Origin of the sequence: Haloferax sp. DFSO60, assembly GCF_046557615.1 — an archaeon.
Taxonomy (GTDB): domain Archaea; phylum Halobacteriota; class Halobacteria; order Halobacteriales; family Haloferacaceae; genus Haloferax.
Genome location: NZ_JBKIII010000001.1, coordinates 1,168,098 through 1,224,812, shown reverse-complemented (window position 1 = coordinate 1,224,812; position 56,715 = coordinate 1,168,098). Strand labels below are relative to the sequence as shown.

The following is a 56,715-nucleotide window of genomic DNA, read 5'->3' as shown; positions in this document are numbered from 1 at the left end:
TTCATCCGCCACAATCCAGAACTCGCTGCTGCTACTGGGAAACTCTTGATTCTGAAGACGGGAGGGAAAATCAAAGGAGTCCCCAAGAGGGTGGTTGGTAGACTCGGTAGCACGAAGACCATCTCCGAGTTCCGAAAGGGTGTCACTGAAGGCAATCTCGTGAAATCTGGCGTGCAGAAAAGGACTGCGAGTACCCTTGCAGATGTCTCTGTCGAGACTGGGGTGAGTACGCAGCGGATAGTAGATGTCACAAAACAGATTGATGGTTTCAACGACCAACCGACTATAATTCAAAAGAGAATCCTCAAAACGGCCCTCGACTCGGAGGATGGGGCTTTCTTGGCTCAGAGACTCGACGCACGAGCCCTGCGTGATATCGCCATTCGACAGAATGCTCTAGACGCCGGTGTTGAGTTAATTGAATTCGGTGTGCGCCCTTCCAGAGTCGAAGAGTTGGCTCACAATGGCATTCGACTCGATAAACACCTTTCAGGCCTCAAGACCATTCGAAATTCAGGCTACGCCGTGAGTGAAAGGGGAGATGTCGGTGAAATATTGGCAGCGAAAACGGTACTTCCAAAGTACCTGAAATCTGGTGATGAGATTCTGCCACCATCACCGCAGAAAGGGATTGATATCTTCTTTAGCGATGGTTCGAAAACCGAAATTGACCACCTCATCAGGAACTCTGACGGGAAGATAACGATGATATTCGAGACCAAAATTGGTCACAAACGACTTGAAGCAGAAGGCCAAGTCATTAATAAAGTCAGGAAGATTATAGAAGTAGAGGTTACTGACAAGGCGATTACAAAAACCTCCCCAGAAGGCATCTCCGCCAACCAGATTGAGATTCAACCTTTTGAACCGGGGAGAGATGTAGATAAGATGATCACGGTAGGGCCGAAAAATGCGGGATTCGACGAATCGCTCGGATACACTCGGAATGAGTTGCACGAATTGTTCAAAACGTTAGACTCGATGGAGAACTAAAATGGGCACGTCACTCTATCTTGAGGTTCCGGAGGAGGAACAGACGCTCGAAACGATTCGGCAGTACTACTCGTATGTTCTCGAACGGAAGAAACGAGTCGAACCAGAGCGTGAGTGGCCGACGCTCGAAACCGACCCAGATTACCAGGGTGGAAAGACTATGCTTGAAGAGTTTGGATTCTTCATCACTTCTCAAGTAACGTCAGATATATTTGAAGACCTCAATCACGTTGGGGAACAAGACCCGAATCAGCTCTATGAGTTTTACAAGCAAAAAGGAACTGACGACTTAGTAATCTACGGCGAGACGATTGCGGAGTTACACAATCTCTTCGAGCAGTTGAAACACGTCGAAAATCCCACCGAAACCTTTCACAGAGACTTACGAATCGAGACGCAGTATCTTGCACTCTGTGAGTTTGCACAAGAACACGGCTACGGGATTGGCCTGTCTCATTGAGACGGTTAGATGCCTGTCTCACTCGAACTCACTAGCTCAGCATCGTATAGACAAATGGGTGGGTTCGGGCGGATTCGAACCACTCCGTCAACCTCGCTACGCTCGGTTGCCGCAAGGTTCTCCCGCCCTCACAGATGTTTCTGGCTCACGTTGTTCGCACAGAAACATGGGTTCGGGCGGATTCGAACCACCGACCTCAGCCTTGTAAAGGCCGCGTCATAACCAACTAGACCACGAACCCTGCACTTCATTCGAACCGGTTCGCGCTGATAACGGTTTTTGTTTCGACCGCGCGCCGGAATCCTTAGACAGCAGGCACTCGTCATGAGAAGTATGGCCCGCCTCCGCTCGTTCGCCTTCGTCATCGGGATTCTCGTCGTCGCGGGTGTCGCCGTCTACGTCACCAACCCCGCGGCCATCCCCGGTACGACCGACGAATACAACCGAACCTCCCTCACTGTCGTCGATGCCGAGACGAACGAATCGCTGGCGACCGTCGATGCTCGTGTCGCCGACACCTACGCCAAACGCTACACCGGCCTGAGCAACACCGAATCGCTCGGCGAAGACGAAGGAATGTGGTTCGTCCACGACGAGACAGGCACCTACGCCTACGTGATGCGCGATATGGCCTTCCCCATCGACATCGTGTTCGTCGCCGAAAACGGGACCATCACGACGATTCACCACGCCGAACTCGACCCCGAAGGCACGAGCGAGTCAGACCTGACGCGCTACCGCGGCGAAGGCCGTTACGTCCTCGAACTCCCGTACAAGTACACGGTGGACAACGGAATCGAAGTCGGCGACCGAATCGTCACCGAGTAAACCGAAACGACCGAAAGCCTCCACCGAGACTAATCTTATATGGGCGAACGCGTGTCGAACTTGGCCGAACTCGAAGGGTGGAACGCGGAGGACTTCGCCGCACGAGTCCACTACCAAGGTGCAGACGACATCTACAGCATCGAGTACTACGAACCGTCGGACTGCATCCTCTACTGGAAGGTAAAAGGCGACGGTGAGACGGCAGTCCCGGTTGGGCGCGAGACAGTTCCGGACCCACTCAGAAAGCGGATTCGACAGGACCTCGAACAGGCCGACATCGACGCCGACATCGAAGCCAGAGTGCTGTAACTCGTGTCAAAAACCGGCGTCCAACGCCCACACCAGAGCATTTTACTGTAACCGTCCCCTGCAACAGTCTCATGCCTCCAGATACGGATGACGACCCGTTCGAAGTCCAGAAAGAACGGGTCGACAATCCGATGCGTCGACTCTTCGATGAGTATGGCCGCGAGAACACTGCGCAGTTCGTGGTCGGTGTCGTCGCCAGCGTCGCCGCGCGCATCCTCGACCTCCTCCCGCCAGTCGTCCTCGGACTCGCCATCGACGCCATCATTCGGCAGGACAAATCTTTCGCCGGTGGCTTCCCGCTCATCCCCGAGGCGTGGCTCGCGCCGCTCGTCCCCACGACCCAAATTGGACAGTTCTACTTCGCCGTCGGTATCATCGTCGTGAGTTTTATCGGCGGTGCGGCATTCCACTGGCTTCGCAACTGGGGCTGGAACTCCTTCGCCCAGCACATCCAACACGCCATCCGGACCGACACCTACGACCAGATGCAGCGACTCAATATGGAGTTCTTCGCCGACAAACAGACTGGCGAGATGATGTCCATCCTCTCGAACGACGTGAACCGACTCGAGCGGTTCCTCAACGACGGGATGAACTCCTTCTTCCGCCTCTCGGTGATGGTCGTCGCCATCGCGGCGATTCTCCTCTCCTACAACTGGCAACTCGCGCTCGTCGCGCTCTTTCCCGTCCCGCTCATCTCGCTGTTCACCTGGAAGTTCATCCAAGTCATCCAGCCGAAGTACGCCGACGTGCGTTCTTCAGTCGGGACGCTCAACTCGCGACTCGAAAACAACCTCGGCGGGATTCAGGTCATCAAGACGTTCAACGCCGAGAACCACGAGTCCGACCGCGTCGATGGCGTCTCGGGTGACTACTTCGATGCGAACTGGGACGCCATCGACACGCGAATCAAATTCTTCCCAGCCTTGCGAATCCTCGCCGGAATCGGCTTCACGCTCACCTTCCTCGTCGGCGGTCTGTGGGTCATCACGGGCGAAGGACCCGGCCCCTTCACCGGCACGCTCGCTGTCGGCGAGTTCGTTACCTTCATCCTCCTCACCCAGCAGTTCGTCTGGCCGCTCGCCCAGTTCGGCCAAATCATCAATATGTACCAGCGCGCTCGCGCCTCCAGTTCCCGTATCTTCGGCCTGATGGACGAACCCGGACGCCTCGAAGAACGACCGAATGCCCCCGAACTCGACATCACCGACGGCCGCGTCGAGTACGACGACGTCTGGTTCGGCTACGATAAGAACGAGAACATCATCGAAGACATCTCGTTCGACGTCGCAGGCGGCGAAACCCTCGCACTCGTCGGGCCAACTGGCGCAGGCAAATCGACCGTCCTCAAACTTCTGATGCGGATGTACGACACCGACGAAGGTGCCATCAGAATCGACGGACAGAACCTCCGCGACGTGACGCTCAGAAGCCTCCGAAAGCAGGTCGGCTACGTGAGCCAAGAGACGTTCCTGTTCTACGGAACCGTGAAAGAGAACATCGCCTACGGGACGTTCGACGCTGCCGACGAAGACATCGTCGCGGCCGCGAAAGCCGCCGAAGCACACGAGTTCATCATGAACCTCCCCGACGGCTACGACACGAAAGTCGGCGAGCGCGGTGTGAAACTCTCCGGCGGCCAGCGCCAGCGTGTCTCTATCGCTCGGGCGATTCTGAAAGACCCGGAAATCCTCATCCTCGACGAGGCGACTTCGGACGTGGACACCGAGACGGAGATGCTCATCCAGCGTTCGCTCGACGAACTCACCGCTGACCGAACGACGTTCGCCATCGCCCACCGTCTCTCGACCATCAAAGACGCCGACCAAATCGTCGTCCTCGAAGACGGCCATATCGTCGAACACGGCACCCACGAGGACCTCTTGGGCGACGGCGGCCTCTACGCCCACCTCTGGGGCGTCCAAGCCGGGGAAATCGACCAACTCCCCGACGAGTTCATCGAGCGTGCCGCCCGTCGCCAAGCAGAGGTTGACGCCAGCGACGACTAAGGAATACACTAAGGGAACTCCCTCCGTCCCTCCGCCATGCGACTCTCCGAGGCCACGTGGACGGACGTTGCCGACCTCGATACCGACCTCGCATTGCTTCCGGTCGGTAGTACCGAACAACACGGGCCGCACGCCCCGCTCGGCACTGATTTCTTGAATGCCGAAACGATAGCTAACGCCGGTGCAGACGCCTACGACGACGATGTACTCGTCGCCCCCACGATTCCGATTGGTGTCGCCGAAGAACACCGTGCCTTCTCGGGGACGCTCTGGGTATCGCCAGATACCTTCCGCGCCTACGTCCGCGAGACGATAGAATCGCTCGCCACCCACGGCTTCGACCGAGTTATCGTCGTCAACGGCCACGGCGGCAACGTCGAAGCCCTCGCAGAACTCTGTCGCCGAATCTCACGCACCGGAGACGCGTACTCGGTCACATTCACGTGGTTCAACGCCGTCGGCGACCACAGTTCGAAGATGGGGCATGGCGGCCCATTGGAGACTGCACTCTTGCGACACACCCACCCGGACCTCGTGCGAGAAGACCGAATCGACGAGGCACGAGAAGGCGCGGCCGAACGTTGGGGTGAATGGGTCGCAGGCGTCAATCTCGCTCACGACTCGGAGGAGTTTTCAGAAAATGGTGTCGTCGGTGACCCCGGCGCGGGTGATGCAGCATTGGGTTCGGAATTGGAGACGCGGGCGGCAGAGGCTCTCGCGTCGCTCATCAGTGCGGTCGAAGACCGACCGCGTGCGTGAAGATTACTCTTCTTCTTCCTCTTCTTCTTCTTCTTCCTCGGCTTCGTCGTCCTCGTCAGCATCTGCCTCGGTTTCTTCTTCAGCCGTTGCCGCGGCGTCTGCAAGCGCTCCCTTGAGCTTCGGCATCGTGTTCGTGAGTTCCCCGACGAGTTCGTGGGCCTCTTCGACCAGTTCGAGGAGTTCTTCGAGGTTCTCGATGGCTTCTTCGAGGTCTTCTGGGTCGTCGAAGGCGTCGGCACGAGAGCCGATGAGGTACCACTTTTTCGCCTGATGGATGTGTTCAGCAGCGTCATCGACGTCGAGCGAGGAGCGAAGTCCGTTGAGAACGCCGAGGACGTTTGCAGCGTCGGTCTCCCACACGTCGTCGGCGTCGGGAAGGACTGCTCGTGCCTCGTCGAGATGTTCCTCGACGTCGGCGCGCATCTCTGCTGCTGCTTCTCCGAACAGGGCGTCGTCACCGAGTGTCGCTTGACTCATGAAACAGTATTCAGCACGGAAGGGTTTAAAAACGAGCCCGAAAGTGAAAGTGAAATCGGGTGCCTCAGGTGTGGTCGCGGTCGGATTCTCACCGAATGTCGCCAACGTATCTGGCGTCACGAGTGTCACGTTCGGCGGATGTTTGAAGTGGGTCGATGAGCCCCGACGGGAAGAAGTGAACCGTAGAAAGCTTCTCAAGGGGAAGCCACTCGACTCCGACCTGTTTTGCGTCGAACTCGGTTGGTACTGCTGGTTCGTCGTCTACGAGTTCGCACCAGAAGAAGTGGTCAACACGATGGTTCTCGTCGTCTCCGTCTTCGTGATGATTCGACGGAACGAGGTCCCTGACGAACGCGAGCGACTCGACCCTCGCCTCGTAACCCGTCTCTTCGCTGACTTCGCGGCGAACGGTCTCGACGAGCGTCTCACCGGGGTGTTGTACACCGCCGGGTGTCAGATACCACTGTTCGTCTCCAGATTGGTAGCGACTCGTCAGGAGTCGGTTATCTTCGACAACGAGCCCACGAGCCGAAATTCGAGGGGTCATTCCTCTACGGACACGAGTTTCATCAACGGATAGCCGTCTTCCATCTCCATTCTCGTCTTGACTGTCACGTCTTCGTACTCGATTCGCATCTCGACTTCGATGAACCTGCCCGTCAGTTCGGTGTAGTCGGCCGCCGAGTCGGCGAGTTCGGCTTCGAGTACGTCGTCGAGGATTTCGACCGTGACCGCCTCGCAGTGGGGTTGGTTCTCGATGGACTCTTCCATCGCGCGTTCGAGACTCCGGGCGCTCTCCAGTGAGAGCGGTGTCCCGGCGAACTGGTGATAGAGCGAACCGAACTTGATGCCCGCTTCGAAGCAGGCGGTTTGCGGGTCCGTGACCATAGGGTGGAGTCTGTCGGCCAACAGTAAAGTTCGCCGGTCGCGGGCGCCCTCGGGCACGAACCGGTCCTTACTTATCTTCCCTAGTCGGACGTAGATTCGAATGGACCAGCCGGTTTTGTTGACGGGGGCTGGCGGGCGCGTCGGCCAGGCGATATTGAAACACATCGGCGACGCGTACGACTGGCGATTGTTGGACCGCGAGCCACTGTCTGAAGAGAAGATTCCCGACTCGGTAGACCCAACTGACGTGTTCGTTGCGGACATCACCGACGACGTTGCGGTGAAAAACGCCATGGAGGGCGTCTATGCGGTGATTCACCTCGCAGGCGACCCACGTCCTGAGGCACCGTGGGATAGCGTCTTGCGGAACAACATCGACGGCACGCAGAATATGTACGAGGCGGCCGTCGAAGCGGGCGTCAAGAAGTTCGCATTCGCGTCGTCGAACCACGCTGTCGGCGCGTACGAGACCGAAGACCGAACGCCCGATATGTACCGCCCGGAACACGAGTTCCGTCTCGATGGCTCGGAACTTCCGCGCCCGAGCAACCTCTACGGCGTGAGCAAGGCGACCGGTGAGACGCTCGGACGCTACTACCACGACCACTACGACATCTCGGTCGTGAACGTCCGCATCGGTAACCTCACTCAACACCACCCACCCAGAGAGTACGAACGCGGCCAAGCGATGTGGCTCTCGTACCGCGATTGCGCAGAGTTATTCAAGTGCTGTGTCGAGGCCGACTACGAGTTCGAAATCGTCTACGGTATCTCGGATAACGACCGCAAATACTACTCTATCGAGCGCGCACAGGAGATTCTCGACTACCAACCAATCGACAACTCCGCCGAGTACACCTTCGAAGGCGAACCCATCGACGAGGCCTAATCGAAGAGTCCAGTCACGTCGCTCTCGCGTTGGCGCTTGCGACGAACGTGTTCTTTCAATCGCTGATAGACGAGGTCACGGTGCGTCTCGTCGCGGACGAAATCGAAGACCATCGCCGTGAACTGTGTCTTGACTCCCGTAGAAATCTCGTCGCGGGCGTAGGTGACTGCATCTTCGACGATTGCGTCGTCGTATCCTGATAGTTCCTCGGCGAGCGTCTCGGCCGCGACGACGATTGCATCGAAATCGAGGTCGTCGTACGAAATTGCGACGCCACCGACGCGGAGCATTGCAATTCCATCTTCGACTGCGAGTTCGGGGTCGGATTCGAGGTGTTCCAGCGATTCTCGAACCTCGTCGAGGTTGATGCCGCGGTAGTCGTCGCCGAGCCCATCGAGATACTCCTGTGCGCTCGTTGCGAGCCCTGTCGCTCCAGAGGTATTCCCTGCGCGAGCGTGATGGACTGCGGCCGTGAACTGAATCAGCCCGTGCAGTAGGCGCTCGTCTTCGGAGTCTTTTGGGAGGGTTAGCCACTCACTTTCCCACGCACCGTGGGCCGCTCGGTGTGCCCCCGCGTTGTAGATTGCCGCGCCAGCACAGAGCGCATCGTCCATACAAAACAGTTCACCGCGGGCGAGTAAAGAGTCCGCGGAATGTCTGGCTAACCGGGCATATGGCGGGCATACTTATCCCTCTCGGAGTCATATGGTGTGTGATAGCACATGACTGCCCCCGCAACCCTCAATCGAGGTGTCGCCCCATGACCCAGTCACCAATCTGCATCGGGTGTGGTGACAACTACCTGTTCACCCGGACCTACAAGGGTAATTACTGCCCTGAGTGTCACGCCGATTGGGCTGGGGAACCCCGTTCAGCGGAGCGCCCACGCCCGCAGCGGACGCGGACGACGCCTTCGATTGTTCGGCGCGACGACGAGCGCCAATCTATGCCCGAACCACCGTTCGACGGCGAATAACCCGGACTTTTGCTTTTCTGTCGCTCAGTGTGAGCGGGTGCGCTGCTGGTAGTGTTTCGTTACTGTGGTTTCACGAGTCGTGAAACGAGAGACGAGAGCGTGTTCCTACGCAGAGCGGTAGTGTGTGCGTTGGCTGGTCCTGACGGAGATTTGAATTCAGTCGCTCCCTGCGGTCGCTCCCTATTCAAATCTCCTCTGAGAACGCATAACCGGAAAACAGATCGAGACACACAGAGGTGTCTCGGAGGTTAGTTTTCCGGAAATGTAGCGTCCTGACGGAGATTTGAACTCCGGTCCCTGGCTCCGCAAGCCAGGAGGATAGTCCACTACCCTATCAGGACTTGATTGCTGCATTACTCCGTACCCCGCGGTTACTTAAGACGGTTACGATGTGGACTGCCAGTGAACCGCGGGACCACGTCACGGGGAAGCGACCAAACCCACGTAGCAACCGTTCGACGCAAGGACTTTTTTCGGTCGCTTCGTAGCCTTCTCCAGTGAAACGACGCGCCCTGCTCGTCGCGGTCGGTGCCAGCGTCTCGCTTGCGGGGTGTGCGAGTGAGCCTTCCCCTGAAACTGAGACGCCGACAGCAACGACGACGACATCGACGCCGACGGAGACACCCAGCGAGCCGATGCTCACCGAGGCGAGTCTGACGCCCGAAGAAGTGGACCAGTGCAACGCACGGGAGACCACGGTCGTCTTCAGCGAGTCGAAAATCGACGTTATCGGGTGTGTCGTCGGTCGAAGTGGATGCTCTGGTCTCCGACTGGCGAGTGCCCGCTACGATGCCGAGGAAGATTCGACGCGCCTCGTCGTCGAAGCCATCGAGAATCGCGACGAGGGCGAAGTGTGTACGCAAGCACTCACATCGCTCGGCTACCGGGTGGCGCTCACCTACCAGCACGGTGTCCCCGGTGAGATTGTCGTCGTCCACGACGATGCCAACGGGCGGCAGACCGTCGTTCGGGCGACGCCGACAGATCAATCCAACTGACCGCTCCGTTTTCGGGCGAAGGTTCATCTTCCATGCCGCGCCCAATCGCGCTATGTCGTCTGATTCGAGTGGTCGCCGAACCACGAGGAAAACAATGCTTAAGCGCCGCCCTTCCCTGTTCGTGGATAGTATGAATGCGACGTGTGGTCTGCGATGGGGTACGGTTGTAAAACGGGGAGGTGACGCTCGATGAGCGTCATTCGCGAGGTGTACGACGACCTCGACACCGATGTTCCGTTCGAGGAGTTCGAAGCTGCAGTAAAAGACAAAGTCGAACAGATGGGGGGCCTTGCCGACGAAGAGACAGCGGCGATGCTCATCGCCCACGAACTCCGCGACGAGGAAGTCAACGGGATCGCCGACATCGAACCCGGCATGGAGGACGTGAAGTTCCTCGCAAAAGTCGTCAGCATCGGCGACATCCGAACCTTCGAGCGTGACGGCGAGGACGAAGACGGCATGGTCGTCAACATCGAGGTCGCCGACGAGACGGGCCGCATCCGCGTCTCCTTGTGGGACGAGATGGCCGCCGGTGCCGAAGAGAACCTCGAAGTCGGAACCGTTCTTCGGATTGCAGGCCGACCAAAAGAGGGCTTCAACGGCGTCGAAGTCAGCGCCAGCAAGGTCGAAGAAGACATCGAAGCAGAGGTCGACGTGCAGGTACTCGACACCTACCGTGTCGAGGACCTCGCACTCGGTCTCTCCGACGTGAACCTCAAAGGGAAGATTCTCGACACGGGCACGATTCGAACGTTCGACCGTGACGACGGTTCCGAAGGCCGCGTCTCGAACCTCTCGCTCGGTGATGCGACAGGTCGCGTACGCGTGACACTGTGGGACGAGCGCGCCGACCTCTCCGAAGAACTCGACGTGGGCCAGTCGGTCGAAGTCGTCGATGGATACGTCCGCGAACGCGATGGCTCGCTCGAACTCCACGTCGGCTCTCGCGGTGCGGTCGAAGTCATCGACGAGTCCATCGAGTACGTTCCCGAGACGACCGATATCGGCGCGCTCGAAATCGGGCAGACGGCCGATATCGCTGGCGGCGTCATCGAATCCGACAGCAAGCGTACCTTCGACCGCGACGATGGTTCGCAGGGACAGGTTCGCAATATCCGAGTGAAAGACGAAACGGGCGACATCCGCGTCGCGATGTGGGGCGACCAGGCCGACAGCGACGTCGACCTCGCCGACTACGTCGTCATCACCGACGTCCAAATCAAGGATGGCTGGCAGGACGACTTGGAAGCCTCTGCTGGCTGGCGCTCGACTATCACCGTGATGGACGACGCACCCGACACCGCAGTCACCGAAGAAGCCGAGGCAAAGGCGAAGGCTACCTCGGTGAATAATGAAGGGCTTGGCGCGTTCTCCGACGGCGACAAACCAAGTAGCTCTGACTCCGGTTCCTCCGACGATTCGTCCACCGAGACGGGCGAAGCAGTCGAGTTCACCGGCACTGTCGTACAGGCAGGAAACCCGGTCATCCTCGACGACGGCACGCAGACGAAGACCGTCGAAACCGACGCCGAACTCGGACTCGGCGACGAGGTGACCGTTGAGGGTACGGAAACCGACGGTCGTATCTCCGCGGATTCGGTCGAAGTCCACACGGGCGCGCGTCGGTAATAATCCCTCCAAAGCGGCGTTTCTGATAAAATCCCTGACGAATCAGTACGGAAAGGATTATACCCCGCACACTCCCGATATGTGGGTATGAGTGTCGAGCTACCGTTCGCCCCGGTAGACGAAATTATTCGGCAAAACGCTGGTTCCCTCAGAGTGAGTGCAGGGGCCGCAGAAGCGCTCGCTCACCGGATTCAGGTCCACGGTTCGGACCTAGCAATCGACGCCGCGGAGCGAGCGACGGCGGACGGGAGAAAGACGCTGATGGCCGAGGACTTCGGCGTCCAACAAATCGTCGAGCGCGACGAACTCGAACTTCCTATCGCACCAATTGACCGTATCGCTCGGCTCAATATCGATGACCAATACCGTGTCTCAATGGACGCTCGCATCGCGCTCGCAGATATCCTCGAAGATTACGCCCACAACGTGGCGGGCGCGGCGGTAAAACTCGCCCACCACGCCGACCGCCGGACCGTACAGGCAGAAGATATCGAGACGTACTTTTCACTCTTCGAATAATGCAATTTGGGTACAGCGAAACGTGTCTTGAACACGATACTGGGCCGCGTCACCCCGAAACCGCCGACCGGCTTCGGGCGATTCGACGCGGATTGGCAAAACGCCACGGCGTCGAGTACGTCTCGGCCGTCTCCGCAGACAAAGCGACGGTGACCGCCGTCCACGACGACGCCTACGTGGACGAGTTCGAAATGTTCTGCGAAGACGGTGGTGGCAACTGGGACCCCGACACGGTCGCCGTCGAGGCGTCGTGGGATGCCGCGCTCGCCTCTGCCGGACTCTCGGTGTGGGCCGCACAGTCTGCCCTCGACGGAGCGAGTGGCCGCGAAACGCCGTTCGCACTCGGCCGTCCACCGGGACACCACGCCGTCCACGACGACGCGATGGGATTTTGCTTCTTCAACAACGCGGCCGTCGCGGCACAGGCCGTCATCGACGCCGGTGACGCCGAGCGCGTCGCCATCTTCGACTGGGACGTTCACCACGGTAACGGCACACAGGACATCTTCTACGACCGCGACGACGTGTTCTACGCCTCGACTCACGAAGACGGTCTCTACCCCGGCACGGGCCACGTGGACGAAACCGGGGCTGACGGCGCTGAAGGAACGACGTTGAACGTGCCGCTCCCTGCGGGTGCGGGCGACGCCGATTACGTCTATTCGTTCGAGGAGACCATCGCCCCCGCTGTCGAGCGCTTCGACCCCGACTTGTTCATCGTGAGCGCAGGCTTCGACGCCCACCGATACGACCCAATCTCTCGAATGCGCGTCTCGACCGAGGGCTACGCGATGCTCACCGAGTGTGTCCAAACGGTGGGCGAGAACACCGAAGCCGACCTCGCGTTCGTCCTCGAAGGTGGCTACGGTCTCGATACGCTCTCAGAAGGAATTGCAATCGTTCACGAGACGTTCGACGGGCGTGTCGTGATGGACCCCGACGAAGAGCCGACCGACAAAACCAAAGAACTCGTTGCAGAGATTCGCGAGACTCACGGCCTCGGGTCGAAGTAACACCCGAATTCTCCGCTAAACTCGTCTGCGAGGGAGGCAACCGACTCACCCAAGAGTACCTCGTAGGCTCCTTCTCGCAGTATCGTCTCGATGTGTGCGCCGAGTGCGACGTCGAAGAGCGCCTCGCTCGAAAGGAAGTCCTCGGCAGACGCGAACTCTCGTTCTCGCTCGACGACGAACCGGTCACCATCGAGGAACGGCCCGTACGCATCGTCGTCGTCCGCGTAGGCGTCAAAAAAGCCTTCTGCGTGCTGTTTGACGTGGACTGGTGGACCGGTGTGGCGCTCGACGGCGGGGCGTTCTGCGACCGCCAACTCGAAGAACAGGACTGCCCGGTGGTCTGCGAACGTCGCCTTTCGGAACACGTCGAAGTCGCGTCGGTCGAGTTCGGCGGCGACGCCTTCGAGCGACTTGCGGAGTTGCGGATACAGTTGGTCTTCGACGAGGTCGGGAGCATCGAAGACGATTGCCGCAGGTGTCGTCTTTCGTCGAGTGAGGTGGCTCCTGACGCCCGCAGCATCGAGTGGGTCGGGGTCGGCACGGAAGAAGAGCGACTCCCGAGGATTCTCGAGGATGTCTCGCGCGTAGTGTTGGAGTCGGGCGACGTTCTCGGCCGAACAGACCGCCGCGACGTTTCGTTCGGGGTCGGTCGGGTCGATGACGATGAGAGGGTCAGAGAAGCTTCGAGTCCCGTGGTCTTCCGGGTCGAATGAGACCGGAGGTGTCCAGTCGGTGGCGGCGCGGAGCAGCGATTCGAACCCACCGTATTCGAGAATCAGTAACTCCGAGAGGTAACCCGAAAAGCCCTCAGTGCGGAGGTTGCTCCCGTACGCGCCAATGCCTTTCAAGAAACGCTTGAACACGCGCACGTCGGCCGCCAGGTCGTCGTCGAGATGCGAGACGAGGTAGGCGTTGTGGAAGGGCGTCCGGTCCACCGCAGAGCGAATGTCGGGCGCTGTGGGCACGTCGTAACAAGGGACCAAATCCACGTCGAATCCTTCGTAGTTGCCCTTGACGTACGGGTGTTCGGCGTACTCCTCGTGGCCGTCGGGGAGGACGGCGTGGCCGACTTCGAGGCCGTAGGTTTCCAGTTCCTCGCGCGAGAGGTCGCCGGGGAAGCGAACGAAGAGGTCGATGTCGCGGTCGCCCGACAGCCACGTGCCTCGAGCGGTACTCCCGACTTGGAGTACGTCGGCATCGACGGGAAGCTCTGCGAGGGCGTCGTGGACGCGAGATTCGAGTTCGCTCGCCGCGTCCGAGAGCGCCCGACGCTCCGCCTCGTCGGGGTCGATTCGCTCGCGGACCGCCGCGATAACCCTATCGAGGTCCGAGTCAGTCATTACTCACGCTTCCGCACCAGACGGCGAAAGCGTGACGGTGCGCCCATGAGTTCGAGAGACGGTGGCATCTCTCAGCCGTCGGGCGAAAACGAAAGCCCTATGAACAAACGTCGAATACGATGGAGTGCAGAAAGCCGCCGTAGCTCAGTTGGTAGAGCACCTCGCTGTTATGGAATTCAGTTCCGGCTGGTTCCGCAGATACGAGGTGGTCCCAGGTTCGAGTCCTGGCGGCGGCGCTTCTCACTCCTTTCACTCCTTTCGAGCCACTGTTTTGTCGCTCGATAGTTGTTCGAGAATGGCATCGAGCGCGTAGTCTTCGTGCCAGTTGATTCCGACCCGTTGATTGTTTGCGGGTGGTTCGTGTCTGAGTTGCATCTTCCCCGACGCGGCATCGTCAATATGGACCAGATAGGTCTGCTCGAGTGCTGGACTGTACACCGCGAAATAATCGATTGTGTCCTCGTAATCTGACCGTTCGTAGCTGTTTGCACGAGAGCGTGTACTCACCGTTTCGAAGGTCACCGTCCCCTCGTTCGAGTCGTTCCCCGTCTTGACCTGTAATCGAAAGAAATTGCCGTCCAATTGGATGACGAGATGTAGGGTTCGTTGTCGTACTCGGGAACGAGTACAGGAATTCCGCGACGGAGAAACGCGGCTTTGACGATTGCTTCTGCGGCCTGCCCACGGAGGTGTGTCTCCCCCAACTGCTCGAAGTAGAACGCATCGTCGTGCATGAAATACTGTCTCGCTGCACCAACCTAGGTGTTTCCGCGGAGAAGCGAAATCCACTTCAGTATGTCTCCAAAGTATTCGATGTAAGCCGCCGTAGCTCAGTTGGTAGAGCACCTCGCTGTTAAGGAATCTCAGTTTCGGCTGGTTCTGCAGTCACGAGGTGGTCCCAGGTTCGAGTCCTGGCGGCGGCGCTTCTCTCTGAACTTGATTGGAGAGCATCAGGTGTACTCGCTCGACTCTGTTTGCTAAGACATAAGAATACGCCGAGAAAACCAACAGAGTGCGGGCCCCTAGCTCAGTCTGGTCAGAGCGCTCGGCTCATAACCGGGTGGTCATGGGTTCGAACCCCATGGGGCCCATACAAAATTAAGGCGTTCTTATGCCGAACTAAATCCCCCCGTAGGAACTCCTACGCGTCCGAATTCGGCAGATTACGAAAATCGAGAGAAGCCGAAATTTTGTGAGTTCATACGAGCATCTTACGCGCCTCGGCTACGGCCGTCGATTGAAATAGCCGAGCTGGGAGGTGCGCGGTAGATGGCTGCGGTTCGTCGAGAATCCAGCCTGTGGCGACATATCCGGTATCACTGCCGGAGCTGCAACGCTTCGTGCCTCGTCGACCACGCCGAGCGCGCGGCCAAGATGCGCGAGTGCCGAGACTGCGCGCGCATCCCCGCGATCGAGGACGAGATTCGAGACCTTCGTCTCACCTCGCTCCTGTGGGCACACCAATTCGTTTCAGAAACCACCGCAAGGACCGGAACAGCGGAGAGCGGGTCCCAGTCCGCTCGGAGCGGCCGGAAGCAGGGGCTTGCCCCTGACCCGGAAGCCGGTCCGCAAGAGGCCGACGGCCGTCGGCCGAAAACGAGCGGCGGTGCGGTGCAGTCCTCGCTTGGTGACTTCTTGCTTGCTGACGGAGGCGTGAGTGAGCAGTGATGGCGTCACCTCACCCGGCGCGCTCGACGCTCCGGGGGGGAGTGGTGACTCTCGGCCTTCCAAGGAGACTAACTCTGTAGAGGCCTCTACCGGGCAATCTGACTTCACGGACCCGCTGGAGGAGAAAGTCCACGAGCGCGTGCTCGAGTTCATCGAGGAATACCCCGAATTGGCCAACACTCCACTGTGCGAAACCCACGGTCGGAAACTTCGGCGCATCGTCACCGAAGCAGAGTACCGGGACGAATGGGTCGAACCGCAGGAGCCAACAGAGAACGCGTTCATGGTCACGGAGTTAGCGAAGCGAGAAGCCGCGACGTGGGCCGATGCACTGAGCGCGTTTCTCACCGCCCACACTCGGTATGACGGCTTAATGGCCCGTTTCGGTAACGACGAAGGGGACGAATTCGAGATTCCACTGACTGACGCTTGGGGCGAGGAATACTCGAAGAAACAGTACGCGCGGGCGCTAGCCCTCCAGCGACAGATGGCCGGAGGCGAACGTCCGAGTGGCGGCGAAGCAGTAGCGGCTTGGGGTTCACCCGCGACCGCGATGCTTACTCTAACGGCTTCCTCGATTCCGAACGGTTCGCGCCTTCCACCAGTTGAACATCTCGACGCCGTGCACGATTCATTTTCATACGACGGAGTGCGCGATACACTCCGGAATACGATGGAGTATCACCTGAGCCTCGACTCCGACGAGTGGGGATACTGGCTCCAAGCAGAACCGCATGGAATGCCGAAAGGCGAAGATGGCTCTCGCGGCGGGATGAACGCTTGTTACACTCACCTCCACGTCGGCGTGTACTTCGACCTCGACCCGCTGGGAGAACTGGCGAACGACTTGCACCAGGTGGGCACCGAGTTCGAGCGCGTCATCGACAAGCACCTCGAAGTCTGCGAATACGCAGGCCGGTCCGCGCACAACTATGAGAAAATAGACGACTACGAGGAAGACTCGAACGGGTGCATTTCGCTGAATGCCAGCGTCGAAAACATGGGTTCGTACCTCGCGGCGTACATGGGTGGCTACACTGAATCCCTGCTGGACAAGCCGGTCGAATACCTCGCGTGGGGTTCGATTTACTGGTCTGCTGCTCGACGCCGAACGTCTCGCTCGAAGGTACTCACCGAAGCTATTGCTGCGGATGCGTGCGAACAACGGGCTGAATCGCCCGAAGCGAACCAGACTGACGCGCACGGCGAATCAGTCATCTGGGACGATGGCCGCGGCCCGGACGTTGTCTGCGAATGCTGCAATTCGGGTTGGGCAATCGACCAATCACGTCTCGAAGAACCAGTATCGGACGACGATCTGCTCGACGCGCTCGACGGAGAGGATACCGAAGACAGCGGTGAGCTAACGCTTGCTGAACGCTGGCCAAGCGTGGATGCTGGCGTCAGAATAGGCGAATCGACTACTCGAACTCGTATCCGCAAACGTGTCGAAACCGAGCTGAAGTACAGCGACGAAGAGCTATCTGTCGAACAAGTGCTCGGCAGAAACATCACCGAGATACCGATTGAACTGACTGATTTCGTCAAATCAGTCATGAACGGCGAGGACAAGCCCTACGAATCGTTCCGTCGTGCATCGCTCGAATCAGAATGGCGTCTGGAGGCGATTATCGACAGAGATGGAGAGGAACACCTGCCCAGCGGCGGCGGTGTCGATATGGTCTCACTGAAGATGCCGTTCAAGCGTATCCTCGACGAGACGAGATTGCAGCACGACCTCGAAAAAGGTGAGATGTGGAGGTGTTCGAAGTGCAACTTCGCCACCCACAACGAGAAAATCATGGCTCGTCACTTCGTCAATATCGGTTTAGAAGAACCGGAAGCAGCTGACCACGTGCTGCACGTTGAGGATTACTATGACCAGGACCGTGAGTGTATGCGCCACCCGCTTAATTAATAGCAAAAACCAATTACAAACTTCTCCGCCCAAACCTGCTGCTTGCTGGGATGCCCTCTTCGATCGCCGCTCCCAACAATAAGAAAATCATTGAAATTCGTACATCTACTAACATTGCTGCACCGCCCAATATAGACGATAAGAATCCGAAAAATCCGACCCACCCGGCTCGTTCTGCAATCGTCACAATACTAAATCCTAAATTCAGTAAAGAAGCTAGCAGCACAACTTCACTTGCGAAGCTAGCTGTCTCTGGTCCGAAAATAGGTGTGTATTTGACTAACTCTGAGATCACTTCTACTTCCGGACTTACTCCTATCACAAATGCAAGTCCCCATGCTGCACCGCTGGCAAAAAATACTCTATCCGAATTTTTCCCTTTGAATTCATTCGATAGCTGGTATATTAAAAGCCATAGAACGTATGCGATGATACTAGCGGTGATATATCCAATTGCTTTACCACTGTTAATTTCCATAGAAAAAACAAATTCACCTGATACAAATATCTTCCTGCCATACTGCTTGCTGGTGTAATTCTACTCCGTAGTATAATATTTACCGCCCGAAATGGTCACTCAGTACCCACTCGGATAGAACTGCACGTGTCTTTCTCTCGGGCGGCAACTGGGGGATGCTGCAAGAATGAGGGTCCCTCAGACCAGTGGCCGAGGTCCTTTGGAAGGCCTCGAAGAGGCATCTTCCTCATATCTCCGTACACTATCACAAGAAGCCCCCGGGCCAACTTTCTTGTCACATCAAACTGCTCTAACTACATTTGTTAATTGGCTGCGGAAGACTTCTGGCCCGAAGTCTGTCTCAAGCATGAACCAGATAGCTGAATTTGTCAATTTTCTCCTCTCTGAGAAAGATCAAACGATGAACACAGTTTGTGGGCATCTCTACTCTCTGACTAATTTCCTTGCTTACTTCACAAAGAGTAGTCCAGACGCGCTCCGGTTTCAAATTTCCATTTCCCTGAGAGAAAACTCTTCATTGGCCGTTCATTCCGTCGGCACAAAATTTGCTCCACAGTTCTCTGATTTATCCAGCTCAAGTCCTGATCTTCATTGTTCAGCTGAAGCTATCGTCACCTACCTCCAAGATAGAGAGTTTGGGACCAGAACACACGCGTTTGTTGAGTTATTGTGCAACACTAGGAGTCGTCCAGGGCAGCTCATTCAGCTTGATCGCTCAGACGTCAATTTGGAGAATAAAAAGCTCTCAGTTGGCATTTCCAATAACTACCTTGTCAGTTCAGTTGGCTTGCTCAACCAACGAACTGCAGAACTCTCTCATAGTACCTCCACTGCCCTTAGGACGTATATCGAACACGAGCGTAAGGCGGTGACTGGTTCGGAATCTAATCCACTATTCACGACCTCTCACGGTCGAATTAGCGCATCAACCCTTCGTCGTTCATTCAAACTAGCCAGTGAAGCAGCTAGCGATTACTCGAAATTCCAAAACAAGCTGAAAAGTGGACATCACCCTGCACAGGTTTCTGAGATAACGTTCCAGACACTCACCCCCACTGATGTTTGGCACTATGCAATTTCATCAACTCTCGATTCTGAATGAACAGGCAACTGGAACGGATATTGGCTCGGATTGACGACCCTGTGGCTATTAGAGAGATTCTCGAGCTCACGCAAGACAATGATCAATCTAATGGCTCACGACCTGCACGAACGAACCAAGAATCTCTAGCAACACTCTACGAACGGTTCCTGTCTCGCCGGCAAGACCGCAGCCCATCGACACGCGCTCAATATAAGCGAACGATTTTGGATTTCATTGAGTTCGCAGAATCGAATGAAGTCGCCGAACCGTCGGAACTCTCCATTCATCTCTTGGACAGTTACGTTGACTCACTCCAAGAGCGGTACAATTCCGACGCGACGATTCTCACGTACACGAAGAACGTACGCGGTTGGCTTCGGTGGCTCACCAAGCGAGGATACTGCGATGAGTCACTCTACCGAATTCTGGATAAGGATGACCTTGGACTCTCTCCCAAAGCTCGTGATGAAGCCCTGTCTACCCATGAGGCAGAATTAATTCTTGAGCAGCTCCGAAACCAACGGCGAGGAACGCTAAAGCAGGCACTGGTTGAACTCCTCTGGAATGCAGGTCTGCGAATCGGTGGAGCGCGTTCACTCGACATTCAGGATTTCGTCCCGGAAGAGAACGAAATTAGATTACGCCACCGCCCGACGACAGGCACTCGTCTCAAGAACGGAAGTGAAACGAAGGACCACGTTGGGAATGGTGAGCGGAATGTCGCAATCAAGGAGCGTGTGGTCAACGCGATTGAGCTCTACATTGAACTTGAACGACCGGACGTGACTGATGAGTTCGGTCGCTCGCCACTGTTCGCTACGTCGCAAGGTCGAGCCGCTCGATCCACACTCCGTCGGAGAGTGTACGAAGCCACGAGTTGCCGCTGGAATCAGAGTCTCGACGGTTCTGTGAGTTGTGATGGTGAGTGTAATACCCGTTCGGAAGTCTGCCCAGTTTCGTTCTACCCGCACGCAATTCGCCGCGGTGCGATTGTACACCACCTGAGTAGAGGACTGAGACCAGACATCGCGAGTGAGCGGTTCGATGTGTCTGTTTCAACGATCCGAAGGCACTACGACCCGCGTACCGAGCAGAAACGGAAACAAGACCGGTCTGAGTATGTACGGTCCTGTTGGTAGAAATTTAGGAGGCGAACTTCGGTGGCTATATTGAAGATTCCCATAACGTTTGTGTAGTCATACACGGTAGTCCTAGTCAATGATATTTTCACCATCCAAGGATGTGGATATCGCTAATCTCGTAACATTCTATGAGGGACTCCACAACGACTATGAGTTCTATAAATACCGGACTCGGCTCGGCAGAACCGATAAAGAGAGATTCGATGAGATTGTCTCGACCATACTCCAGATGGGAGAATTAACTTTCACGGACGAGTTCTCACACTTTGTAATTCATCAAAAGAATGCTTCCTGGGTAGGGCAGGGGCTTAGAGAGTTTCAGAAGCAACTGTTCAACCAATCTGAACGATATGAGAATACGCCCGACGGTTTTGTCGTTGATTGTTACAAGAATGAAACTGCATTTTTCATAGGTATGCTCTCAACTGAAGATTATTTGGTTCTGCTTGCGGACCCTTGGGCTCGAAAAAATGGCCTTAGAGAATTCGAAATAAGATTAGTTTTAGATGGGTTACCACTCAATGACAATAGAATATTAAGTTTGCTTGATGCAATTGAACTACAATTTGGAACTGGAGAACGGTGGTCTCCTGAGCGACGGAGGTTGTCTAAACACGCAGTATCCAACATAAGTGTTGACGTGAGCAAGTATATCGCCGATGACCATGGTTGGGTTGAAAAAGTCATTTGTAAAAATCCACTCCATGATGAAGACGAGTTTGTTGCGAGACTCATGTCCACAGGAAGTAACATAGTGACAGGACAGAAATATATTATTGCATCGCCACATCAGATGGGAGATTCCCAGCCAAACCGAGTATCAATCAATAATATTGTCTTGACAGACTTCTCCGGAATTGCACGATTCGGTGCTCGAAATCTAACAGTTTCAGTCCAAGAAATAAACTAGACTCTTGGGGGCTCAGTTGGTATCTCGGCCTTATCCAGTCCTAAATCTTGATATATTTTCAAGTCACCTGAGGATTCCAACTCCACTAATGCTGAATCCAATTTTTTTGCCAGGTCTCGCCGCGAAACTTGCTCGTATACGACATGATATTCATCCCCAACCAAATCCTGTATACTAATTGCAGTACTATAGAAGTCAACAATTGCAGCTACTTCCTCCTCTGACAGCAAACCAAGTTCATCTGATGAAGATCGGTAAATGTAGTCAACTACGAAGCTTCGTGGATCAATTGGATCCATTGTTATTACATCATGCTCTTTGTCTATTGCTCTAACAACCGGTTTCATACTACTCATTTCTGCATAGAGGGCCTGTCGTAAGTTCACCCTCCGCCTATCTTGTTTCCTCAGATACAACCAGTAGTTTCCTGCAACACCAACAAACGCAGCAACTAGGAGAATTATATTTCCAAGTGCAGTACTTTGTAGAGATTCTACCAACACCTCAAACATCCACATTGCTATCATATTTACTGATAGTAAGTTCAATTTTCCGACCGGCCGTGCGATGTTTAAACACCTTCAGACAACGGCTGATTCATCTCAAATGTTGTCTCTGAAGCAGTACCCCAGCGTCTCAAAGAAGTTGTAAGCCAATTAGTCGAGACAGAGGTTTGGAGTTGGTTCTCAGATGAAGATGTCTTCACAGTCAATAATCAGCCAGAGCGATTCGTCTCGGCGAAACCGGCCTAATAGCAGTTACACTATCCCTGCGTCGATTGTTTTCACTGCGTCAATTTTCTCGTACTTCTAGGACAAACTGTTAACATATGATGGATGATAGTGAATGACAGATGCCTTATCTCGATCCCCTTGTCGACAATTCTGAGCGGACTCTTGAGGACACGTTCAAGGAGGTCATCACCGACAGCGAAGAGGTTCGCGTCGCGACGGGGTACTTCTACCTCTCTGGATTCGATCTTGTAAAAGACGATTTGAACAAGTTACTCGATCCGGACGACCTTGAGAAAGCTCCGATGCGGATTCTCATGGGTCGGCAGACCGACGCTCGTACTGCAAATGAAATCGAGGAAGGCCAGAGCTTGCATGAGCAGTTCAGGAGCCAGCTCAAATCTGACCTGGCTGACCTCAACAATGCACAGATTGAGCGACTCGATAGACTTCGAGATTTCATTGAGCAAGGATTAGTTGACGTTCGAATTCGTAATCCAGAGAACGGATACTTTCATGCAAAAGGAGCGTCCTTTCGAACGGCCACCGACGACGCTTCAAAGAGAAACGGGGAAACTGACAGACGCGATGCCGCAGTCATTGTCGGGTCGTCAAATTTCACACAGACAGGACACCGGCACAACATCGAACTAAATCTCACGAGTTCTGACCCACAGAAAGTCGAGGCCTTCGAAGAGTGGTACGACAACCAGTGGGCTATCTCTGAGGAATTCTCTCGGGAAATCGTCGACGTCATCGAAAACAGCAGCAAGTACCAAGACTGGAAAGAAGACCAAGAAGAAGGCAAAGAAGGTGACAAGGTAGACTTCGGCACGTACATCGAACCCTTCGAACTCTACAAGGTTCTCTCGTATGACGCGATTGGAGGGAACGTGAGCGCTCGCGACTCGCCCTTGTACTACTTCCAGACCATCGGATACGAAAGTGCGTGGGAGAAGCTCGCGCAGTACAACGGCTGTATCATCTCCGACTCAGTCGGCCTTGGGAAGTCGTTCATCGGGAGCGAACTGCTCTTCGACTACCGACAACAGGGAAAACGCTGTCTACTCATCGTTCCTGCAAACCTGACCGACCAGTGGGAAGACCTCCTTCAAGATGCGACCGACGAAGATGGTGACCCATACTTCGGACTCGAAGTTGACGGGACTCACCTCGATGTCACGAGTATCAGCAAGTTCCAGAACATGAGCCACGACGAGGTTCTCGACCTCCGTGAGCAGTACGACGTCCTCCTCATCGACGAAGCCCACCGCTTCCGTAACTACGGGAAGTGGCGTCCCAAGCCCTCTGACGATGACGATTACAAGGGAACGAGGCGGCACGCTAACCTTCGACTCCTTCGAGACAAGACGATGATTCTCCTGACGGCAACGCCACTGAACAACAGTGCGACCGATTTGAAGAATCTCATCGGACTGTTCACGGATAAAAACGAGATTCGAAACAAGGCAAACCTCGACTTCACAGCGTTCGACCGGTACATCGACATCGCAGAACAGCGGAAGCGAGTTGCCGCCGGGAAGGAAGAGATGTCTCAAGAAGAAGTAGAGGGGCTGACTGAACAGCTTCAGAATGAGTCCGGAGAGATCTCGAAGATTCTGAACGAGGTGATGGTCCTTCGGACTCGGAAGCACGTCAAAGAAACGCTCCTGAAGAAGGACGATGACTTGGAGATGAGTTTCAAGCCTCCGAAGATTCAGAAGGAGGAGTACACGCTTCCCCCGGCCTATCGCCCAGTCTACGATTCACTCCCCGAAGTGATGGATGCGCTTCACCTGCCGCACATCACCATCAAAAACCCGCAGGCTGGCAGTACGCTGAAGGCACTCTACAAACTGAACCTGCTCAAGCGCCTCGAATCGTCGACGTTCGCGTTCGTCCAAAGTATCGAGACGCTCTACGAGAGTGAACAGAGTCTGCTTGCAGTTCTCAACTCCCTCCCTGATGAGGAGAACATCGACACTCTACGGACGATTCAGGACGGCGGCGCGGCGGTCACGCTTGACGACTACGTCCAAGATGGTGAGGCCGCAGAGGACCTCGTACAGACGCTCGAAGAATTTGGGTTTGACGCAGATTCACTCCGGTCTGGAGACGGTGACTCCAGTGACGAACTCGCAGACTTGACCGTTGCCGAAGTGAAGGCGCGTGTCTACGAGGACCTTGCACTCCTTTCGTACTTCCTTCAGCTGTTCATCGCTGACGTTGCGAAGGACGCAGACCACCTCAACGACCACTCTGTCCACGTTCGCCAGTGGCTCGGGAAGAACCACGTCGGATTCATCCCCGACGTCCCCGAGGACGAAGCCGACCCGCTGCTCTTCCCGAGTCAGGACCTCTCGGAGGTAACCAAAGAGACCAGAGACTTCTACGATGCAATCTTCCGACTCCGAGACTTCCGTGACCCGAAGATAGACCGACTGAACGGTGTCCTCGCGGGGTACGACAACAAAGTCCTTGTGTTCACGCAGTACCGCGCGACTGCCGACTACGTCTACCGGACGCTTCTCGAAGATCCCCGATCACCACTCACTGAGCAGAACAGCACTGTCATCAAAGGCGGAGACGACGACAAGCAAGAGAAGATTCGTCGCTTCGCCCCCGACGCCTACGGCTATCGTGAAACACTCGACCGGACTGGCGATGGAGAGTTGCAGTACGTCGTCGCCACCGACACCCTCAGTGAGGGTGTGAACCTGCAGGACGTCCACACTGTTATCAACTACGACCTTCCGTGGAACCCGATGCGCATCGTCCAGCGCGTCGGTCGCATCGACCGGATCGGGAGTACCGCCGACAAGTTCGTCCACAACTTCTACCCCGACGGCGACATCGAGGCGGCCATCAAGCTCCTCAAACGCCTCCAAGCGAAGATTAACGACATCGCGCTCATCGTCGGCAAAGAGAACAACATCCTCGACCCGAACGAAGACGAGATTCTGGAGAAGGCTGGTGTCAAGACACAGAAGACGATTGGTGAACTCGAACTCGATGAAATCGAAGACACGCTCCGACGCTCTCGCGAGGTTGACGACTACAACGATCTCGATGACACGTCGAAAAACCCCCTCCTACGGAGTGCGGGCAGCGACGAGGACGAAGCGTTCGAGCGCCTGATGCTCAAACAGGAGTTGAACGACGACTATGGTCTCGGTGAAGAGGACTTCGAGTACGCAGAGGAATACTTCGAGACACCACCCGAAGAGCGCGACCTGCTGTACACAAACATCGTCGATTCCAAGAGTGGGCACGCACCGGGAGTCTTCGGACTCGCACACCTCTGGTTCGATGACGAGTCTGATGCACCACTTGGCCGGACCCGGAGGGCACTCTATTCAAAACAAACCGGGAAAGACGTAGACGAAATCAGTGCGATACAGTCACTAAATATCTCACCCGACACCGAGGGCCGAAAGCTGAACAACAGCGACAAGCGATTCCTCGAAGAACGCGACGCTATCGAGGAAGTTGTCGAGAGTCGTATTGAGGAAGCAAAACAGGGAATCATCGGGACGAAGTTCGAGGAAGGAGACGACTATTCAGTCGAGCAGGAGAAGATCATCTCCTACCTGCGGCACCTTAAGCGAAACTCGTCTGGTGAGTTGGCAACACCAGTCGATGGGCACAGGAAGATTTCGGAGGTTGTACCAATCGTCTTGGAGCGCATCAAGGAAGTCAAACTGAAGAATACCGACGAGGACCGCATCCTCCGCAAAACATTCCGCAAGGAAGACAAGGGACTTGGACAGTGGGACCTTGACGAGTTCTTCGAGACGTTAGTAGAGTTCCTTGACGAGAATATCGAAGGTTCGACCGAGTACCAGTCGAAGTTGGCTGGGACTGGAGATGTGGATGCCCGAGTTCTCTGTTGGGGCGTATTGAATCGGTAATCGATTCGGAGGTTAACTGGTTTTCAGAAAAGTTGTGCTAAGTCCGCTTACGGATGCGGGCCGGTTTCAGCGAGTTCATCGAACTTCTCGAAGACGAGGTCGAAGTATTCCTCAGTCATCACGCGGGGATTGCTAACCCGATGGAAGTCTTCGAGGACGAACTCGGTGTCTCGTCGATCGAGTCCGTAGGCGTGGAACGCCGCAGCGTCAATCTCGGCTTGCAGTCGCATTCGTTCGTCTTCGTCGGTGGCCGGTGCGATACCTCCGAGGCGTTCGCGCATCTCGGCAAATACGTCCCCGTAGCAGTTGAGTCGAGCGGCGCGTTCAGAGATGTAGTGGAACCAATCGTCGCCGTCGGTGAGTCGGGGCATTTGAGACTCTTCGAATTTGTACTTGACAATGTGTGCGTCAACTTTCGTTCGCAACAGGAAGTCGAACGGGATACTGTTGAGTAGGCCCAGTGCGACGAACAGTTCGTCATCAGAGAAGACACGACTGTAGGCGCTATGCATTGGGTATGTTCCGAGGTCATCCTTGTCTGGGTCTACCTTGAACGGTCTAACGGTGTGGAGTGTGTGGACTGCAACGGACTCTTTAGGTACAACCCCTGCGATGAGTGTTCTCTCGTCGGTTGCACGCGCAATTTCACGGAGAACGACTCGGTACTCAGTAGAGTCCAAGAGGACATCTTCGGGAGAGAGTTCTTGTCGGTCGAACTCTTCGGTGAGTAGGTCGTTGACGAAGCCCTTCTGTGATCGAGTATTCAGATGACTAAATTCAGCGTCGTTAGAGAACTTGTTGTAGATGGCTTTCTTGAGGCTGATGTCGTCATCTCGGGAACGGAAGTTCTTCCCACGGATTCGTGCTTTTGCGCTCTTCTCTTCAGAGACATCCTCGTCAACACTCCAAAGTGAGATGTCTCCCAGTCCTCGTACAAACTCACTATCGTAGGCGAATTGGAAGACGTTCTTCCCTTGGTAGACTGGGTAATCACCGTCTTCTTCATTCTCTACAAAGCGATCAGAGTCTTGGGCACGGTCGAGTTCACGATATAATGAGGCGTACCAAGTGTCCGCGATGTCTTCCCCAATGGAAGAGTGTTGGAGGACCTTTTTTAAGACATCTACCTCTGCCTCAGATTCGACGTTTGGGAAGATGCGTGCTTCAGGGGAGTAATCAATGAGAACCTCCTTCGGAATATCAATACTCTCCTTCTCAAGATTCAATAAGACGCCTGTGTCGGTCTGATTGAATGTGCCACGTACTGAATCAGTCTCTCCCGAATTTTTCAGGGTGAGAACACCGAAGCGGTACTGGAAGTGAATCTGGTCGAAAATCCCACGATTTTCGAATCCAATGAGGTGCTGAACATTAGAGTTCTCCAGCATATTGGTCCGAAGATCTTTGCCTGCCGCACCATTGAGAATCACTCCGGGAAGTATCTGTGCAACGTACCCATCTTCAGAGATGATGTCGAATACTCTCTCGAAGAAGAGCATCGAGAGGTCGTTTTCGTTGCCGACAGCCCGCCCATCAACCTCCGGGTTTTGGAGCTTGTACTGACCACCGTCGTTGAAATATTTGGCACGACGTTCCATCTCCTCTCGGTACTTTTCCCACCCCTCGGCAATGGATGAGTCTTCAAGCAACTCTTCCATCTTGGAATCCTTGTCCTCCGGCATCCGAGTTCGGAAGGTTTCATCGAATTTGGAGAAGTAATCGTCACGATTAGCGGTGAGAACATCCCATGGGGGGTTCCCGATAATCACGTCAAAGCCACCGTCTCGGTACACCGTTGCAAATTCGAGAACCCAATGGAATGGACTGTACGCCGCTAGTTCTTCAATAGAGACCTCATCAATACCCGCGTCTCTGAACTGTTTCAGGACCTTCTCGTTGAGCGTTTGGCTGTGAGTGTCGATTCGAGACTCTGCCAATTTCCGTGTGTTTGCCGCACCAGACCCAGTAGTCGCTTCTCTGTGTTTTTCGACGGCATCAATGATGTCCTCGTACAGGTCCTTCACACTGACACCAATGCCTTCTCCAAAGTTCGATAACGCGGCGTCACCCTGTTCCTCACGAGCGACTTCCATGATTTCAGTGAAGCCAATCAACGAGTTCCCCTGTCGAATGTTGAAGTCGATATTCGGCAGTGGCTCCACTTCCCTTGGATCGTTCTCGATGTCAGCGACCATCGACAACCACAGACGCAATTTACAAATCTCGACTGCGCCGTCATCGATGTCGACGCCGTAGAGGTTGTGGAGGATAATCTGCTTCTTCGCGTACAGGGTCACTGTCCCGTCGGTCGCGTCGATAGTGTCCAACTCGTCTTCGATTTGACCGGGGAGTTCCCACGGTCGGTCGTCACGAAGGGCTTGGAAATACTCCAAGCACTGAAGATATACGTCGAGGAGGACCTCCTGTGCGGCCAAGAGGAATGCCCCACTGCCGACTGCAGGGTCGAGAACGCGGAGTTTCTTCAGCGCGTCGAAGTAGAGGGTTTGGACGTGGTCTTGGTTCACGGCATCGAGGTCCACCGTTTGGGCAACGCCGCCGTCTGCCGCAATGGGCGAATCACTCTGACTAGCCGAAGCCACGTCGAGTGAGAAGATGTCGTCGATGGCGTCGTAGTCAGTCTCGTGTTCTTCGTTCACCCGGTCGATGAGCCACGGGTGGACAGTCCGACGAGACATGAAGCCCGTAATCTCTTCGGGCGTGTAGTACGCGCCCATCTCTTTCTGGTTGACCGTCTGTTCGAAGATGTGCCCCAAGATGGCGGGCGAGAGGTTCTTCGGGTCCACGATGTCGAGCCGCTCGTCAACGTTCCAGTTCCAGTCCGAGAGGAAGTCGAGAATCTTCCCGAAGAGTTCTGCCGTCTGTTCGGGTGAGTCACCGAGGCGAGCGTTTTCGAACTCCTCCTCGATGGGGTTCTTGCTGAACAGACCACCGTTGAGGTACGGAAGCACGCCGAAGTCATCGTCTTTCTTCCCTTCTGCGAGAATCTCGAAGAACAGCGGTTCGTAGAACTCTTCGTACACGTCTCCCTTCGCGGCGAACTCTTCGTGCTTCTCGTGGAGGTATTCAGGCTCGTAGTCGAGCAGACCTTTCTCTTGGATGAAGTAGAGGAAGATCATCCGGTCGAGCGTGACCTGCACGTAGCGCTGTTTGGCGTCGCCACGGTCGTCGTCGATGCCTGCAACCTCTTGGACGAGTTCGGTTCGGAGTTCTTCGAAGTCCTCGTAGAACGCCTTGACAACCTGCTTCGTGTCGTAGAGAGAATCAAAAATCGTCTCAGGTTTGTTGAACTCGATAGCGTTGAGCTTCTGGAGGATGGTGTTCTTCTCCCCGCGTGCGCTCGTCATCTGTTCCTTCGTGAACGAGAGCTGTTGGTACTTCGTCCGCCCGTGAGCGTCCCACGTTCGAATCCGGGTGATGAACGTGAACTCCTCGAAGTCGTCGGTCGCAACGAGTCCAGTGTGCGTGTTGACGTTCGTCCGCGACTTGAACGACGCTGCAGTCTCGCCCGGTGGGGCGTGAATCAGCACCATGAACTCGTCGTCGTCAGTAAGCCGAAGGACGAGTTCGTGGTCCTCGCCGAGGCTTGGCTCGGGTTTGAGTCCGCGTTTCTTCAGCGATTCAGCGACGTCATCGAGAGAATCCCACGTCGCAATATCATCAGAATTTATTTGCTGAAGTGACATAATCGGCAGTCACAATGATGGGTCAAAAAGTCACCGACGGAGAGAAAGTGGATGAGTGAATAGGACCAAACTGAGGACCCCTGTATTATTTTACTGAACTACTTTACAGTACAATTAGATGAATTTTCGAAGTGTACTGAAACTTGTTCTAAGTGTCTTAGGAACAATTGCTCTCGTTGCTGTAGTGGGCGTTGGTATACAGAATAGATACGGGTCTGAGTGGTTTTCTCTCCTCAACGTCGCCGTCTCAGCAGCGCTCTCATCTGCTCTCGTCTTGTTGTACTTCAGGCAGTCAGCCATACTAGAATCACAGAAGGAACTGTTGAAAGCGGAAATGAACCGTGGTATCCGCGAACAGCACACTGAGACCCTCCGAGAACGTGTACGGAAGTGGCATGGGAATCCAGACCGGGAAATAAGCGACGACCCCATTAATCAACCGAGCAAGAACTTGCCATTTGTCGGGACAGTCTCATTCTCCTCAGCCCCGTCTCCGAATGAAATATCATACGCTTTTGAAGAAGACGAATTCCGCGTGATCCCTCAGTATCTGGAGAATGATCGATATATGAGGGACCTTCTTGAGAACCACGCGCCAGATTTGAAGAAGCAGGCAGAACGTGTTGTAAGTCTAAAGGAACAGTTCGATACTCATCAGCAGAAATTCCTTACCGAGTTCAATTACGAACATGAGGGCCAATACAACGAATTTGCCTTGGAACCTCAGGACCATCTCAGTCTGTGGCTCTTTGAACATCTCGTCCGACTAGAACGGGGGTTCACAGACGATTTTGCTGAACTACGTGAGCGAATGGTGAGTGAAGTAACCGATACAACGCACCATCCAGATGAGCCGATAGTATGGGTATTAGCGAAGGCTACTAACGTAGACCGACGAGCAGTCTACGGTGCAAGATACGACGAGAGTGAATCTGTGGAATGGAACGAATCAAGGTCGGAACTAGTTGGTGAAGTTGAGAAAATTGTCAGAAGCATCGTGGATAATGTTGAGGCTGATTATCCCTTCGACCCAGTTACCCAAGCCGCAGACACGCTTAATCAGGGTGCGGTTGCCGTCGATGAATTAGAACAGATCCTAATTGAGTACGATGGAAAGCCAATCTACCAAGGCGGTTGTAAATATCTTGATGAGGCAGAGGTAGGTGACTAACTACAGATTCCTCCTGAAAATTAGATGACTGGTTCGACAACAACGTGCTGATGTTTCAGCTTTGGTGCCTTACTCCGTCCATCCTGGTCGAATTCGACGATATCCAGTTCCGCAAGCTTCTGTAAGTCACGGCTGATAACTCCCTTATCAACATCCAACTCTTTCGCGAGGGCACGGACTGACTCTGGCTGATGTGCCTTCAGATAATCCATGATTCGAATACGCCGCTCATGGAACACATCATCTGCACGTTCACGGCTCAATACTAGTGTATCTGGGAATCCATGATAAGTGAGTGCCTCTGAAAACGCATTCCGGAGTTCGAGAGCAGAATCTACATTTCCGTCGTCATTGATGTAATTCGGGTCGAACTCTTCTCGAATATTGTCTTCTCCAGCCATTTGCATCACCGATACTACCGTTGTTAGAATTGCAACGGCAATCAAAGTTCCGTAGATAGGGCTCTTTCATGACACAACTCGAAATTTTCTCACGACCTTGCAGCGCTAACAAAACCAATTCCCATAGCGACGAACAATGCGACTAGGAACAACCGAACAAGAATCCCGACGGCAATGCTCGGATCGAAGCCCACGAGTGTGAGAGCGATTGGTACTACAACAAGGCCGCCTACAATACCCGAGGCTATTTTTACTCCAATGTTCCCACTCATATCGCTGTCACAATCGTCGAGAGTACCTGATTCAACCAATGAGGAAATTCACAAATGAGCCATTGCCCAAATTGATACATCAGGTTATCAGCGAACGGTCCGGCTGACGTTCCACACACCATTTGTTATATGAATATCACGAATATACAAATGTTTTCTGGATAGTTTGTTGCCCCATTCTACAAATACACAAAAAGGATTCAGCACACAAAGATAGACCGACAGGAAATCTGAATGCAATGAGATAGCTCACTGGGTTCGCATTACAATTCTTCTTGGGAGAAAGTTCTAACAAAAATGACGCTGAATGAATTAACCATGCCCCATACTGTAGGAGATGTCCCGAGTTACGAACTTGAGACCGTAGAAGCCCAAGACACGCTTATCTCTGCGATTGAGGTGATGTTTGAGAATGACTACACTCAACTCGGCATCGAGAGAAATGGTGAAGTAGTTGGGATGGTCTCTTACCGATCAATTTCACGTGTGCTTTCGATCCTCCGAAAGCTAGGTGCTGATAAGAACCTCCCGAAACGTCAAGTGGGAATTGCAATCGAAGAACTCAGTCCAGTGGTGGATCCTAATGAAGACTTGATCGTACTCTTCAACTTGTTGAGCGAGGACCCTTACGTTATTGTTCAGATGGATGTGGACCAGCCATTTGAGATTCTAACAAACTACGACCTCCTTCATTATCTGCGGGACTCAATCGAACCTTTTCTTTTGATAGAAGATATAGAGCGGTCAACTCGTGAAATTATAGAGGATGCTTTTCCCGAGGAATTGAATGAAGAGCTACAGAGATTCTTCGAGGATAAAGATATCAGAACTCCGAACAAAATCACTGATTGTAGCTTTGGCCATTACCCACAGTTTATGTCTCAAAATTGGCCAGAGTTTGAGGGATACTTCGAAGAGAATGGAGACTTTGTTCGTCGGCTTCTTTCTGAAGTCGGAGATATCCGAAACAAAATTTTCCACTTCAGGTCAGATTCCTACGATTCAAATCTAGAAGAAGAGCTCCTCAAGTTCGCCCATGGCTATTTCCAACGGAGGCTCCCGAAACACGAGTAGGAGGCTCTGTTGAAATCCTCAGTCGCTGTTAGTTTGTTGGGACATGCTGAATACTGGGTGCGTAGTCAGTATGTGTGATTCAATTACTTTCAAGAACAGAAATACTCACAAGATAAAAGTTGTTTTCGCGTGTAGTATTGATCAAATGGGAGAGATCAACTTATATCAAATTTCGGAAGGGAAAGTTACAGAGATATCGCCCAAGCCTGTTGAGCTAGAGAAAAAGGTGCAGAACCTGATAGAGGATAACTTGGAGGAGATGCTTGGAATTAGGTTCTTGAATTCGGAGTACGGCACTGGCGAGAAACACGGTGGCCGAATTGACACACTGGGGTTGGACGAAAACGATTCTCCTGTGATCATCGAATACAAGAAAGCTAAGAATCAAAATGTGATAAACCAGGGATTGTATTACTTCGACTGGTTGGTTGATCACAAGGCCGAATTCGAGGGTCTTGTCCGTCAAGAAATCAATGATGACATCGAAGTAGATTGGAATTCACCTCGTCTTGTTTGCATTGCACCTGATTTTACGAAGTACGACTCGCACGCTGTTGAACAAATTGGACAAAATATTGAGCTCATGCGGTTCGAACGATACTCTGATGGTCTCCTCCTTCTTGAACTAGTCAACGTAGTTGAGTCGGCGGAAACGGGGACGAGCAATCACAGAGAATACACTACTGTGGGCGAGAAGTTGGACAAGGCTGATGACAGTCTGAAACAGATTTTCCACGAACTAGATGGGTTCCTACTTTCTCTCGGCGACGATGTCCAAAAGAAGGAACTCAAATACTATTATGCATATAAAACAATCCGGAATTTCGCTACTGTTGATGTTCGACCAAATGAAGGGAAGCTCCTTCTTTATCTTAAAATAGACCCAGAAAGATTCCCAGAGGCCCCTGACAATATCAGAGATGTGACCGATATCGGCCATTATGGGACAGGAGACTTTGAGGTCACAATCAGTCAAGAGGGAGACCTTGAGACCAGCAAAGAGTACGTCCAAATGAGTTATGAGGGTCTGTAGGTCATCTTACTGAGGTGAATCACAAACGCTACTCACGACCAGGTATGAAAGAACGGCTCTGTTGAACTCCTCAACCGTTGACAATTTGTTGAGGCCGTGCTGAATACAGAACGAATATCGGTCACCGATTTTGCGGCTGAAAGAGCGAGGCGAATTACTCAGTACAAACGAATGAGCCACATATGACGCCGAATTCAGTGGCTCCCCCGCCCCAGACACTTTCTCCCCATACCACTACATAAATGGAGAAGTGGAAGCGTGAAGGGAGGGAGGGATGCGGAATGAAGAAAAGGACGCATCAAAAACTAGCCTCGATGATTCTCGACTCTACGGGCTCCTTCATCAGACCGGACACACACAGCTATAGGTATTCTAAAGGATCGACAGATAACTGATCCGAGTGCGCGAATGCACAGTCCATATTGTTGATCTCGTCTGCTCGTTCTCCCTCGAGTTCCTCAGCATCATCTTCTGTTTCACAGGGATGCAGCTCGCAAAGTACAACCGGCGAAAACAGGTTCGTCATGTCGGTAACGCTCTTGTGCGCACCTTCTATGTGGGCAACAACCCGGTCAGCAGGATTCTCAGCCATCCCCACATAGTACGTTCGACAGTTCTCGTTCAGGGCAACGCCGGCCTTCTTGATCGAACCCTCGATGTCAGCTCCGAATTCAAGCGTGGCCTGTACGTCGCGGCGAAGCAGCCAGATAGACTCTGGTTCATCCAGCCCTGTCGGAGGCGTACAATCCAGCACATACACACCGTAATCTGCATCCCGTACATCGGTGTTATCGCTCAGCCAGTCGGTCAGATTCGACTCGAACCTCTCATCTACGTGGGCGATCGTGTCCAAGTGCTGTTCTGGGAGTGTTGTTCGTGACGGCGGGTCGTCCCAGTACTGTTCGGCCCCAATTGGGAGAGTGGTCGGCATGTAGGCGTCGCTGGATAGTTCGTATTCCTTGTCGTGTGCTATTGCGGCCATCAGGAAGTCGGCACGGTCTGGCTTTCTAATCTGGCCGACACGCTCGTATTTGGGGCGGCCAATCTGGAGGTTGAGCAACATCAACAGGGCAGTCCCGCGCTTGCGGAGGTCGGTCCATTCTGCGGCGTTTTCCCGCCGCTGAGTCACGTACTCGAGGGGATCTTCATCTGGCAGGATATGATTGAACAGGGCATTGGTGTTCGGCGTGACGCTGGTCAGTTCTGACGGGTCCTCACCGGTCCTCTTGCCGAGCTTTTCCTGTAGCTCATCCTCTTTGTTGTTGTCGTAGAGGTCGTGGATGTCCTCTCGGAGGTCGATTTTATCTTTGAAGCTCGCCATTCAAATGGTATTGCATGCCTGTAATACAGACTTTTCGCCGGTTTGAGCTCTTCACGGTACTCAATGAACCGCTGCTCTATCCCTGAGCTGTATGCCGGGTTAGGCTGTCGTTGTAGTCTTGAACGATTGAGGACCACAGCTGCTTCTCGGTCACGGGGTGAGTTAGCATACACACTTAGAGTTCGGCCCAGCGACAAGCAACTGGAAGAAACGACGGATTCGTGCTGACTACACCCTCTATATTCATCACACACTTCCTGTCAAAATACAAGGTGTTCAATAGAGCCGAGTAGGAGTGTAATTCAGTCAAAATAGCGTGTCTAATTACTAGCCTCGCTCATCTTCTGGCAGATACCGTCTCCGTTGCCTGAGCTTCTCCCGCTCCGTCCGTTGGTCGTAATGTCGGTCGAGCACATCTGTTCCAACATCCATTCTATCGCTTACGACCCGTTCTGGTGTGTCCTGTTGGAGGTAGTAGGTAATCGCTCCTCGACGAATTGGATGGGGGCTGAGTGAAGACGGACACGCGTATGCCCGTGGTGAAGGTCGCGCATCACACTCGTCGATGTCCCGGTCGTGTGGACACGTCGAGTCGTACACGCAAGGCCGTGTGTACTGATACGAGATTGTCCGCCCCCTATTTCGACTCAGTCGGTTCTGACGGGTTGCAAAGAGTGGCTTTCGACTATACTCATCTACTGTCCCAGGATGGTTGACCTTGAGCCAGTCATCCAGAACTCCACAAACACGCTCACTCAAGGCAATGTACCGCTCACTCTCTTTGCCATTCTTCAGGGACGTCCCCTGCTCGGGTCTGTGAACGAGTTGGAAAAACCGCTCCTCTGAATCGAAGTCGTCGACATCCAGACTGACAGCAGCACCAATTCGCAATCCGGTATGCCAGAGGACTTCCAGCAGTACGTGTTCTAAGCGTGCATAGTGATATTTCTCGAGATGAGCGAGAATCTGCCAGGCACGTTCAGAACTCAATGATTCTGTCCGTGCGTCATCTGAGGTAGTCGTCGGGAGGAGTATTTTCTCGTCGAGTCCAGGCTCTACTGCATCGATGCTCGCACAGAATCGGAGAAACACACGAAGAGTCGCAAGTTGCCCTTTCATCGAGGCATTTGAGAGGCCATCTTCGTTTCGTCGTTTGACCCGATATCGGTGGATTTCTCTCCCGGAGAACGTGTTCATGTTGTCTATCGCCTCTTCTTCGCACCACTGGACGAACTGCTTGAGTCGGTAGTGGTGTGATTGCAGCGTTGCGTCTGATAGTTCCTGACTGCGAGCATCGAGATACATCTGTTTCGCTGCTGCAGGTTCCAAGGGTTCGAGGTCGTTCGTCATGGTCACTTGGCGGGACAACGACAGAAGCCGGATTTCTAAACACCTGTTTCAGGGCCTGAAGGGCCTGTCAAATGGTGGCTGACAAGGCGGAGGATTCTGGATGCTCCCCCATGGGGCCCATGTGAGTGCCTGAGTGACAACGAAGGCCGAACCTGCCGACCTGAGGGGTTCGAACCAGGGAGTGAAGCGAAGCGGAATGACCGTGGTTCGCGACCCCATGGGTCCCATGTTTTCCTGCGAACAAGAGCGAGAGATTGCGCTCTGCTCGTCGTGACCGAGGAGAGTTCTGAGCCACCACCAAACATTCCGACTGTATGATTTATCAATACGCACGAATATTTTGGGTTCAGCCTCGGACTGCGTGGCGCACGTCCGATAGATGAATTTGACTCACCATGTCTCCAACTCGTATTGGCGCTGTCACGGTACTCGCGTTCTGTCTGCTGTCTGCTGGCTGTTTGTCCACAGAGTCTCCAAACCAACCATGGCGTCTCCTCGTCAATGGACACTTCAACCAAACTGGAGAGTCGCACACGTTCACTGGACATGTGTCTCTCGGGGGTGTATACCATCGACTGGATGGGATTCACGACGTACGGGTGCGATTTGTCGACGAAAATAACGAGACGATGCGTGTCGTCTCCTACGGAACGTTCAACAAATCACGCAGAGAAGCAAACGTCAGCGAATCGTTCGACCGACCACCGAAGTACGTCCTCGCCCACGCAAGTGAGATACACTACAATGGGACCAATGGTGGTCTCATCGGGTGCAAACGGGACGAGCGCGGGCACTGCGACCGCTACTACGACTCGCTCGCTGACCTGAACGCCTCAGAGGAGTCGTGATGAGGTTTCACCTACACGTGTTGCTCGCTGTACTACTACTCACCGCCGGGTGTATGTATCCTGCAGGACCCGGTCATGCAGTCGATTATCGAGGTTCCATCGAGCAACCGAACTCCACGTTCCGAATGAGCGGACAGTTAAACGTCGAACGGGGAGCGAGTCCGCACGAGACGTATCACGACGTACAGGTTGTCCTCTACGATGCAAACAAGGAGCGAATAGAATCGTTCCCGGTCGGAACGCTCTCGACTGACCCGGCAGTAGCGCCAGGAAAAATTGCAGTCAATATCACGACCGAAGCGACGCCGACTTACGTCCTCGTCGAATCACCAGATTTCTGGAAGACAAAGAAGGGGACCTACTCCAGAGCGTACATGCGCTCCGATGGACGGTTCGAGCCGTATCTGATCAAAAGTCAGGAGGAGAAATTCTCAGCAGAGTAGACGGGCCTTCGATACGCGTCAACTGGCGAATCCCGCAGCCCATCTCAAAGATTCAAACCCATCTAGTCAAAACAATTATATTATCTACTTGTTTCCATCAACTGTGACTCAGGGTAGCCCAACGAAACGACGTGGAGCCCACCGATGAGCAAACAGTCGTTGGTGATTACGCTGGTGTTCGCCATCGCTGTGTTCGGCATCGGGTTCGTCGCATGGGATACTGCAACTGAACCGTGGGGCGTGAAGCCGGGAGGCGGAGGGCAAGCAGACTTTGTGGACGGGTTCACCGTGAACGAGTCTGGGTTCTACTTTGATGGAAAGGTCAAAGTCACACTCTATGGTCTCGATGCTCGCTTCGAACACGTCATGCTGTGTACCTACGACGACCAACAGCGTGTGATTAACGCGACCGATTTGGGTACATTCTCGATGAACCGAAGTACGGGCGACGAAGGGGGCTCAGTCTCGGCGACCGTTCACTCTGACCGTGTTCCCACGTATATTCTCATCTACCACCCGAAATTCGAATCCTATCCAGACTTTGGCTCCACACTCTATGTTCGTGATACGGAGGCGGGCTGGTACAGGCCCACCAATCCCACCTCAGTTGCGGGATTCGAGTACCCCCCGACGGAAATGATAGGGGTGTGTCGCTGATGGCGAGCTGCCCATTTGAGCTCAAACGGTTCCTCGGAAAACTTCCTTGGCGGTACTCAATTCTCTTGGTACTGGCCCTCAGTACTACTTTGACCGCTGGCTGTTTGTCCACAGAGTCTCCTGACCAACCGTGGAAGCTCTGGGTGAATGGGAATTTCGAGCAACATGAGGGAGTAGACACGTTCACCGGAGATGTGACGCTTAATGGAATGTACCAAAGGCTGGATGGTATTCACGACGTACGGGTGCGATTCGTCGACGAGAACAACGAGACGATGCGGGTCGTCTCGTATGGGACGATAAACGGATCACACAGACGAGAGAGTGTCAACGAATCGTTCGACCGTCCGCCAAAGTACGCCCTCGTCTACGTTGGCGAGGTACAGTACAACGGTACCGAGGGAATTATCTACGGGTGCAAACGGGCCGAGCGCAGGTACTGCGATCGGTACTTCGATTACGACCCGCTTGCTGACCTGAACGCGACGGTGGAGTCGCGATGAAACACACCGTCCATGTGCTGCTCGCTGTACTACTACTCACTGCGGGCTGTGCTACGTATCCAGCTGAACCCGGTCACGAAGTCGATTTTCACGGTGTCGTCGAGCAACAAAATTCGACGTTCCGAATGAACGGCACAATAGAGGCCGAACGAGGGGCTAGCCCGGATGTCACGGTTCACGACGTACGGATTGTTCTCTATGATGCAAACAGGGAGCAGATTGAAACGGTCTCAGTGGGAGACCTCTCGACCAACTCAGAGTTAGCACCAGGAATCGTTGCAGTAAATTTCACGACCAAAGCGAGGCCGACGTACGTACTCATCGAGTCCACAGATATCTGGGACAAAAAACACGTCTCTGCCGAAGGACACAAACGCGTTGACGGAAGGTTCGACTCGTATCTCGTCTACAGCGCGGACGAGAAATTCGCAGCAGGGTAGTTCGATAGTCGAGAGGTTCAGCGGCCAGTTCTAACATCTATCCGTTTGAAGTCCATCTATGGACGAAGTCTCTCGAACCGCCGACGTCTACGAAGACGACGCTGCTGCGTTCATCGAGAAGTACCGCGCCGAGTCGGTTGCCGAACGGTTCGGAGACGAATTCTACGCCCACCTACGCGGCGAGCGAATCTTGGACGTTGGCTGCGGCCCCGGCATCGACACGGAAACCTTCGTAGACGGTGGATTCGATGTCGTCGCCTTCGACCTCACACGACCGTTCATCGAGGCGGCACAGGCGTCGGTTCCAGACGCCTCGTTCGTGCAGGGAGATATGCGCCACCTCCCATTCGCGGAAAACACGTTCGACGGTGTCTGGAGTTGCGCGTCGTTCCTCCACATTCCGACGGCGGATGCAACTGATACGCTTCGAGAGTTCAGGCGCATCCTCGACGACGACGGAGTCGTCTACCTCTCGGTGTACCGCGGCGAGGAGAGTGGGTACCACACCGACGGACGCTACTTCGAGCGATACCTCCCCGACGAAGTTCGGTCACTCGTCGCAGGTGTTGGATTCGATTCGATAGCACTCCAAGACGACCAAACGTGGCTGAAGGTCGTCGCACAGGTGTAGTGAGCATTTCTCGGTCGAGACCAAACACCCGCTGAGTGGCGACACCAAACATAACAAACTATATGTTTAGACATATCTAATCCTCTCCTATGGTGACCCCAAAAGTCCAAGATTACCTGAAGTCGATTCACCGACTTCAGAGCGACGACGTTCCGGCTCAATCCTCACAGATTGCGGCGGAGATGGGGGTTCAACCACCGACTGTCACCACGATGTTACAGCGATTGTCCGAGGACGGACTCGTCGAATACGAACGATATCGCGGCGCTCGTCTGACTCCCGATGGGGAGCGACAGGCGCTTGCGGTGCTTCGCAACCATCGACTGCTCGAACGGTTTTTGACCGAGTATCTGGGCTACGATTGGTCGAACGTCCACGACGAGGCCGACGTTCTCGAACACTACATCAGTGAGAAATTTGCCGACCGAATCGCCGAACTGCTTGGGTACCCCGTAACCGACCCACATGGCGCGCCCATCCCGACGAGAGACCTCGAAATTCCACGGGGGAGTCCACAGTACTCTGTAGACCAATGCCGCGAGGGCGACGTAGTGGTCGTCTCGGAGGTTCGAAACAGCAGTTCGGACGTACTGACGTATCTTTCGAACGCCGGAGTCACACTCGGTGCGACACTCGAAATCGTCGAAGTCGCGCCGTTCGGGATGATTACGGTCGAAGTTCGGGGAACCGGTGACCAACTCTCACTTCCCACAGACACCGCGGTGAATATCTACGTCGCTCGACCCGGCGAATCTGCCGTCGCCGCCGAGCAACTGAGCGAGATGAGTTAGATGCCTTCACTAGACTACAAACGAGCAACCGAGCTTTCAGAAAAACTGGAGCATAGATTAGTCGAATCTCTCGAAACCGACTTCAAGACCACCCGCCGTGCAGTCCTCGGCGGCCTTGGCCTCGCAGGGGGCGCAGCACTCGCTGGTGTCGGCCGCGGCAACAGCGGTGAACACGACAGCGGCGGGCACGGCGGCGACTCCCACGGAAACTTCGGCGCGGTCGGTGAGTACCGCGACCTCGATTTCGACCCACACGAGTACCTCTACCAGTTCAACACCGGGCGTGGCGAGCAAGAGAACGTCCCACAGGACATCTACGAGGAAGACGGGCGTACGGTTCGTGAATTCACGTTTACTGCGGTAGATACGACGATTACCATCGCCCCCGGCATCGAGTTTCAGGCGTGGGCCTACAACGGACAGGTGCCCGGCCCGACGATTCGCGCCGTCGAAGGCGACCTGATTCGCGTGAAGTTCGAGAACCTCGGACGCCACGCGCACACCATCCACCCACACCTTCGGAACTTGAATCCGAATATGGACGGCATCCCGACGAACGGGCCGGGTGTACTCAACACCGGCGAGTCGTTCACCTACGAGTGGATTGCCCAACCCGCTGGGAGTCACTTCTATCACTGCCACTCGCTCCCGCTGAAAGAGCACATCCACCGCGGCCTGTACGGCGCAATCATCATCGACCCCGACCCGGAACGCGTCGCTGAGCGACCCGAGGAGTACTGTGATTTCCACCGCTCACAAATCACCGACGAACTCCGCGCAGAACTCGTCGCCGAAGCCAAGAGCCGGAATCACGAGTACCCCGAAAACGACGCCGTCAACGAGATGGTGATGGTGATGAACGGCTTCGACACCAACTTCGACGGTGGTAACGAGGTCTACGCCGTCAACACCCGTGCATTCGCCTACGGTGTCGGCCAGACCGACGGCAACGGCAACTGGGAGGCAGGTGAGACCAAGCGCCCGATTCAGTTAGACAAGACGCAGCGACACCGAGTGTACCTCATCAACGCCATCGAGTTCGACCTCATCAACTCGTTCCACACTCACTCGCAGTTCTTCGACTACTACGACCACGGCACCACGCTGCTGCCGACCCAGAAACGGGTCGATACGGTCATGCAATGTCAGGCACAGCGCGGCATCATCGAGTTGGACTACTCCAACCACGACGCTGGACTGTACATGTTCCACGCCCACCAGTCCGAATTTGCCGAACTTGGCTGGATGAGTTTCTTCGAGGTGGTCTAAATGAGCAAACCAAACACCGACGGCGGTACCGTAACCCAATCTTCACAGCCATTCGGCCTTCCGAAGTGGGTCGTCGCCATACTGCCGATTCTCCTGCTCGGACTCATCGTCGGCGGCTTCTTCGTGTTCACTCCATTGTCGTCGCTCGACACGGGCGGCGAACCGCTTCCCGACGTGTCGATTACGCATACGACGCTCCCGAACGACGAAACCGTCGTCGTCCACGTCACGAACAACGGGCCGAACGAGGTGACCATCTCGCAAGTACTCGTCGCGGAAGCCTACTGGAACTTCGACGTCGAGGGTGCGGGCGGAGACAACACGCTCGCCCCACGTGAGAGTGCCCAAGTCGTGATTCCGTATCACTGGAACCCCGGTTGGGACCTCGAAGTCGCACTCGTCCTCTCCGACGGGAGTACCGTCCACCACACCATCGTCGCACCGAACCAGTCGCCGGGGCTGACCACTGACCTGTTGGTGACGATGGCCGTCATCGGCCTGTTCGTGGGCGTCATCCCCGTCGTCCTCGGGATGCTGTGGTTCCCGTTCCTCCAGTCGATGAGCGACCGATGGCTCCACGCGATTCTCGCGTTCTCCGCGGGTATCCTCGCGTTCCTCGCCATCGACGCCGGATTCGAGGCGTTCGAATTAGGCGCAGAAGTTCCCGGTGCGTTCGAGGGAACTGCCCTCGTCGTACTCGGTATCGTCGGCGCACTGCTCGCCGTCCAATCGGTCAGTGCATGGCGGAAAGGTCGCGCAGACGCAGGTGACGAGCGCGCACAGAGTGGACTGTGGGTCGCCTACCTCGTCGCGCTCGGCATCGGCCTGCACAACCTCGCCGAAGGGTTGGCTATCGGGAGTTCGTTCGCGCTCGGACGCGTCTCTCTCGGCGCGTTCCTCGTGGTCGGCTTCATGATTCACAACGTCACCGAAGGCCCCGCGGTCGTCGCCCCCGTCGCCCGTGGAGAGCGCCCGCGACTCGCTCACTTCGTCGGACTCGGCGTCCTCGCTGGCGCGCCAGTCATCCTCGGCGGATGGCTCGGAAGTCTCGCGTTCTCGCCGACGCTCGGTGCGTTCTTCCTCGCTATCGGCGTCGGTGCAATCTTGCAGGTCGTGTGGGAACTGCGCGGCATGATTAGCCGAAATGGCCGCGTCGCGTCGGCGCTGAACCTCGTGACGTTCCTCGTCGGCCTCGTCGTGATGTACGTCACCGACCTCTTCGTCGCACTCTAATCCCCCCGACCCAATCTTTCAGCAATGAATCGACGACATATTCTTCGTCTCAGTGGTGCCGCCCTCGTTGCGACAGCGACCGCTGGCTGTTTGGGCGGCGGAAGCGACACCAAGCGCGTTACGATGGGCGACGACTTCGCCTTCAGCCCAAAGCGTCTCACTGTCTCTGCGGGGACGACAGTCGAGTGGACGAACGACAGCAACGTCCCACACACTGTCACCGCCTACGAAGACGAGATTCCGGACGATTCGATGTACTTCGCCAGCGGCGGCTTCGACTCGGAGCAGGCGGCTCGAAACGACGTACAAGGTGGACTCTTCGGACCCGGTGAATCGTACGAACACACATTCGAAGTTGCAGGGACGTACGAGTACTTCTGCGTCCCGCACGAGAGTTCGGGGATGGTCGGTACGGTCGTGGTCAAATAGCGGTTAGACCGGTTCTGGTCCTCGTCCAACCCGTGTCAGCGTCCCTACACATATCCCAGCGACGATGGTGTGCATCGCCATCAGGACGACCACGCCGGGAATAGTCGCCAGCGGGTCGCCGAACAACAGTCCGATATCGGGGATGAACGAGAGGACGAGTACGGCGATTGCAACTTGTGTAAAGGTTCTATCCGGGTTCTCTACGCGAGTTGAGAGGACGCCGTAGACGAGTGCGGCCCCGAGCGCTCCGAGCGCCGAGAACAGGATTACCGGCGGGTACGAGAGTGGGGGGAACGGTTGGACGGCACCGCTGGCGAGAACGAGTGCGAGAACGAGCGCGTTTGCGATGACCGAGAGCGTAACCGCCAAGAGTCCGCGTCGAGCGAGCGTCGCTCGTGGAAGGGTTGCTGTGGGGGTAACTGTAGACATAGCCACGTAAAATACGCTCGGAAAAGACATGAACATATGCCTCAGTGAAGTTGGTGCGTTCTGCCCGAAAGGTAATTGGCGAGTTGCGAGTGCCCAGTCAGTGAGACGCCGAGGCTAATTTCTCTCGCAATCGCTCCTCGTCAATCTCGAATTTGAACGCTGGACGACCGTCGATATAGACGTACGGGACGCGCTCGCCGTATTTCGTTCGAAGCTCATCGTCCGCATCGACATCGACGAGCGAGAGGTCGATAGCGACGCCTTCGTTGGCGGCAACGTCTCGAATCGTCGCTTCTGCAACGTCGCAGAGGTGACAGACTTCGCGGGTGTAGATAGTAATTGGAACCGCGTCGCTCATTGTCGAGAGTCGTTGCTGGATGAAAATGAGCGTTCGCTTCGCCGAGTTCGGTTACTCGTTGATGAACCCCGTGAACTGGTCGATTGGCATCACCGAATAATCGACGCTCAGGGTGTCGCGAGTCGCACGAATCTTCCCGACGAACGTCGAGATATCTTCGAGTGTACCCTCCAAGATGAACAACTCCATGCAGTAGTGGTTGCCGACGTGGTTGTGGAAGTTCGACTTGACGAGTCCTTCGTACTCGTGACGGAGGCGCATCATGCGCTCTTCGACGCTGGTCGTCTCGAAGTCGAAGATAACGGTCACGACGGCCATCAGTTCACGGTCTTCGAGGCGCTTGTCTTCGAACTCTCCGAGGAGGTTGCGGGCGGCCTCTCGGACGACTTCACTCCGACCGGTGTAGCCGTGGTCCTCTGCAAACGAGTCGATGCGAGAGAGGAGTTCTTCCGGCATTGAGACACTGACGACGGTCATGTATTAAAACGAACGCGGTAATATATTAAAGATTGGCATCAGTCCGTTCTCTCGTCTCGTTCAATGGGACGTTTATGTCGCGTATTCGTACTTCCATGTTCTTGCTTGAACGAATGTCCGTATCGAAGAAACGAAGCGAATACTAGCGCAGTCAACCGGTTTGGCACCCATCAGAGGCTGACAGTCATCCCACACCGTATATTTATTATGACCTGTTGATATACATGAAGCAACCAGGCACGAGGTAATCGTATATTTATATGGCAACGACATCCGAATCCAGTCTCTCTGAAACGCACATTCACGAAGTACTCAGTAACGAGCGCCGTCGAATGGCAATCGAACTTCTCCAGGACAACGACGAGTTATCACTTCGTGACCTCTCTGAGCGTATCGCCGAACGCGAAACCGGCGAAGCGCCTCCACCACGCAACATCCGACAGAGCGCGTACGTCTCGCTCCAACAGACCCACATCCCGAAACTCGCCAAGTTGGACATCGTCTCCTACGACGAAGATTCGAAACTCGTCTCGTTGGCCCAAGCGGGCGACGTCACGGTGTACATGGAAGTCGTTCCCGAAGGTGAGCTTTCGTGGAGCGAGTACTATGCCACGCTCGCTGGGCTCGGTATCGTTCTCATGATTGCTGTGGCAGCTAACGTCCCAGTTCTTTCGAACGTCGGTGCCCCCGTCCTCGGGTCTGTCGTCTTCTCTGTGTTCGGCGCGTCTGCTATCTATCAACGCTGGGTTCAACACACCCAACACTGACTGGGCTCGGACGACCAGTCTTCAAACGTGTCTTCGCGGGCGAAGAACCGACCGTACGCGTCGAACCGGGTTGGAACTGAGCGTGGTTAGAATTGACCGGCAATCGGTCAGCATCAACAGTACGTCTCGCGCATCGTCCGTGCGAACAGGCCCTCTCGGTCGAACGCGAGCGCGACGAGGACGAACGACTCGTCCAACGGTCGCACGACGAACACCTCTCTCGGGGCGTCCGAAAGCTCCTCATTCGTATCTACGTCCACGTCGATACGACCCAAGAGTGGATCGAGCGGAAGGACGCCGTTTCTGAACTCGTCGAACAAGTCGCGCGCCCCGGCCTGCTTTGCGAACACGTAGAGTGCGGCGTTCGGGTCGCCGTCGGTCCCGTAGGTCACTCGTGAGCCAATGGCTTCGCCAGCAGTTTCGGTCGCCTGCCACGTCTCTCTCGCCGCTTCGAACAGTCCGGTCGCCGCGCCGACGAAACGGAATCTCGTTCGGTCACGGAGTTCGACTGCCGTGAACCGCGGCACGCCATCGTCCCACGCCAGCGTCGCATCGACGACGTTTCCGGGTTCGAGTTCACCGACCGTCTCGCCGAGTGTGTCGTCGTAGTCGCGGGTCGAAACGTAGGTCGGCGAGAAGGCGTCGTCTGCGCCCGCGTCTACGAGTCCGTCGTCTGCCCAGTCGATGCCTTCGACCGGGCGTTCGAGCAAGAGCAGTTCGTCCGTGTCACGAGGACTGCGATACACGCGGAACTGCCCGGACGTGGTGACCTCCATAGAGTCGGCTACTTGGTGGACGAAAATACGCCTACCGGTCGGTGAAAGAGAGAGTGGTCAGTCGTCGTCCGAGATGGACGCGACTGCGCCGCGAAGTCCTGCTCGCGTGTCTTCGCCTTGCTTCGTGATTCGCCACCCGGTCAGCCCCATGGCGATGAGGATGAGCGGCGAGAGCAGGCCGAGGAAGTAGTACGGCGCGTAGGAGAGCGTCGGTACGCCGAGTACGTCGGCCATGTAGGCGCCGCCGGTCCCCCACGGAATCAGGGCGCTCGTGGTCGTTCCGGCGGCTTCGACGGCGCGCGAGAGGTTTCGGCTCTCCAAGTCGAACTCGTCGTACAGGCCGCGGAAACTCATGCCGGGGACGACGATGCTCATGTACTGGTCGGCGGCGATTGCGTTCATCGTCAACGCACTCACGGCAGTTCCGGCAGTGAGCGACGCAACCGACGTGAGTACCCGGCGCAGGTGATGAGCGATGACGGCGATACAGCCGGTCCGTTCGAGAATCCCACCGAGCGAGAGCGACGCGAGAATCACGGTCATCGTCCACGACGACCCGAGCAGGCCGCCGCTCGCGAGGAGTGAATCGACCATCTCGACGCCCGTCGAGGGCGAGGTTCCCGCGAAGGCGACGTTCCACGCACCGACGAACGTGTCGAGAGCGACTGGCCCTTGGACGAACAGTTGGGTGAGCGTCCCGGCGACCACGCCAGCGATAATCGACGGCAGGGCGGGATACCCACGAAGTGCCAACACGAACGTCACGAGAAGCGGGAAGAAGACGAGCGGTGTCACCGAGTACGCACCGACGACGGCGGACTGAATCTCGGCGACGCGCCCGGCGGGAATCGCTCCCGACGCGGAGAGGCCGAGGACGCCGTAGCCGACGAGCGAGAGCGCAAATGCGATGCTCGTCCCGACCCGCATCGTCCGCACGTGCGTCATCAGTTCGGTGTTCGTCACTGCTGCGGCGAGGTTCGTCGTATCGGAGAAAGGCGAAATCTTGTCACCCGTGTACGACCCCGAGAGGACGGCACCGGCGGTCATGGGCGCGGGCATGCCGAGTCCCGACCCGATGCCGATGAACGCCACACCAAGGGTTGCCGCCGTGGTCCACGACGACCCGACAGCGAAGGCGACGATTGCCGAGAGAATCGCCGCCGCGGGGAGGAACACAGCGGGCGAGAGGATGTCCAACCCATAGTAGATGAGTGCCGGAATCGTCCCGGCGGCGGTCCACGTCGAGATGAGCATGTAGACGACCAGGAGGATGAGCAACGCCGACATGCCCATGTTGATGCCGTCGCGGATGCCTTCCGAGAGGCGCTTCCACGGGAGGCCGAGCCAGTAGCGACCCACGACGCCGGTGAGGATGATTCCCCACAAGAGTGGCAGTTGCGGGTCCAAACCGAGCCAGATGACTCCGACGCTCAGAAAGACGAGCATCCCGACGACGGGGACGAGCGCCTGCAACAACGACGGACGCTCGTCCTCGGGGATGTCGTCAAACGTCAACGGTTCGAACGATAGTGTTGCCATTACCGGAACGGAGTATCTCCTTCCCGGATTTTAATCTGACTCTTTGAACGTTGTTAAAATTCGTTATCGTCGCTCAGTCGTCCAATTTCGTCAACAGACGGGTGTGAACATTGAGCGTGATTCGTCGCTCGAAAAACCGCGTCAAAAGAGATGTCAGTCGTTAGGCTCGTCGTCGGGCGAACAGGGCCGCACCCGCGAGGGCGACGACGGAGACGCCGATACCGAACCCGGGCGCGTTCGTGGACGACGAGGTCGTTTCGTCGTCAGCGGTCGTCGAGTCGGTCGTGGACGAATCGTCGTTCGTCATCGACACCTCTCGCTCCGAGAAGTGGTTGACGGCGACGTAGACGTTCGACTCGGCGTCGGCGCTCGTCTCTTGGACGAGGTAGGCCGAGTTGTCGCCGCCGTTCGCGGCCGATTGGAGTTCGCTGTAACTCTCTGCTTCGACGGCGGCCTCGCCATCGACGGTCACAGAGAGGTTGTCAGTGGCTGCGAGGGCTTCCTCGGAGACGGTCGTCATCACGATGGTCCCCTCGTGGACCGAGCGGTCGATGGTCATCGTGACGTTGTCTTTCGCATCGCTCGTGGTCTCGACGGTCGTCTGCTCGTCGTACGTCACGGTGTCGGCCACGGTCGAACCGTTCTCCTGCATGACGTAGACTTCGGCGGCCGCAGAGCCGTTTGCGATGAGTTCTTCGGAACGCTCGTCCTCGGCAGTGCGTTCGCCGTCGTAGCTACGGAAGACGAGGCGACTGTCTTCTGCGAGGTCGGCGCTGACGTTGCCCTCCTCGTTGACGGTCACTTCGCCGTCACCGACGACGATGAACGTCCCCGTTCGGTTGTCGTTCTCGACGACGACGCGGGAGTCGTCAACCTGCTCGGCCTTCGACTCTCCGCTGAGGTTCGCCGTCACGTACTGCGACTCGTCACCAGCGGCGATGACGAGCGTCCCTTTCGGGTTGTCGTGGGCGTTCAGCGTCGCACCGCTGTCGGCTTGGACGGTTGCGCTCGTCTCGGTCGTCGTGCCGAGCGAGAGGGCGCTCGCGTCGATGTCGGTCACAGCCGAGAGCGCGATATCGAGACCGATACCGGCGTTTGCCTGTGACGACGTGCTAACCGACTGGAGGACTGTTTCGCCATCGACCGTGTAGTTGGTGACGGCGTTCTCACTCGCGTCGAACGAAACGTGCGTTCCTGCGTAGGCCGAACTCTCCGCGCTCGACTGCTGGGCGGTGACCGCCCCGACGGGGACGGCCGCCGTGACCAGCATGGCTGCCAGAACGATTGCGATTCGTTTCATTGCAGTTCGACCGCAAACCTGCTCTCCGTAGAAAGTCTTGTGGCTAATCGCGGGACAGCGTCTCATCCCCATTCGTGAAGAATATGCGCACTGTGCATCAAATCAGGGATGCGTGTGTGGCAGTGCCACCCGTAGAAATCGGCGGGGGTTACCGGGAAATCCGGCGTCCACCTTCGTCGATGACGCCCGCGACATCCTCGGGGTTGACGACGGCGATGTCGCCTTCGATTGTTCGCTTGAACGACGCGGTTGCGGCGGCCCACTGGAGCGCCTCGTCGATGCCGCCGCCGTCGAGGTGCTTTGCGAGGAATCCGCCGACGAAGGCGTCACCGGTTCCGATTGCATCGACCGTCTCAGCCTCGTAGACACCCTGTTCGTACACGTCGCCGTCGTGGAGTGCGAGCGCACCGCTCGCTCCCCGGGTGACGACAACCGTCTCGAAGTCGTAGTCGTCGGCGAGGCCACGCGCAACAGACTCTGCGTCGCCGTCGCGTCCGAGGACAGTTTCGGCGTCACGCTGGGCCGTGAACAGCACGTCGATGTGTTCGAAGAGCGCGCGACACGCCGTGCCTGCCTCCTCGGGTGACCAAAGCTTTCCGCGATAGTTGATGTCGAATGCCGTCTTCACGCCTGCTTCCTTCGCGGTCGAGAGGACGTCCGCAGTCGTCTCTCGAAGCGTTTCGGAGAGTGCGGGCGTGATTCCGCTCGTGTAACACCACTCGGCATCACGGACGCGTGAGAGGTCGAGTTCGTCGGGTTCGAGCGTCGTCACCGCCGCGTTGGCTCGGTCGTAGATTGCGTTCGTCGGGCGTGGCGCTGCACCGTGTTCGACGTAGTACAGGCCTTGGCGGTTGTCAGGGTCCCAGACGACGCCATCGGTGTCGACGCCGTGGCTTCGGAGTTCGCCGACGACGCGACGGCCGAGTGGCGAATCGGGGAGTTTCGAAAGCCATGCTGCGTCGCGTCCGAGTCGATTCGCGACGATAGCGACGTTACTCTCTGCGCCGCCCGCTTGGACTTCGAATTCGCGGGCCGTCTCCAGTCGCTCACCACGCGGCGGCGATAGGCGCAACATCGTCTCGCCGAAGGTCACGAGGTCAGTCATGCCAGTGGCTTCGCAAGCACCATATAAACGTCCGGCGTTGCCGTCGAACGTTTCTGACTCACGCGGATGTGAGGCGCTGTGAGAGGTAGACGAACGCGATTGGAAGGCTCAAGAATGGAAGCCCAATCAGATAGTAGAGCGGCGACGGCGTCCACCCCGAGTTGCGGGCGAGCGTCCCCCGGTCGAAGTGAATCGCGACCGGACCGACGAGGACTGCCAGTGCCGTCCCCCAGAGCCTAATCGAAACCCCGACCGAGTCGGACCACGGCGGCACCCCCGGACCCGTCGCTGCCGTGAGCAAATAGGACACGACGAGCACGAGCGGTCCGAAGCAAATTCCGAGTGCCACGAGGGGGTTCATCGTCTTCCGGTCACGCGGTGGTGACTTCAATCCTCGGCGCGGCGGCCACTGTGACCGGGGTAGTCGCGCTCGAATCGCGCTTCGATTTCTTCGCGGTCGAACTCGATGATGACGGGACGACCGTGGGGGCACGCGTAAGGGTTGTTACAGGCGTCGAGCGCCGAGAGGAGGTCCAACACGGACCCTTCTCGAAGCGACGTGTTCCCCGTAATCGACGGATAGCACGCGAGGTCAGCGAGCAGTTCGTCCGCAACGGCATCGACTGTCTTCTGCCCACCATCCCGCTCTTCTCGCACGAATGCAGTGAGCGCATCTCGGAGGAGGCCAGGTGCGAGTGCGGCATCGAAGATTGACGGGACTGTCCGAACTTCGACCGTTCGCTCGTCGGTTCGTCCCGCGTGGAAGCCGACTTGCGCCAGGGCGTCGCGGTACTCTTCGAACAGCGCCGCTTCTCGGGCAGTCAGTTCCAACGCCACGGGGTCAGCAAGCGCCTGTGTGGATGTATCGCCCGCAACCTCCGACTGAAGGCGTTCGTAGTTCACGCGCTCGTCGGCGGCGTGTTGGTCGATAAGAACGAGGCCTTCGCTCGTCTCGGCGACGATGTAGGTGTCCATCAGTTGCCCGAGAATCCGCATCGCAGGCAGTGTCTCGAACGCCGGTTCGAGCGTCGCTTTCTCACCCGAGAGGTCCTGTTGGGTCGTCGGTGCGGAGATGCGACGACCGGTCGATGCCGGTTGTTCGGGCGAGTCGGCAGTCGAATTGGAATTCGAAGTCGAACTCGCAGACTCGGTATTCGACCCCCACGAATCGGGTTTTCTCGCTCCGAACGACGACTGCTTCGGTCGGTCCGCCCCCGGCGTGAGGTCGTACTTTTTCGGAGGTGTTGGCGGCGTTGAGGATTCGGAATTCGCCGATGCTGTCTCTGTATCGACCGCCTCAGTACCGGACTCACTCGACTCGAATCCTGTAGCTGATTCGGCGTTCGAACCTCCGGTGGGTGGGCTACTCGTCGTTTCTGTCGAGGAGTAGTCAGGCGCGTTTCGAGCAGTCGAAACGTCTGGTCTCGTTGCGTCCGATTCTGGAGACTCGGTGGGTGCCTCTGAACCGACCGGTTCGGTTGGTGCGTCTTCAGTCATCGAACTCGGTGTGACTTCGGTCTGCTCGGCTTTCGAGCGCCCTCGCGGGGCCGACGAGCGAACGAGTCCGTTTTCGAGGAGCGCCTGTTCGATGGCGTCGGTGACTCCCTGTTTGACTTCGGACTCTGTGTCGAACCGGACTTCCATCTTCCGGGGGTGGACGTTCACGTCCACGGCGTCGGGAGCGACGTCGAGAAAGAGTACCGCGAAGGGGTAGCGGTCGGCGTCGAGTTGGCCACCGTAGGCGTCGAGGACGCCCTCTCGGAGGACACGAGCGGTGACGTACCGTCCGTTGACGAACGTCGAGAGGTAGTCGCGGGTGCTTCGCGTCGTCTCGGGGTGGCTCACCAATCCCCGAACCGAGACGCCCGGCGTCTCGTATTCGACGGGGACCATCGCTTCGGCGACTTCGCGGCCGTAGACCGAGAGTACGGTCGAAGCGAGGTCACCGCGTCCCTCGGTCGAAAACACTTCTCTGTCGTCGTGTTCGAGTGTGACTGCAACGTCTGGATTCGCCAGCGCGTAGTGCGTGACGACGGTGTTCACGTGGTCGAACTCTGTCGCCGTCGTCTTCAGGAACTTGCGTCGGGCGGGCGTGTTGTAGAACAGGTCTTCGACCTCGACGACAGTCCCTTCGGGACATCCTGCTGGGCGGATTGCTTCGACGTCGCCTCCTTCGTACTGAAGTTCAGTTCCCACGTCGCCGTCGCGGGGTTTCGAGCGAATCGTCATGCGCGAGACAGCGCCGATGGTGTGGAGTGCTTCACCCCGGAAACCGAGGGTTCCGACACCGGCCTCTAAATCTTCGATGTCGCTTATCTTGCTCGTCGTGTGTTCTCGAACGCTCAGTTCGAGTTCGTCTTCGCTCATACCGATGCCATCGTCCCGGATGCGGATGCCTTCGACACCACCGCCGTCGATAGCGACCGAGACGCGCGTCGCGTCCGCGTCGAGGCTGTTCTCGACGAGTTCCTTGACGACCGAGGCGGGCCGTTCGACCACCTCTCCGGCGGCGATTCGCTGAATCGTCTTCTCGTCGAGCTGTGTGATTTTGCTCATTCGGTCTCCTCCAGTTTCGACTGCCACGCTTGGACTTTCGCCATGAGGTCCAGCGGCGACGTGGCATTCACGTCTGTCTTCGCTAATTCCTCCAGCACGGCTTGGGTCTGTGGGTCGGTTTCGGACGCTGTCTCGGTCTGTTGGACCGCGGCAGTTCCGTTTTGCGCAGACTGTGACTCGCGCGCGTCACTCTGAGGTTCGGATGCGACGTTCATCTGACCACTTCCGATGTCGAAGACGGCTTGAACTGGCTCGGCGGACCCGGAGCCTCTCGCCTCGATCGCTTTCTCGTCGCGCAGGCGGTCCAGTACGTCCGTTGCGCGTTCGACGACTGGGCGCGGCACGCCTGCGAGGTCGGCGACGTGAATCCCGTAACTTCGGTCGGTCGGACCATCGACCACGGTCCGGAGGAAGGTCACGTCGCCATCGCGTTCGTCGGCGGCGACGTGGACGTTCGCCACTCGTGGCAGATGGTCGGCGAGGCTCGTCAACTCGTGATAGTGTGTCGCAAAGAGCGTCTTCGCACGGACTTCGTTGTGGAGATATTCGGTCGCGGCCCACGCGATAGAGATGCCGTCGTAGGTCGCGGTCCCACGCCCAACTTCATCAAGGATGACGAGCGAATCTTCCGTTGCCGAGTGGAGGATGTTGCTCAACTCCTGCATCTCGACCATGAACGTCGAACGACCCTGTGCGAGTTCGTCGAGCGCGCCCACGCGTGTGTAGATACCATCGACGACGCCAATCGTCGCCGAGCGAGCGGGGACGAAACTCCCGACCTGTGCGAGCAAGGTGATGAGTGCGACCTGTCGCATGTAGGTCGATTTGCCGGACATGTTCGGTCCGGTGACGATGAGAAAGCCGCGTTCGCGGTCCATGTGGATGTCGTTCGGGACGAAATCGGTCGTCGTCTCCACGACAGGGTGGCGACCCGCTTCGATGTTTAATGGGCCAGCGTCGGTGAGTTCCGGTCGAACCCAGCCGTTCCCTGCGGCGTGGGTCGCCAGCGATGCGAGCGCGTCCACTTCGGCGATGGTTCGACCGACGTCTTGCAGGACCGGTGCGTGTTCGGCGACCTGTTCGCGGAGTTCGCCGAAGAGTTCGTACTCCAAGTCACCGCGCGTCTCTTCGAGTCGCAAAATCTCTCGCTCTTTTTCTTCTAACTCCTCGGTGACGAATCGCTTGGAGTTTTTGAGCGTCTTAATCTGTCTGTAGTGGTCGGGCACCCGGTCGGCGACAGACTTGCCGACTTGGATGTAGTAGCCGTCGGTCTTGTTGCGGTCAACCGTGACGTGCGAGAGGCCGTGGGCTTGTTTTTCACGGCCGGCAAGCGTGTCAATCCACTGCTGGGCGGATTCGTGGCGCTCGATGAGCTCGTCCAACTCGTCGTCGTAGCCCTTCTTCAGCAGACCACCTTGGGTGACCGTCTTCGGTGGGTCTTCGGCGAGTGCGTCTGCGAGCGCCGCTCTGATTTCTGCCGCCGTCTCGCGGTCTGGTTGGGCAATCACGTCGGCCAGCGGCGTATTCGCCAGCGACGAGCCTTCGATTGCATCGGCGAGCGCCGGAAGGAGGCCGAGCGTGTCGCGGACCGAGAGGAGGGCGTTCGCGTCTGCACTCCCCGATGCCGCACGGGAGGCGAGGCGTTCGAGGTCGTAGGCGCCATCGAGTGTGTCGCGGATTCGCTCGCGGTCGAGGGCGGCAGAAGCGAGTGCTTCGATGGTGTCGAGACGGCGAGTGAGTTCGCTCTGGTCGCGTCGCGGGCGCGTGAGCCATTCGCGGAGGAGTCGGCCACCTGCGGCGGTGACCGTGTGGTCTATCGTGTCGAACAGCGACCCGGCTTTGTCGCCGTGCATCGTCTCGGTGAGTTCGAGGTTTCGCTGCGTCGTCGCGTCGAGTTCGAGGTGGTCGCTCGGTTGATAGACGCGAAGGCGCGTCATCGAACGCAGGACACCTGCGCCCGTCTCTTCGACGTAGGAGAGGATGCCGCCAGCGGCACGAATGGCGAGGTCGGAGTCGAGTCCGACACTCTCGACGGTCGAATCGCCGAACTGTTCTTTCACGGTGTGGCGTGCCCGGCCAGGGGCGAACGCGTCGGTCGCAAAGAGAGAGAAAGACGCGTCCGTAGCCTCGCGGAGTCGAGCGAGTACGTCGTCGTTAGTGCGAAGGTCCGGCCCGGGAAGGACTTCGACCGGCGCGAAGCGATAGAGTTCGGCGGCCGCGGTATCGACCGACTCGGTCTCTGTGACGAGGAACTGACCGGTCGTAATATCGGCGAACGCGAGACCGATACCGGATTCGTCGCCGACGATTGCCGCGAGATACTGCGCGTCGGCACGACTGGTTTCGAGGAGTGTTCCGGGGGTGACGACGCGCGTGATTCGGCGGCGCAGGTCGCCCGATTCGGTTTCGTACTGGTCGGCGACCGCAACGCGATAGCCGCGTTCGACGAGCGTCTTCAGATACGGCGTCAACTCTTTGAGCGGCACCCCTGCCATCGGATACGACGACCCGTGTGCCCCCTTTTGGGAGACCTTGAGGTCGAGTTCTCGGCCGACGAACTCGGCGTCGTCGGCGAAGAACTCGTAGAAGTCGCCGCACTGCATGGCGAGGAGGTCGGCGTCGGTCTCCTCTTTGAGCGAGAGGAACTGTCCGACGATTCCCTGCGTAGTCATGTACGCACGTGGGATGGGACGCGGATAAAACGCTACGATGACTCGGCAGGCGTGTCGAACGGGACACGACCGGACACCACATTTGCGAGTGAACAGTGAGTGACTGTCTCACTCCTGTTTCGTGCTACTACTTGCGCCCTCCCTTCCTGTCGATATCGAGCAATACTCCGGCGAGACTAACGCTGGCAACGAGTTCGAATTTGGTACCCAACCTGTCTCCAACGGCGCGCTCAACTCGGGCGTGCTGACCACCGATGGTGGGAGACCGACACAAGACCATCAACTAGCAACCGGCTGTCATTTAATTACATTTTTCGCGGTAATAATCAAAATTTCAATAGACTCACGTTTCTGTGGTGAGTACATATACTAAATTGCTGAGTAAAAGCGTACAGTTAAATAGATATCATCTGTGATAATATTGGCCACACAATTATGGTGTGGGGACTCATCACACGGACGCATGAACCTGCTTTCGCGGCTCGCCGCGCTGGTTCCAAGGGTCCGTGGGAGGGCACGACCCGATGGAGGGACACAGACAGACGGGGAGATGACGGTTTCGGCTGCTGCACAGGCACTTCCACTCGGTGGAATTCTCGATAGCGTTGGCACACCGGTGTTCATTCTCGACGCCGAACACCGCGTTATTGCGTGGAACGACCCAATTGCAAAACTCACGGGGGCGACTCCTGACGAAGCACTCGGCTCGAATCACGTGAGTGAGTTGTTCTACCCGGACGGTCGCCGGGCGAAGACACTCGCCGACAAGGTACTCGATGCACCGAGAACTGCGACGACAGAGTACGGCCTCGAACTCGCTAACGAGTCACAACTGCTTTACGAAGATTCGAGTACGATGACCGACCGAAACGGCGTCGAACGACACATCTGGTTCACGGCGCGTCCACTGTACGACGGTGACGACGTCGTCGGTGTCGTCGAGACGGTCCACGACCGGACCGATGTGGTGAACAAACAGCACGCGACGCAGGAACTCTTGGGTGCAGTCTCGGGAACGATTACCGAACTCACGTCCGGCAATCTCGCCGCTCGCGCATCGTACACTGACCACCGTGGCTTGCTCTCTGACGACGAACTCTCGGTTCTTTCAGACCTCAACGAGATGGCAACCCGATTCGAACGGGTTGCGACCGAAGTCGACGAGACGGCCGCCGACCTCGGCACGGCGGTTCACCACGCGACGACTGCCGTTGACAACATCCAATCGGAGGTCGAA

General features: G+C 56.3%; 56 protein-coding genes and 5 tRNA genes (2 of these 61 running past the window's edge). 36 read left to right on the top strand and 25 right to left on the bottom strand.

The window, feature by feature from the left end:
• Together ACK509_RS06480 and ACK509_RS06475 are read left to right on the top strand one after the other, a co-directional pair.
• Positions 1-993 carry the final stretch of a hypothetical protein gene (locus ACK509_RS06480; RefSeq protein WP_410766258.1) on the top strand. 1,764 nt of this gene lie to the left of the window's left edge, so 993 of the gene's 2,757 nt are visible here — the last part of the coding sequence; the start codon falls outside the window, past its left edge; the stop codon is at positions 991-993.
• 1 nt (position 994) lies between these two features.
• Complete coding sequence (locus ACK509_RS06475; RefSeq protein ID WP_410765673.1) at positions 995-1,453, top strand: hypothetical protein; 459 nt, start codon at positions 995-997, stop codon at positions 1,451-1,453.
• Positions 1,454-1,620: 167 nt separating this feature from the next.
• Here ACK509_RS06475 and ACK509_RS06470 read toward each other — a convergent pair.
• A tRNA-Val gene (locus ACK509_RS06470) sits at positions 1,621-1,694 on the bottom strand.
• A 92-nt stretch (positions 1,695-1,786) separates the two neighbouring features.
• Here ACK509_RS06470 and ACK509_RS06465 point away from each other — a divergent pair.
• The 4 genes from ACK509_RS06465 to ACK509_RS06450 all read left to right on the top strand — a co-directional run bounded on the left by ACK509_RS06465 (position 1,787) and on the right by ACK509_RS06450 (position 5,358).
• Complete coding sequence (locus ACK509_RS06465; protein WP_410765672.1) at positions 1,787-2,281, top strand: DUF192 domain-containing protein; 495 nt, start codon at positions 1,787-1,789, stop codon at positions 2,279-2,281.
• Positions 2,282-2,320: 39 nt separating this feature from the next.
• On the top strand, positions 2,321-2,590 hold the full coding sequence (locus tag ACK509_RS06460) for a hypothetical protein (protein WP_410765671.1): 270 nt from the start codon (positions 2,321-2,323) through the stop codon (positions 2,588-2,590).
• 71 nt (positions 2,591-2,661) lie between these two features.
• The gene (locus ACK509_RS06455; protein WP_410765670.1) at positions 2,662-4,599 is read left to right on the top strand and encodes an ABC transporter ATP-binding protein; all 1,938 of its coding nucleotides are present in this window, start codon (positions 2,662-2,664) and stop codon (positions 4,597-4,599) included.
• A gap of 36 nt (positions 4,600-4,635) precedes the next feature.
• Positions 4,636-5,358 carry a creatininase family protein gene (locus tag ACK509_RS06450; protein WP_410765669.1) on the top strand — a complete coding sequence of 241 codons (723 nt, stop codon included), beginning with the start codon at positions 4,636-4,638 and terminating at the stop codon, positions 5,356-5,358.
• 3 nt (positions 5,359-5,361) lie between these two features.
• Here the strand turns inward: ACK509_RS06450 and ACK509_RS06445 are convergent, their stop codons facing one another.
• From ACK509_RS06445 to ACK509_RS06435, 3 genes are all read right to left on the bottom strand, one after another.
• Positions 5,362-5,835, bottom strand: coding sequence for a DUF5790 family protein (locus tag ACK509_RS06445; protein ID WP_410765668.1), 474 nt, complete (start codon positions 5,833-5,835; stop codon positions 5,362-5,364).
• 88 nt (positions 5,836-5,923) lie between these two features.
• Positions 5,924-6,382 (bottom strand): NUDIX domain-containing protein, encoded by a 459-nt coding sequence (locus tag ACK509_RS06440; RefSeq protein WP_410765667.1) that lies wholly within the window; start codon positions 6,380-6,382, stop codon positions 5,924-5,926.
• Positions 6,379-6,723, bottom strand: coding sequence for a dihydroneopterin aldolase family protein (locus ACK509_RS06435; protein WP_410765666.1), 345 nt, complete (start codon positions 6,721-6,723; stop codon positions 6,379-6,381). Before ACK509_RS06435 ends, ACK509_RS06440 begins: the two co-directional genes overlap by 4 nt.
• Positions 6,724-6,823: 100 nt before the next feature.
• On the opposite strand from ACK509_RS06435, the gene azf reads away from it, so the two are divergent.
• A complete protein-coding gene (gene azf, locus ACK509_RS06430) occupies positions 6,824-7,612 on the top strand; it encodes an NAD-dependent glucose-6-phosphate dehydrogenase (RefSeq protein WP_410765665.1) in 789 nt (262 codons plus the stop codon).
• On the opposite strand, the gene ACK509_RS06425 is transcribed toward azf, so the two are convergent.
• Positions 7,609-8,226, bottom strand: coding sequence for a DUF309 domain-containing protein (locus ACK509_RS06425; protein WP_410765664.1), 618 nt, complete (start codon positions 8,224-8,226; stop codon positions 7,609-7,611). The two genes, azf and ACK509_RS06425, sit on opposite strands and share 4 nt — an antisense overlap.
• A 146-nt stretch (positions 8,227-8,372) precedes the next feature.
• Between ACK509_RS06425 and ACK509_RS06420 the strand changes: the two genes are divergently transcribed.
• Complete coding sequence (locus ACK509_RS06420; protein ID WP_410765663.1) at positions 8,373-8,588, top strand: hypothetical protein; 216 nt, start codon at positions 8,373-8,375, stop codon at positions 8,586-8,588.
• A 268-nt stretch (positions 8,589-8,856) separates the two neighbouring features.
• Here ACK509_RS06420 and ACK509_RS06415 read toward each other — a convergent pair.
• Positions 8,857-8,929, bottom strand: a tRNA-Arg gene (locus ACK509_RS06415).
• Between the two features lie 156 nt (positions 8,930-9,085).
• Here ACK509_RS06415 and ACK509_RS06410 point away from each other — a divergent pair.
• The 4 genes from ACK509_RS06410 to ACK509_RS06395 all read left to right on the top strand — a co-directional run bounded on the left by ACK509_RS06410 (position 9,086) and on the right by ACK509_RS06395 (position 12,747).
• Positions 9,086-9,586 (top strand): hypothetical protein, encoded by a 501-nt coding sequence (locus ACK509_RS06410; protein ID WP_410765662.1) that lies wholly within the window; start codon positions 9,086-9,088, stop codon positions 9,584-9,586.
• Positions 9,587-9,775: 189 nt separating this feature from the next.
• Positions 9,776-11,215 carry a single-stranded DNA binding protein gene (locus tag ACK509_RS06405; RefSeq protein WP_410765661.1) on the top strand — a complete coding sequence of 480 codons (1,440 nt, stop codon included), beginning with the start codon at positions 9,776-9,778 and terminating at the stop codon, positions 11,213-11,215.
• Positions 11,216-11,302: 87 nt separating this feature from the next.
• Positions 11,303-11,734: a histone gene (locus ACK509_RS06400; protein ID WP_410765660.1), complete on the top strand. Its 432-nt coding sequence runs from the start codon at positions 11,303-11,305 to the stop codon at positions 11,732-11,734.
• Positions 11,734-12,747, top strand: a complete 1,014-nt coding sequence (locus ACK509_RS06395; protein ID WP_410765659.1) for a histone deacetylase family protein — start codon at positions 11,734-11,736, stop codon at positions 12,745-12,747. Before ACK509_RS06400 ends, ACK509_RS06395 begins: the two co-directional genes overlap by 1 nt.
• Here the strand turns inward: ACK509_RS06395 and cca are convergent.
• Positions 12,726-14,087 (bottom strand): CCA tRNA nucleotidyltransferase, encoded by a 1,362-nt coding sequence (gene cca, locus ACK509_RS06390; protein WP_410765658.1) that lies wholly within the window; start codon positions 14,085-14,087, stop codon positions 12,726-12,728. The two genes, ACK509_RS06395 and cca, sit on opposite strands and share 22 nt — an antisense overlap.
• A 133-nt stretch (positions 14,088-14,220) precedes the next feature.
• Here cca and ACK509_RS06385 point away from each other — a divergent pair.
• A tRNA-Asn gene (locus tag ACK509_RS06385) sits at positions 14,221-14,323 on the top strand.
• 13 nt (positions 14,324-14,336) lie between these two features.
• On the opposite strand, the gene ACK509_RS06380 is transcribed toward ACK509_RS06385, so the two are convergent.
• Together ACK509_RS06380 and ACK509_RS06375 are read right to left on the bottom strand one after the other, a co-directional pair.
• A complete protein-coding gene (locus ACK509_RS06380) occupies positions 14,337-14,669 on the bottom strand; it encodes a group I intron-associated PD-(D/E)XK endonuclease (protein WP_410765657.1) in 333 nt (110 codons plus the stop codon).
• A complete protein-coding gene (locus ACK509_RS06375) occupies positions 14,606-14,821 on the bottom strand; it encodes a hypothetical protein (RefSeq protein ID WP_410765656.1) in 216 nt (71 codons plus the stop codon). Before ACK509_RS06375 ends, ACK509_RS06380 begins: the two co-directional genes overlap by 64 nt.
• Positions 14,822-14,906: 85 nt before the next feature.
• Here ACK509_RS06375 and ACK509_RS06370 point away from each other — a divergent pair.
• The 4 genes from ACK509_RS06370 to ACK509_RS06355 all read left to right on the top strand — a co-directional run bounded on the left by ACK509_RS06370 (position 14,907) and on the right by ACK509_RS06355 (position 17,673).
• Positions 14,907-15,010, top strand: a tRNA-Asn gene (locus ACK509_RS06370).
• 93 nt (positions 15,011-15,103) lie between these two features.
• Positions 15,104-15,178 (top strand) — tRNA-Ile (locus ACK509_RS06365).
• 178 nt (positions 15,179-15,356) lie between these two features.
• A complete protein-coding gene (locus ACK509_RS06360; RefSeq protein WP_410765655.1) occupies positions 15,357-15,755 on the top strand; it encodes a hypothetical protein in 399 nt (132 codons plus the stop codon).
• On the top strand, positions 15,745-17,673 hold the full coding sequence (locus ACK509_RS06355) for a hypothetical protein (protein WP_410765654.1): 1,929 nt from the start codon (positions 15,745-15,747) through the stop codon (positions 17,671-17,673). Before ACK509_RS06360 ends, ACK509_RS06355 begins: the two co-directional genes overlap by 11 nt.
• 13 nt (positions 17,674-17,686) lie before the next feature.
• Here ACK509_RS06355 and ACK509_RS06350 read toward each other — a convergent pair whose 3' ends face one another.
• Positions 17,687-18,151, bottom strand: coding sequence for a hypothetical protein (locus tag ACK509_RS06350; protein WP_410765653.1), 465 nt, complete (start codon positions 18,149-18,151; stop codon positions 17,687-17,689).
• Positions 18,152-18,317: 166 nt separating this feature from the next.
• Between ACK509_RS06350 and ACK509_RS06345 the strand changes: the two genes are divergently transcribed.
• The 3 genes from ACK509_RS06345 (at position 18,318) to ACK509_RS06335 (ending at position 21,287) form a co-directional block, all read left to right on the top strand.
• A complete protein-coding gene (locus ACK509_RS06345; protein ID WP_410765652.1) occupies positions 18,318-19,253 on the top strand; it encodes a tyrosine-type recombinase/integrase in 936 nt (311 codons plus the stop codon).
• Positions 19,250-20,374 carry a tyrosine-type recombinase/integrase gene (locus ACK509_RS06340; RefSeq protein WP_410765651.1) on the top strand — a complete coding sequence of 375 codons (1,125 nt, stop codon included), beginning with the start codon at positions 19,250-19,252 and terminating at the stop codon, positions 20,372-20,374. Before ACK509_RS06345 ends, ACK509_RS06340 begins: the two co-directional genes overlap by 4 nt.
• A 79-nt stretch (positions 20,375-20,453) precedes the next feature.
• Positions 20,454-21,287, top strand: coding sequence for a hypothetical protein (locus ACK509_RS06335; protein WP_410765650.1), 834 nt, complete (start codon positions 20,454-20,456; stop codon positions 21,285-21,287).
• Here ACK509_RS06335 and ACK509_RS06330 read toward each other — a convergent pair.
• On the bottom strand, positions 21,284-21,835 hold the full coding sequence (locus tag ACK509_RS06330) for a hypothetical protein (RefSeq protein ID WP_410765649.1): 552 nt from the start codon (positions 21,833-21,835) through the stop codon (positions 21,284-21,286). The two genes, ACK509_RS06335 and ACK509_RS06330, sit on opposite strands and share 4 nt — an antisense overlap.
• Before the next feature lie 305 nt (positions 21,836-22,140).
• Here ACK509_RS06330 and ACK509_RS06325 point away from each other — a divergent pair, with 305 nt between their 5' ends.
• A complete protein-coding gene (locus ACK509_RS06325) occupies positions 22,141-25,929 on the top strand; it encodes a helicase-related protein (RefSeq protein WP_410765648.1) in 3,789 nt (1,262 codons plus the stop codon).
• Between the two features lie 47 nt (positions 25,930-25,976).
• Here ACK509_RS06325 and ACK509_RS06320 read toward each other — a convergent pair whose 3' ends face one another.
• Entirely contained in the window at positions 25,977-29,633 is a 3,657-nt protein-coding gene (locus ACK509_RS06320; RefSeq protein ID WP_410765647.1) for an Eco57I restriction-modification methylase domain-containing protein, read from the bottom strand.
• Between the two features lie 184 nt (positions 29,634-29,817).
• Between ACK509_RS06320 and ACK509_RS06315 the strand changes: the two genes are divergently transcribed.
• Positions 29,818-30,804: a hypothetical protein gene (locus ACK509_RS06315; RefSeq protein ID WP_410765646.1), complete on the top strand. Its 987-nt coding sequence runs from the start codon at positions 29,818-29,820 to the stop codon at positions 30,802-30,804.
• A 20-nt stretch (positions 30,805-30,824) separates the two neighbouring features.
• Here ACK509_RS06315 and ACK509_RS06310 read toward each other — a convergent pair whose 3' ends face one another.
• Complete coding sequence (locus ACK509_RS06310; RefSeq protein ID WP_410765645.1) at positions 30,825-31,205, bottom strand: helix-turn-helix domain-containing protein; 381 nt, start codon at positions 31,203-31,205, stop codon at positions 30,825-30,827.
• A 569-nt stretch (positions 31,206-31,774) separates the two neighbouring features.
• On the opposite strand from ACK509_RS06310, the gene ACK509_RS06305 reads away from it, so the two are divergent.
• Positions 31,775-32,551, top strand: coding sequence for a CBS domain-containing protein (locus ACK509_RS06305; RefSeq protein ID WP_410765644.1), 777 nt, complete (start codon positions 31,775-31,777; stop codon positions 32,549-32,551).
• Between the two features lie 145 nt (positions 32,552-32,696).
• Positions 32,697-33,584 carry a DUF5655 domain-containing protein gene (locus ACK509_RS06300; RefSeq protein ID WP_410765643.1) on the top strand — a complete coding sequence of 296 codons (888 nt, stop codon included), beginning with the start codon at positions 32,697-32,699 and terminating at the stop codon, positions 33,582-33,584.
• A gap of 361 nt (positions 33,585-33,945) precedes the next feature.
• Here ACK509_RS06300 and ACK509_RS06295 read toward each other — a convergent pair whose 3' ends face one another.
• Both ACK509_RS06295 and ACK509_RS06290 read right to left on the bottom strand, forming a co-directional pair.
• Positions 33,946-34,905: a hypothetical protein gene (locus ACK509_RS06295; RefSeq protein WP_410765642.1), complete on the bottom strand. Its 960-nt coding sequence runs from the start codon at positions 34,903-34,905 to the stop codon at positions 33,946-33,948.
• Positions 34,906-35,232: 327 nt separating this feature from the next.
• Entirely contained in the window at positions 35,233-36,255 is a 1,023-nt protein-coding gene (locus ACK509_RS06290; protein WP_410765641.1) for a tyrosine-type recombinase/integrase, read from the bottom strand.
• 599 nt (positions 36,256-36,854) lie between these two features.
• Here ACK509_RS06290 and ACK509_RS06285 point away from each other — a divergent pair.
• The 10 genes from ACK509_RS06285 to ACK509_RS06240 all read left to right on the top strand — a co-directional run bounded on the left by ACK509_RS06285 (position 36,855) and on the right by ACK509_RS06240 (position 43,499).
• Positions 36,855-37,103, top strand: coding sequence for a hypothetical protein (locus ACK509_RS06285; RefSeq protein WP_410765640.1), 249 nt, complete (start codon positions 36,855-36,857; stop codon positions 37,101-37,103).
• A gap of 125 nt (positions 37,104-37,228) precedes the next feature.
• The gene (locus ACK509_RS06280; protein ID WP_410765639.1) at positions 37,229-37,546 is read left to right on the top strand and encodes a hypothetical protein; all 318 of its coding nucleotides are present in this window, start codon (positions 37,229-37,231) and stop codon (positions 37,544-37,546) included.
• A gap of 144 nt (positions 37,547-37,690) precedes the next feature.
• On the top strand, positions 37,691-38,203 hold the full coding sequence (locus ACK509_RS06275) for a hypothetical protein (protein WP_410765638.1): 513 nt from the start codon (positions 37,691-37,693) through the stop codon (positions 38,201-38,203).
• Positions 38,203-38,706: a hypothetical protein gene (locus tag ACK509_RS06270; protein WP_410765637.1), complete on the top strand. Its 504-nt coding sequence runs from the start codon at positions 38,203-38,205 to the stop codon at positions 38,704-38,706. The genes ACK509_RS06275 and ACK509_RS06270 overlap by 1 nt, the downstream gene beginning before the upstream one ends.
• Positions 38,707-38,831: 125 nt before the next feature.
• Positions 38,832-39,146: a hypothetical protein gene (locus tag ACK509_RS06265; protein WP_410765636.1), complete on the top strand. Its 315-nt coding sequence runs from the start codon at positions 38,832-38,834 to the stop codon at positions 39,144-39,146.
• A 58-nt stretch (positions 39,147-39,204) separates the two neighbouring features.
• On the top strand, positions 39,205-39,777 hold the full coding sequence (locus tag ACK509_RS06260; protein ID WP_410765635.1) for a class I SAM-dependent methyltransferase: 573 nt from the start codon (positions 39,205-39,207) through the stop codon (positions 39,775-39,777).
• 89 nt (positions 39,778-39,866) lie between these two features.
• The gene (locus tag ACK509_RS06255) at positions 39,867-40,568 is read left to right on the top strand and encodes a metal-dependent transcriptional regulator (RefSeq protein WP_410765634.1); all 702 of its coding nucleotides are present in this window, start codon (positions 39,867-39,869) and stop codon (positions 40,566-40,568) included.
• Entirely contained in the window at positions 40,569-41,837 is a 1,269-nt protein-coding gene (locus ACK509_RS06250; RefSeq protein WP_410765633.1) for a multicopper oxidase domain-containing protein, read from the top strand.
• Positions 41,838-43,070, top strand: a complete 1,233-nt coding sequence (locus tag ACK509_RS06245) for a ZIP family metal transporter (protein WP_410765632.1) — start codon at positions 41,838-41,840, stop codon at positions 43,068-43,070.
• 24 nt (positions 43,071-43,094) lie between these two features.
• Positions 43,095-43,499, top strand: coding sequence for a plastocyanin/azurin family copper-binding protein (locus ACK509_RS06240; protein WP_410765631.1), 405 nt, complete (start codon positions 43,095-43,097; stop codon positions 43,497-43,499).
• 3 nt (positions 43,500-43,502) lie between these two features.
• Here ACK509_RS06240 and ACK509_RS06235 read toward each other — a convergent pair whose 3' ends face one another.
• The 3 genes from ACK509_RS06235 to ACK509_RS06225 form a co-directional block, all read right to left on the bottom strand.
• Entirely contained in the window at positions 43,503-43,928 is a 426-nt protein-coding gene (locus ACK509_RS06235; protein ID WP_410765630.1) for a DUF6069 family protein, read from the bottom strand.
• A gap of 97 nt (positions 43,929-44,025) precedes the next feature.
• Complete coding sequence (locus tag ACK509_RS06230) at positions 44,026-44,286, bottom strand: glutaredoxin family protein (protein WP_410765629.1); 261 nt, start codon at positions 44,284-44,286, stop codon at positions 44,026-44,028.
• A 51-nt stretch (positions 44,287-44,337) separates the two neighbouring features.
• Positions 44,338-44,763, bottom strand: coding sequence for a CopG family ribbon-helix-helix protein (locus ACK509_RS06225; RefSeq protein ID WP_410765628.1), 426 nt, complete (start codon positions 44,761-44,763; stop codon positions 44,338-44,340).
• Positions 44,764-45,023: 260 nt separating this feature from the next.
• On the opposite strand from ACK509_RS06225, the gene ACK509_RS06220 reads away from it, so the two are divergent.
• Positions 45,024-45,530, top strand: a complete 507-nt coding sequence (locus tag ACK509_RS06220) for an ArsR family transcriptional regulator (RefSeq protein WP_410765627.1) — start codon at positions 45,024-45,026, stop codon at positions 45,528-45,530.
• A gap of 113 nt (positions 45,531-45,643) precedes the next feature.
• Here ACK509_RS06220 and ACK509_RS06215 read toward each other — a convergent pair whose 3' ends face one another.
• The 7 genes from ACK509_RS06215 to mutS all read right to left on the bottom strand — a co-directional run bounded on the left by ACK509_RS06215 (position 45,644) and on the right by mutS (position 55,478).
• Complete coding sequence (locus ACK509_RS06215) at positions 45,644-46,306, bottom strand: DUF6663 family protein (protein WP_410765626.1); 663 nt, start codon at positions 46,304-46,306, stop codon at positions 45,644-45,646.
• 57 nt (positions 46,307-46,363) lie between these two features.
• Positions 46,364-47,845, bottom strand: a complete 1,482-nt coding sequence (locus tag ACK509_RS06210; protein ID WP_410765625.1) for a Na+/H+ antiporter NhaC family protein — start codon at positions 47,843-47,845, stop codon at positions 46,364-46,366.
• 160 nt (positions 47,846-48,005) lie between these two features.
• Positions 48,006-49,145, bottom strand: a complete 1,140-nt coding sequence (locus tag ACK509_RS06205) for a PGF-CTERM sorting domain-containing protein (RefSeq protein WP_410765624.1) — start codon at positions 49,143-49,145, stop codon at positions 48,006-48,008.
• A 148-nt stretch (positions 49,146-49,293) separates the two neighbouring features.
• A complete protein-coding gene (gene kdgK1, locus ACK509_RS06200; protein WP_410765623.1) occupies positions 49,294-50,250 on the bottom strand; it encodes a bifunctional 2-dehydro-3-deoxygluconokinase/2-dehydro-3-deoxygalactonokinase in 957 nt (318 codons plus the stop codon).
• Between the two features lie 58 nt (positions 50,251-50,308).
• Positions 50,309-50,611 (bottom strand): hypothetical protein, encoded by a 303-nt coding sequence (locus ACK509_RS06195; RefSeq protein ID WP_410765622.1) that lies wholly within the window; start codon positions 50,609-50,611, stop codon positions 50,309-50,311.
• Between the two features lie 26 nt (positions 50,612-50,637).
• Positions 50,638-52,806 carry a DNA mismatch repair endonuclease MutL gene (gene mutL / locus ACK509_RS06190; protein WP_410765621.1) on the bottom strand — a complete coding sequence of 723 codons (2,169 nt, stop codon included), beginning with the start codon at positions 52,804-52,806 and terminating at the stop codon, positions 50,638-50,640.
• Entirely contained in the window at positions 52,803-55,478 is a 2,676-nt protein-coding gene (mutS, locus tag ACK509_RS06185) for a DNA mismatch repair protein MutS (RefSeq protein WP_410765620.1), read from the bottom strand. The genes mutL and mutS overlap by 4 nt, the downstream gene beginning before the upstream one ends.
• Before the next feature lie 463 nt (positions 55,479-55,941).
• Between mutS and ACK509_RS06180 the strand changes: the two genes are divergently transcribed.
• Positions 55,942-56,715 carry the start of a methyl-accepting chemotaxis protein gene (locus ACK509_RS06180; RefSeq protein ID WP_410765619.1) on the top strand. It continues 858 nt past the right edge of the window, so 774 of the gene's 1,632 nt are visible here — the first part of the coding sequence; it begins with the start codon at positions 55,942-55,944; its stop codon lies off the right edge, out of view.

Excerpts from the sequence above, each read along its gene's own strand:
- ACK509_RS06475 (WP_410765673.1), top strand. The coding sequence starts at position 995 with ATGGGCACGTCACTCTATCTTGAGGTTCCGGAGGAGGAACAGACGCTC.
- ACK509_RS06465 (WP_410765672.1), top strand. The coding sequence starts at position 1,787 with ATGGCCCGCCTCCGCTCGTTCGCCTTCGTCATCGGGATTCTCGTCGTC.
- ACK509_RS06460 (WP_410765671.1), top strand. The coding sequence starts at position 2,321 with ATGGGCGAACGCGTGTCGAACTTGGCCGAACTCGAAGGGTGGAACGCG.
- ACK509_RS06455 (WP_410765670.1), top strand. The coding sequence starts at position 2,662 with ATGCCTCCAGATACGGATGACGACCCGTTCGAAGTCCAGAAAGAACGG.
- ACK509_RS06450 (WP_410765669.1), top strand. The coding sequence starts at position 4,636 with ATGCGACTCTCCGAGGCCACGTGGACGGACGTTGCCGACCTCGATACC.
- ACK509_RS06445 (WP_410765668.1), bottom strand. The coding sequence starts at position 5,835 with ATGAGTCAAGCGACACTCGGTGACGACGCCCTGTTCGGAGAAGCAGCA.
- ACK509_RS06440 (WP_410765667.1), bottom strand. The coding sequence starts at position 6,382 with ATGACCCCTCGAATTTCGGCTCGTGGGCTCGTTGTCGAAGATAACCGA.
- ACK509_RS06435 (WP_410765666.1), bottom strand. The coding sequence starts at position 6,723 with ATGGTCACGGACCCGCAAACCGCCTGCTTCGAAGCGGGCATCAAGTTC.
- azf (WP_410765665.1), top strand. The coding sequence starts at position 6,824 with ATGGACCAGCCGGTTTTGTTGACGGGGGCTGGCGGGCGCGTCGGCCAG.
- ACK509_RS06425 (WP_410765664.1), bottom strand. The coding sequence starts at position 8,226 with ATGGACGATGCGCTCTGTGCTGGCGCGGCAATCTACAACGCGGGGGCA.
- ACK509_RS06420 (WP_410765663.1), top strand. The coding sequence starts at position 8,373 with ATGACCCAGTCACCAATCTGCATCGGGTGTGGTGACAACTACCTGTTC.
- ACK509_RS06405 (WP_410765661.1), top strand. The coding sequence starts at position 9,776 with ATGAGCGTCATTCGCGAGGTGTACGACGACCTCGACACCGATGTTCCG.
- ACK509_RS06400 (WP_410765660.1), top strand. The coding sequence starts at position 11,303 with ATGAGTGTCGAGCTACCGTTCGCCCCGGTAGACGAAATTATTCGGCAA.
- ACK509_RS06395 (WP_410765659.1), top strand. The coding sequence starts at position 11,734 with ATGCAATTTGGGTACAGCGAAACGTGTCTTGAACACGATACTGGGCCG.
- cca (WP_410765658.1), bottom strand. The coding sequence starts at position 14,087 with ATGACTGACTCGGACCTCGATAGGGTTATCGCGGCGGTCCGCGAGCGA.
- ACK509_RS06375 (WP_410765656.1), bottom strand. The coding sequence starts at position 14,821 with ATGCACGACGATGCGTTCTACTTCGAGCAGTTGGGGGAGACACACCTC.
- ACK509_RS06360 (WP_410765655.1), top strand. The coding sequence starts at position 15,357 with ATGGCTGCGGTTCGTCGAGAATCCAGCCTGTGGCGACATATCCGGTAT.
- ACK509_RS06350 (WP_410765653.1), bottom strand. The coding sequence starts at position 18,151 with ATGGAAATTAACAGTGGTAAAGCAATTGGATATATCACCGCTAGTATC.
- ACK509_RS06345 (WP_410765652.1), top strand. The coding sequence starts at position 18,318 with ATGAGGGTCCCTCAGACCAGTGGCCGAGGTCCTTTGGAAGGCCTCGAA.
- ACK509_RS06340 (WP_410765651.1), top strand. The coding sequence starts at position 19,250 with ATGAACAGGCAACTGGAACGGATATTGGCTCGGATTGACGACCCTGTG.
- ACK509_RS06335 (WP_410765650.1), top strand. The coding sequence starts at position 20,454 with ATGATATTTTCACCATCCAAGGATGTGGATATCGCTAATCTCGTAACA.
- ACK509_RS06325 (WP_410765648.1), top strand. The coding sequence starts at position 22,141 with ATGCCTTATCTCGATCCCCTTGTCGACAATTCTGAGCGGACTCTTGAG.
- ACK509_RS06320 (WP_410765647.1), bottom strand. The coding sequence starts at position 29,633 with ATGTCACTTCAGCAAATAAATTCTGATGATATTGCGACGTGGGATTCT.
- ACK509_RS06310 (WP_410765645.1), bottom strand. The coding sequence starts at position 31,205 with ATGGCTGGAGAAGACAATATTCGAGAAGAGTTCGACCCGAATTACATC.
- ACK509_RS06305 (WP_410765644.1), top strand. The coding sequence starts at position 31,775 with ATGACGCTGAATGAATTAACCATGCCCCATACTGTAGGAGATGTCCCG.
- ACK509_RS06300 (WP_410765643.1), top strand. The coding sequence starts at position 32,697 with ATGGGAGAGATCAACTTATATCAAATTTCGGAAGGGAAAGTTACAGAG.
- ACK509_RS06295 (WP_410765642.1), bottom strand. The coding sequence starts at position 34,905 with ATGGCGAGCTTCAAAGATAAAATCGACCTCCGAGAGGACATCCACGAC.
- ACK509_RS06290 (WP_410765641.1), bottom strand. The coding sequence starts at position 36,255 with ATGACGAACGACCTCGAACCCTTGGAACCTGCAGCAGCGAAACAGATG.
- ACK509_RS06280 (WP_410765639.1), top strand. The coding sequence starts at position 37,229 with ATGAGCGGACAGTTAAACGTCGAACGGGGAGCGAGTCCGCACGAGACG.
- ACK509_RS06275 (WP_410765638.1), top strand. The coding sequence starts at position 37,691 with ATGAGCAAACAGTCGTTGGTGATTACGCTGGTGTTCGCCATCGCTGTG.
- ACK509_RS06270 (WP_410765637.1), top strand. The coding sequence starts at position 38,203 with ATGGCGAGCTGCCCATTTGAGCTCAAACGGTTCCTCGGAAAACTTCCT.
- ACK509_RS06265 (WP_410765636.1), top strand. The coding sequence starts at position 38,832 with ATGAACGGCACAATAGAGGCCGAACGAGGGGCTAGCCCGGATGTCACG.
- ACK509_RS06260 (WP_410765635.1), top strand. The coding sequence starts at position 39,205 with ATGGACGAAGTCTCTCGAACCGCCGACGTCTACGAAGACGACGCTGCT.
- ACK509_RS06255 (WP_410765634.1), top strand. The coding sequence starts at position 39,867 with ATGGTGACCCCAAAAGTCCAAGATTACCTGAAGTCGATTCACCGACTT.
- ACK509_RS06250 (WP_410765633.1), top strand. The coding sequence starts at position 40,569 with ATGCCTTCACTAGACTACAAACGAGCAACCGAGCTTTCAGAAAAACTG.
- ACK509_RS06245 (WP_410765632.1), top strand. The coding sequence starts at position 41,838 with ATGAGCAAACCAAACACCGACGGCGGTACCGTAACCCAATCTTCACAG.
- ACK509_RS06240 (WP_410765631.1), top strand. The coding sequence starts at position 43,095 with ATGAATCGACGACATATTCTTCGTCTCAGTGGTGCCGCCCTCGTTGCG.
- ACK509_RS06235 (WP_410765630.1), bottom strand. The coding sequence starts at position 43,928 with ATGTCTACAGTTACCCCCACAGCAACCCTTCCACGAGCGACGCTCGCT.
- ACK509_RS06230 (WP_410765629.1), bottom strand. The coding sequence starts at position 44,286 with ATGAGCGACGCGGTTCCAATTACTATCTACACCCGCGAAGTCTGTCAC.
- ACK509_RS06225 (WP_410765628.1), bottom strand. The coding sequence starts at position 44,763 with ATGACCGTCGTCAGTGTCTCAATGCCGGAAGAACTCCTCTCTCGCATC.
- ACK509_RS06220 (WP_410765627.1), top strand. The coding sequence starts at position 45,024 with ATGGCAACGACATCCGAATCCAGTCTCTCTGAAACGCACATTCACGAA.
- ACK509_RS06215 (WP_410765626.1), bottom strand. The coding sequence starts at position 46,306 with ATGGAGGTCACCACGTCCGGGCAGTTCCGCGTGTATCGCAGTCCTCGT.
- ACK509_RS06210 (WP_410765625.1), bottom strand. The coding sequence starts at position 47,845 with ATGGCAACACTATCGTTCGAACCGTTGACGTTTGACGACATCCCCGAG.
- ACK509_RS06205 (WP_410765624.1), bottom strand. The coding sequence starts at position 49,145 with ATGAAACGAATCGCAATCGTTCTGGCAGCCATGCTGGTCACGGCGGCC.
- kdgK1 (WP_410765623.1), bottom strand. The coding sequence starts at position 50,250 with ATGACTGACCTCGTGACCTTCGGCGAGACGATGTTGCGCCTATCGCCG.
- ACK509_RS06195 (WP_410765622.1), bottom strand. The coding sequence starts at position 50,611 with ATGAACCCCCTCGTGGCACTCGGAATTTGCTTCGGACCGCTCGTGCTC.
- mutL (WP_410765621.1), bottom strand. The coding sequence starts at position 52,806 with ATGAGCAAAATCACACAGCTCGACGAGAAGACGATTCAGCGAATCGCC.
- mutS (WP_410765620.1), bottom strand. The coding sequence starts at position 55,478 with ATGACTACGCAGGGAATCGTCGGACAGTTCCTCTCGCTCAAAGAGGAG.